We start from the raw sequence: 57,671 nt of genomic DNA on the forward strand, positions 1-57,671 counted from the left end.
GGGGGGGGGGGGGGGGGGAGTGTTTACCTCTTGAATAGGGTCTATGTGTGCTGTAAAGTAACCCACAATACGTTATACACGTGTTGCAGACTACTTGTTTTTGAGAAGTTTTCACCAATGATGGTGCGCCATCAGCTCGTCACCGGCGTAGCGAGCGAACCCCAACATGAAAGGCGGTTCCCATGTTCTTCGATATTTCTCTGATCCCGCTGGCGGTTTTGATCCTTGTGGGTCAACTGAAAAAAGCACCACCAAGGTTGCTAAACAACCCTAGCTATCAAAAGGAGAGGGAGCAGGTGCTAAAGCATCGGCGCATCCTGGATACGCTCGGCGTGGGTTTTGCTCTTGCCCTGATGATTATTCAGTGGGGTAACCCCGCGTTATCGCTTGCCTTTCAGGCGTTCGTTATTTGGTTGATTCCCAGCCAGCTGTATGATCTCTGGCAGAAGTTCAATGTGCCGCGTGGGGTACTCTTCGCGTGTGCTGTAGCCCTGATCGTTATTGAGTTTGGGTTGGCGCTCCTGCCCTAACCTGCACCCTATAACAGTTGTGGCGGTGACCGAACAATGGTCACCGCCACAACTATTTTTAAGATGAGACAGACTCAGATTAGACGGGGTTCGATTAGACAGGGTTGTCGGGGCTGGGCAGGGTTACCACCTCAGACCAGCGAGTATCCTTAGCGGCCGCACGGTTCGCGTCGCTCTTCTGCTTCACATCGGCTGGTGCCTGCTGCGCCCACGCCTCAAAAGCAACAATGTAGTTCTCGGGGTAGTTTGCTGCGAGCAGCTCCTGGCGGGTCGGGAAGTACTCCTTACCCTCTCGAATATCGACGTAGTTGCTTGCCTTGTAGGGGTCGGCGCTCTGGATGTCAGTGCGCGGGCCGGAGGCTACCTTTCCGCTTGTCACGTTATCGTCATCGATAGCGCGAACCCATGCTGCGGCGTAGGCGTGATCGGCCTTGTTCTTCTCGTACAGTGCCAGGCACTCGGCTCCTGCTGATTCAGCTTCGGCACGGGTGGGGAAGTTCGCCTGGTTGCGCACAACATGCCGTGCGGAGACGTAGGAGGGCAGTGCCGTACCGCGGTCGGCGCTAATGGCTTCCTGCTGCTTGAGGGTTTGAGCTTTCGTGGCTTCGTCAGGTTCAAGGCAGGGGGTGGAGCTCTTCTTCGCCGCGGAAGAGGAAGCGGACCCGGTGGCGCTTGAAGCTGACGGGGATGAATCCACGGTCGTGTTCGAGGGTGCGGGAGTGTTTGATGCCGTGCTGGTGGAGCTACCGCAGGAGGCAAGAAGCAGGGGGAGAATCGCCAGTGCGGCACTGCGTCGTAGACCGCTGGAATGTAACGAAAGAAAAACAGGGGTGTGGGTCATGAGACCACCTCACAAGTGGGATGGAACGATATATTGCATCTAAACGTACCCGAATATTTGATATGTGGTCAATGGAAAATATCATCTTATTTTTAAAACCAACACTCTAGACGCAAGATGTGCAACCCAGTAGTCTTAAAGTTCTGACCTGCTTAAATATGTGGTAGATGGGGTAAGAGTGCGGAGGCTTTGCGGGTCACTTACTGTTTTAGCTTTGGTTTTGGGGCTTAGTAGATAAGAAAAACAACATTGAGGCTATGTATTCGGTGTTCCGCTACTAGCGTTTTATGCTACTGAAAGGAAATGGCATCATGAATTCTACTTATAAGATGTTTGCCGTAAATGAGAAAATAATTTTATATATCTTGTTTCTCATTGTATTGCAATTTTTCTATATTTTCCCAACTAGCCTGTATATAGAGTTCAATGGATTTGTCTCGCCATGTGATAGGTGGCAAAGTGCATATTTCGACTATATACCCTTCTTCGTGGTGGGAGTTGTATTAGCTAGCTTGTGGCAGATCTTTAGTATATGGCTGGGTGTAAAGCTTCGCATAGGCATTTTTTGGATTGCGTCGCTATATTTAGTTTTTAAAATGTATGGGACTTATGAAATTTTAAAAGGCAATATCTTAAGTTCATGTAAAGTTCCTACAGAATATATGCATGGAATATTGTGGCCATATGATCTACAGGCATTCATTCTATTGGGTCCCGATATTGTCTCATGCGTTATTTTTATAGCAGTTTTTATTGCATGTTCTAAGCGTAGCTACTGGATACCAACCCTCGCAGCTGTAGCCGCATTTGTTGCGCAGTGCGTCCTCTCGGTGCTGCTCTGGGAATACGTTAGGGGACTTATCTATTTCCTCCTGCAGTAGCGTTGGGCCGTTGAGGTGCAGGCTTTTACGGAGTTCGAGGTTGCATAAAGGGCGCTCCAACCGTGCCCCTCTGGATATGTTGGCTTCTGCTGATTATCGGGCAAATAACAATATCTGATGCTGGTGTCTTTGTGCCGTATTTGCTTCAAGAGCCCGGTGGCTTCCGTGTTTGCGCAAGTCAAGACGCTGAATAAGCTTGTTTGTCGATTTTCTTTCGAGCTGTTGGCTTTTAAAAAATAAACATAATTTTCTCTTGACCACGTATCAAAACTGCCCGTATAGTGAGGGTCAATTCGGTATGTTCCAGCCCACAATGAGGTAACATCATGACCCTGAATTCTAGGACCCCCAACCCCCGCTATAGCGCACTGCGATACGGTGCCGCTCTCTTAACCCTGCCCCTGTTCCTTGCCGCCTGCGGTGGTGCAAACACCGCGGCAAGCAGCACCCCCTCACCCTCCACGGCGAGCGCCTCAGCAACGGCAAGCACCACGCCCACCGTCAGCTGCTCCTCATACTCCGCTGAAGATCTCGCATCAGCAGAAGCCGCCAAGCCCGTCCCGCGCACCGATGAACAATACCCCGCGTACATCCAGTACCGGCACATCCTCGCAGACGGCGCCCACATGATTGAGCCCAGCGAAATCGACAGCAAGTGCCACGCCGCACTCAAAGCAGGGCGGAGCACCTTCCCCGAATACGTTCAAAACATCGATGCCTACAACGCTCGCCCCAGCGTTGGACTCTCCGACCCCTTCGCCGGTAGCGAGTACCGAGACATCAAGGACCGCAACGAATTCATCCCTCACCGCGCCGACCTGGAAGAAGCCGCCTACCCCGAAATGATTATTCGTCTCTACGAAAAGTGGTACGAGGCAGCCCCCGCAGACATCAAGACGCTCAGCGACGCGAACCGTGCACGATTCCTCGCCACGAGCGCCTACCAGCAATGGAAGGCCCAGCCCCAAATCCCCAGCAGCTCCCGCGCATAAACCCACTCACGCATAAGCCCACGCAAAAACAGTTGTGGCGGTGACCGAACAACGGTCATCGCCACAACTCTTTAAACGGTCATTACCGGGCTTATTTTTTGGGGGAGGGGCTACTTGCCCTTCACCTCGCGTGCCAGAGCCAGTAGCTCCTCATGCACCGTCGTATCGCCCGTAACCTCCGGGTGGAAAGAAATACCAATCAGGTTGCCCGAACGCACACCCACAATCTTCCCCTCATGACGAGCCGTCACCTGCACACCCTCACCAGTGCCAGTTACAATCGGCGCACGAATAAACGCCGTATCAATAACCACCTCATCACCGGCAGGGGTCAGCCACGGCAGGCGCACCTCCGCAGAATCAACCTGCGAACCAAACGCGTTACGACCCACCGAAACATCCAAAACACCCAGCGACTGCTGACCCGGCGCCGGATCATCAATACGCTTCGACAACATAATCAGGCCAGCACACGTACCCAGAGTCGGCAGGCCCGAAGAAATCGCCTCAATCAGCGGCTCACGCACACCAAAAATACGGGTCAAACGGTCAATCGTCGACGACTCACCACCCGGCAAAACCAGCGCATCCAGGCCCTCAAGCTGCTCACCGGTACGCACCCAACGCACCTGCGCACCCAGAGACTCCAGCATCTCCGCATGCTCACTCACGCCGCCCTGCAACGCCAAAACACCAACCGTCAAACCCTCACCCGGCAAAACACCGGCAGGCTGAACCTTCTCAACCATCACCGCTCCCTTCAGAAAATCAACAAAAACAAGGAGGGTGGGACCCGCCTCAGCGAACCCCACCCCCTCATCAAACACTCACCCCAAACGTGGGGTGCGCGCACGAATTACCAGCCGCGCTCCGCCAGGCGGTGCGGTGCCGGAATGTCAGCAACGTTAATGCCGACCATAGCCTCACCCAGGCCGCGAGAAGCCTCAGCAACCTTCTCCGGGTCATTGTAGAAAGCGGTAGCCTTCACAATAGCCTTCGCACGAGCAACCGGGTCGCCCGACTTGAAGATACCGGAACCAACGAACACGCCGTCAGCACCCAGCTGCATCATCATCGCAGCGTCGGCGGGGGTAGCCACACCACCAGCGGTGAACATCACCACGGGCAGCTTACCGGTCTGAGCAACCTCACGAACCAGCTCGTACGGTGCAGCCAGTTCCTTAGCCTTCACGTACAGCTCATCAGGCATGGTGTTGTACAGGCCCTGCAGCTCAGCAATCTGACGCTTAATGGTGCGGATGTGCTTGGTTGCCTCAGAGACGTCACCGGTGCCAGCCTCGCCCTTCGAACGGATCATAGCGGCACCCTCGGTGATACGGCGCAGAGCCTCACCCAGGTTGGTAGCACCACACACGAAAGGCACCTTGAACTGGTGCTTATCAATGTGGTTCACGTAGTCAGCGGGGGAAAGAACCTCAGACTCGTCAATGTAGTCGACCTTCAGGGTCTCCAGAATCTGAGCCTCAACGAAGTGGCCGATGCGTGCCTTCGCCATGACCGGGATCGAAACAGCATCAATGATGCCCTCAATCATGTCCGGGTCAGACATACGAGCCACGCCACCCTGCGCACGAATATCCGCAGGAACGCGCTCGAGAGCCATGACGGCAACAGCGCCAGCATCTTCAGCGATCTTAGCCTGTTCGGGGGTGACGACGTCCATGATGACGCCGCCCTTGAGCATGTCGGCCAGGCCGCGCTTAACAAGCGGGCTGCCGGTTACGGTGTTGTTATCAGTCATGACCTTATCTTCTCACGTTCTGAGTGTTCGCGCGCACTCACAGGGGCGGATTTTCTGTTCTCTGACACAGTACGACCCCAAGTTCACGTCAGAATGACACAAAACGTCATGAAAAGCGGTCAGAGTAGGGCGGTTCGTGGGCTGAGCAGGCCCGGCTGAGCAGACCCGCCGGATGCACGCAGGTCGCCTCCCATAAACTCACATCCCGAGCGGCCATAAGGCAAGGTTTTGCTCAGGGTAAACATCCACCCACCCGCACTGAACAACGGTAAAATACAGAAGCTACGCCCGCACTCGTCCCCACGCGGAAGCCTCACGGCCCAGGGAACGAGCAAAACATTTTGGGCACCCTGGCACCCGCACACTCGCGGACATCAGCCGTCTATCAGACGCACACCATGAACCAGCCGCCACATCCAAAAGGAACACACCAAATTGCTTGAAGTCATCATTGCCCTATCGCTGGCAATTCTTCTGGGTAATATCCTCGCCCATAAAATACGGATAACCCCCGCCATTGTGCTGATATTCATTGGCCTGGCTATCGGCATTATGCCCGCCCACGAACTGCACGAAGTTCAGAGTATCGGCCTGCCGCCGCACGTCATCCTCGAAATCTTCCTGCCCATCATGCTCTTCTGGGAAGCCCGCAACACCTCATGGCGTGAAGCGCGCGCCCGTCTGCGCGGCATCCTGCTCTCGGGCACGGTGCTCGTAATTCTCACGGCGTTCGTTATCGCTTGGGTGATTCACACATTTATGGGCGTCTTCATCTGGCCTGTGGCGCTGATTATCGGTGTGGCGCTCGCCCCCACCGATGCTGTGGCCGTGGCAACGCTTAACGGCAAACTCCCCAAATCTTCCATCACCACCCTCAAAGCGGAAGCACTCATTAACGACGGCACCACCCTAGTTCTTTTCGCACTCGCCCTGCAGCTTGCGGGCGGTCATGAACTTACCCTGGGGACCGCATCCGGAATGTTCTTCTTCTCGTTCCTGATTGGAACTCTCGTTGGCCTGGCCGTCGGATGGGGTGCAGATAAGCTGCGTGCGCACATCGGCAACCCCATGAACTTCAGTGTGTTCATGTTTACCATACCGTTTATTGCTTTCTTCCTGTCTGAAGAAATCGAGCCTTTTGAAGGCATGAAAGGTTCCGGAGTGGTGGCTGTGGTGGTCGCCGCTTTCTACCTGACCTATCGCGGACCGGATACCATCAAACCCCAGAACCGTTTCTACGGACTGCCCATCTGGGCGTTCGTCACCTATGTCATGAACGGTGCGCTCTTCGTGCTCGTGGGTGTTCAGCTGCCCAGCGCCGTTGAGCATATGGATGGTGTTGTTCATGAATACAACTATGCGTGGGCTTTGGCGCTCGCCGTGATTGTGGTGGTGTGGCTCGTTTCCATTGCGGTGCGTTTTATCTTCCTGCACATCTCGATTGGTATTATTCGTGCCCTTGACCGTTCAGAAAAGCAGAGGCAGCTGCACACAACTTTCCGTGGTCGTGTAGTGAACACTTTTGCGGGACTGCGCGGCGGTGTTTCCCTCGCGGTGGCTCTCTCCGTGCCGACTGATGTTCCCGCGCGTGACTTTATTATCTTTGTTGTTGCGGGCGTGGTTCTGCTGTCGATGGTGGTTCAGGGGATGCTCCTGCCGCTCGTTATTAGGTGGGCGAAAATTCCGGTTGATACCACCGAAGAAGATGAGATTAATGAAGCAATCCGCACAATCATTGCCGAGTCCTTCGACTCTGTGGCTGAGATCGGCCAGGAAATTGGTGCACCACAGTGGATTATCGACCGCATTGCCGACGAACAGATGTACAACGCGAGTATACACCGCAACCTGCACGCCGTTCGTAAAGACGGTGCGAATGCGCCGGAAGAAGCCCGCCGCATTATTGAAGCGGGCGACCTTGAGAAAGAGCTGCGCCTGCGGCATTTGGAGAAGCAACGCAGCGTGCTCAAGCGCCTGCGTAATGAGCGCATAATCGACACGAATGTGCTCCACGCGATTCAGGAAATCCTGGATATTGAGGAGGTTCGCGTGCTTGGTCCGGTTGAGCTCGAATAGCTCACACTCCTACATGCGATACGTATGAGGCGAGGCGCCCCACCCCTAAACGGGGAGGGGCGCCTCGTTGCTTTTTATGTCTAAACCTCTAGACCCACCACTACGTGGAGACGGTACAATACACTAGCCCGTTTTTTCGCGCGGACCACGCTTCTTGCCGCGCACCGGACACAACACAGACTAGAACCACAGGAACCTATGACGTCCCACCAGACTGAAAATAACGCGCCCAAAAACGGCGCACCCAACAACACCGCACCCGCCGCAGGACACGGCCCGCACGGCGCAAGCGAAGACCCGCAGAACATCTACCTGCTCAAAGAAGCACCCATCCTCAAGGCGCTCCTCTCCCTCGGCGTGCCCATGGCACTCGGCCTCGCCATCACCAGCATCTACAACGTGGTGAACTCCTACTTCGTCGGCCACTACGGCGGCACCGAAGACCTCGCCGCCACCAGCTACGGCGTGCCCGTCTTCGGCGTCATCATGGCGATCGCAGGCCTGTTCGGCCTGGGCTCCTCAACCCTCGCCTCCCGCAAGCTCGGTGAAGGCCAGCCCGCCCACGAAATTCACCGCGTCACCTCCTTCGCCCTCTACTCGGCGCTCGGCGCCGGTGTTATCGCCGCCATTATCGGCTTCATCCTTGCCGACCCGATCACCGGCATTATGGGTGCCTCCGGCGGCTCCTACGAGCCGACCCGCATCTACGTGCACCTCATGTTCCTCGGCGCCCCCTTTGCCATTGGCATGTTCACCCTGGAACAGCTGGTCCGATCCGAAGGCTACGCCAAGCAGTCCATGTACGGCATCATCGTCGGTACCGTCGTCACCTGCATCTTTGATGTGCTGTTCATTGCCATCATGGGCATGGGTATCGCCGGCGCCGGCTGGGCGATGATCCTGGCGAACGTTGCGTCCATGCTGTACTACCTGCTGTTCCTGATGCGTCAGAGCGAGAACTTCTCCGCAAACATCCGCGACTTCTCCCTCGACCCCGCCATTATCAAGCCCGTGGTCGCGGTCGGTGCCGCCGAGCTCATTCAGAGCCTCAACCTGATCTTCGCCGCCCTGCTGCTGAACAACCTCGCCGCCTCCTACGGTGACGACACCGTCGCAGCGTTCGGCCTGGCAATGCGCCTGAACATGGTGCCCGAAATGCTGTGCATGGGCCTGTGCATGGGCGGTATCCCGCTGTACGCCTACGCGTACGGTGCCCGCAACGGCGCCCGCGTGAAGGAGGCGCTGCGCACCGCAACGATCCTGTCCGTGGCGACCTCCGCGATCATCACCATTCCGGTGCTGATTTTCCGCCGTGAACTGCTCGCCGTGGTTGGCGATGCAAGCCTCATCGACACCGGCGAAGAGGTCATGGTCGCGCTCATGCTCGCCGCCGTGTTCAACGCGGTCAGCATCGTGTTTGTGTCTTGGTTCCAGGCGTCCGGTAAGGGCGGCCCGGCAATGCTGATGACCATCGGTATTGCGTTGCTGTTCTTCCCCGCCGTGTACTTCGGCAACATGTGGTTCGGATTTAAGGGTCTGACCTGGGCGTTCCCCTTCACCCAGGTGCTCGCCTGCGCGCTGGGCCTGGTGCTGTTCCTCGCCACGGGTGGCGCGAAGGTACCGCCCGCTGAAGCTGAGGTTGAGACTGAAGGTTCTGAGGATTCGGACGTTCAGGCTGCCGCCGCATCGAAGGCATAAACGCCTCTGAACGCGAGCGCTCGCCAGCACCTACGCGGCGAGCACCTACGCAGTCAGCGTTTACACGAAAGCTCCGGACTCCCGCATAGGAGCCCGGAGCTTTTACGTTAGTTTTACGGCGGTAAAGCGCTAGTTCTTCCACCAGGAATCAAAAATCGTCACCGGAGTGGTGCGCTTATGGCGGCTACGCAGGTAAATCTGCTCCAGCTTCGCAGCGGCCGCCTCGTCGATTTCCTTACCCTCCAGGTAGTCATCAATCTGCGGGTACGTCAGACCCAGCTCATCCTCATCGGTACGGCCGGGCACGCCGTCCAGCAGGTCAGCCGTCGGCGGCTTAGCCCACAGACGCTCAGACGCACCCAAAACACGCAGCAGCAGCTGGTTCTGGCGCTTATTCAGGCCGTACAGCGGCAGCAGGTCCGCGCCGCCGTCACCGAACTTCGTGAAGAAACCCGTAATGGACTCCGCCGCATGGTCGGTACCCACCACCAGGTAGCCGGGGCCGCCAGCCACCGCATACTGGGCGATCATGCGGGCGCGCGCCTTCACATTACCCTTGTTGAAGTCGCTCATCTGCTCGCCGGTCGCGGCAGTGTAGGCGGTGTCGAAACCGTCGACAGCCTCCGCAATGTTGAAGGTCAGGGAACGGGTGGGCTGGATGAAACGCAGCGCCTCCTGCGCGTCCTCTTCGTCGTGCTGCACACGGTAGGGCAGGCGCACCGCCACGAACTCGGTGGTGCGGCCACGCTCGTTGAGGCGGTCGACAGCCAGCTGGCAGAGGCGACCCGCCAGAGTGGAGTCGATGCCGCCGCTGATGCCCAGTACCAGGCCGCGGCTTCCGGTGGCTTCCAGGTAGTCGCAGATGAACTGGATGCGACGCTCCACTTCTTCGCGTGCCTGCTCTTCGGTCATGTTGGGCTTGACGCCCATTTCACGGATGATCTGTGCCTGTAATTCACGCATGACTTAAGTGTACGCTCCACCTTATAGCCCGCGCGGTGAACCGCCGAGGGAGGCGAGGTAGTATTCCACACGGTGCGTTCAGCGCGGCGCACGCGGCGGGTTCAGTGGTGCCCCAGCCTCCCGCCAGGCCCGCAAATACACAGCATACTCACCGGTAAAAACCCTGTGCGACAAGCTACGCGGCTGTTAGCATGAACATACGGTTCAAATACCGTTCAAAACAGCCGGTGATGAGGGAAAACGCCCCCACACCCAATGCCACAGAACACGTCAACCAAGGACGGTGAAGACAGCACCATGGCAAAAACAAAAACTGAACTCTACGACGAGCTCGTAGACATCGAAACCAGCCTCGAAAACCACCCGCTCACCTCCGGGAAAATAGCGGAGGCGAACATCCTCGTCGAGCAGATGAAGGAGCAGGGCGCCACCCAGGAAGAAATCAATGAGGCACTCATCCGGCAGGGGCTGCCTTCCCTCGTGGAGATCGGCAAGAGTACCTTGACGCAGTCTTTCAGCCTCTGGAAGCTGAGTCACCGCAAGTCCAAGGTGGAAGCCGCCATTGAGAAGCTCAACCGTAAAGAAGCCCGCCAACGCTAACTAGGCCGCCTCGGGCAGAGTGAGGCAAGCAAATACCCCCGGCAGATGCGTACGGCATCCACCGGGGGTATTTCTTTCAAAGGAATATCAGTGGCTTAGATTTTCAAAGACGCTCTCATAACGGTCAACGAAGTCCGCCGCCGCGTTCAGAAGCTCCTCCTGGTCGAGGGCGTCCCGAGTAGCTGACAGCGTCTCATCCTCGCCGTTCTGAACCTGTAATTCACGCATAACCTAAGTCTACGCCGCAGACATAACAGCCCACAGAAAGAGCCGTGTCGGGGCAGAAAACTCTACCCCGACACGGCCCTCACATCCGCATCCGACTAGCGGTTATTCAGCACGCGCACGTTGTAGCGGTGCAAGAACGCCGCCATCGCGCCACGCTCAATCGGCTGAACCGGGCGGAACGAACCATCCGGCCAACCCGTCGTAATCCGCTGATCGGCCAACCACGCAATCTCGCGGTAGAACTGGCTGCCGGTCGACACGTCGCTAAACGGCGATACCGCAGGAGCCGAATATGCCGGCGAACCCGCGTAACGGTAGAAGAACGCCGCCATCGCGTCACGGTTCACCGCATCATTCGGGCGGAACGTACCGTCAGACCAGCCGGTCGTAATGCCGCGGGCGCGCATCCACTCAATCTCCTTGTAGAACGGGTGGTCGCGCGGCACATCCTTGAAGCTCGGGGTGCTCGGCGCGGTGAACTGCGGCGAACCCGCCATGCGGTAGAAGAACGCCGCCATCGCGCCGCGCTCCACCGAACCGTTCGGGCGGAACGTGCCGTCCGGGTAGCCGGTCGTAATACGACGCTGAGCCAGCCAGTTAATGTCATTCACGAACGGGTAATCTGCCGGAACATCCGTAAAGTGCGCGCTCGCGGCGGTAGCCTCAGAGTTCGACGAGACACGCAGAACCTGCGCACGCTCACCCGCAGCACCGTTCACGCCGGACAGGTCGCCGGTCGCATTGTGCATGTGCAGGAACAGTGCAGAAACGTTCTTCGCGTCGCCGTTACGGTGCGCCACCAGCTGAGTCTCCGGCGCATCCACGAACAGGTTCGGCACGCCCGCCGAATCGCCACTGAACCACAGCTTCGGTGCCGCATAGTTGAACACCACCGAATCAGTCGTATCAACCACAGTCGTAGCGGAGAACGCGCTCGAAGTGGTCACCGAGTACGAAATCTCGGTCGACTCAGCCTCGGGGTCCAGGCCCAGAACGCTCAGCGGAACAGTCATCACCAGAGTGTTCGAATCCATGATGTTGGTGTCCGTATCACCCCAGGTGCCGTTCAGCGGGTACAGGGCGTTCTCGATAGCCTGCCACTTGCCGTTGCTGCGCTTAGAAACCTTCACCAGCGGGTAGTCCAGACCCTTCTCACGCACCGTCTGCAGGCGGTAGTCGCTCGTGCCGTCCTTGTCGGTGTCAACGAACACGTAGTAGGTGCCGCGCGGGGTCACCTCCTGCCAGTTACCCCAGGTGGAAATACCGAAGGACAGGCGCGCCTCGGAGGTATCCGCACCGGCAGCCTTCAATGCCGCCACGTCCGAGGCGGCACCCACGTACTGCAGGTCCATGCGGGAATCCGAACCCACACCCAGCTTCGCGGTCGGGATGCGCGGGCTCGAAGCGCCCAGCTCAAAAGCACCCAGCAGGGAGCGGTAACCGCCCTGATCCACCGCGGTACCCTGCAGGGTCAGGGTCTGCTCGGTCGCGCCGGAACCCTCAGCATCGAAGGCGATATCGGAGCCAGCCACACGCATCGCGGAGACAGGCTTCGGTGCCACGTGCAGCGGCATGCGCAGGGTCTTCACCGCAGCCGAGGAATCAGTATCGGTCAGGATCAGGCGGCCCGAAGCGCTCGCAATGTATTGGCGGGCACCCGAAATGGTGACCGTACCGGTCGAGTAGTTTACCGAATCCTGGTTCGGGTACATGGACGGGTCGCGGGTCTTCTCCAGCTTCGACGGGTCAATGCGCACCGTCACGGTGAACGTTGCCTTCTGGCCGGCACCCACAGACACGGACTGCGGGTAGGAGAACTCCACACCCGGGATGCTCGTGCTGCCCTCATAGTTCAGGGTGTAGGTGTGCGCCACCGAGTCGGTGTTCTCAACGCTCACGCGGTGCTGCAGGGTCTGCACACCGGCGTTCGGGGTGTACTCGAGCACGCCGAAAGTGTCCGAAACCTGTTCGGGGCGTGCCGCGTTGAACAGCAGCACCTTGCCGGCTACAGCAGCCGGGGTGTTGATACGGCCGGTACCCACACGGTCCACCGCGTAGGGGTTGCCCCAGGCGTCCTGCATGTGGTGGTCGGCGGTGTTCATGATGACGGTCTTAAGCATGCGCGGACCGTACTCCGGGTGCGCCTGCATGATCAGCGCCGCAACACCGGCAACAAAGGGCGTGGACATGGACGTACCGGTCTTCACGCTCGAACCGGTGCCGCTACCAACCTCGATGGAGGAAATGTTCGTGCCCGGTGCCGCAACGTCCGGCTTGGTGATGCCGTGCGAACCGTGCAGGCCGCGCGCGGTGGAGGTGTTCGCCTGATCCAGCTTGCCGTTGGGCACGCGAATCGAGTCGCGCAGGTTCTCGCCGAGCTGCAGGGTCAGCTCACCCGAATCAATCTGCGCGGAAAGGCGCTCCACCTGGCTCTTTGCCAGGCGCACGCCCGGAATGGAGGAGTTACCGCCGATAGCGGTGTCACCAACCTCAGTGTTCGAGGTGAGCACCACGCCGGTTGCGCCAGCCGCCTGCAGGTTGTCGAAGCGTACCTTCGAACCGCAGGGTGCGGTGCCGTCAGCGTCCGCCCAGTCGATGAGAGCCCACTTGCCCTTCAGCGCTGCGGCTTCCTCTTCGGTGAATGCCTCGCAGGCGTAGCGGTTGCGGGAGGCGGCACGCACCACGGTGCCGCGCAGCTGCTCCTCGGTCGCCTTCGAATAGTCGAAGCTCACCGAGTAGTCGCCGTAGGTGTCCGCCTCGTTCGCGGGGGCGAGAATCTTCACGCGGTCCACCAGCTGGGTCGAGCCGATGGAGTTCGCCACGGTCAGGCCGTAGGCGCTGGTGCCGGGGCCGCCCGAGTTGGAGTAGGTGTCGCCCACGGCGTTGTAGTTGTTGGCGTTACCCGCCGCAACCACGGAGAGGATGCCCTCGCGGTAGAGGGAGCCGACCGCGTAGTTCACGGTCTCATCGAACACGCCGAACTCGTTGCCGAGCGACAGGTTCGCGATGTCGGCGCGGTCGGAGAAGTCGCCGTCGTCGTTGGGGTCGAGCACGCGGTCCAGGCCCTTGGGGACGAACGCGGTGGTGCCCTTACAACCGAAAATGCGCAGACCAATCAGCTGGGCGTCCGGTGCGGAGCCGGGGCCGATCTTCATGTTGTTGAGCTGCTCTTTGGTGAGCTTGGAGTAGTCGCCGTGGAAGGTGCTGCCGTCCGCGTTCACGCCGTAACCTGCCGCGGTGCCCGCCACGTGGCTACCGTGGCCGCCGCAGTCGAGCGGGTTGTTATCCGGGTGGGGAGTGGAGGTTTCCTTCTTACCGGAGTTGTAATCGTCACCGACCAGGTCGTAGCCGCCAAGGAACTTCTTCGGATCGTAGGTGCCCTCGGGAATCGTGTCGGATGCCTTTGCCTTCTCGAAGGCTTCCTGCGTGCCGGGGCCACCCAAATCGGCGTGCGTGTAGTCGATACCGGTATCGAGCACGACAATCTTCACGCCCTTGCCGGTGTAGCCGGTGGAGGCGGGGTTTGCCGGGCTCTTCGCCCACACGGAGAGCGTGTCCGTATCAATGAGGGTGCCGCTGTTCTGCGGTGCCATGTCCTCAATGATGCTGATGCGTTCCACATCGTCGCGGTTCGCGAGCGCACGAATCTGCTCGACGTTACCGTAGAGCGCCACGCCGCGCATCGTGTTATGGGTGGTGTACAGGACCTGCGCACCGGATTCCTTCGCCGCGGAGGCACCCTGCTGTTGCACGCTGGCGCGGATTGCCTGCACCTGTGCCTGCGCGTTGACGGGTGCCTGCGCGCGGGAGCGGACCGCGTCCGGCTGGGTCTGGGCGTACGCGCCCTGACCCTTGAATCGGACGAACACGGCGCGTTCGCCGGTGGCGCCGTCCAGGCTGGGGGAGAGAACTTCGTTGTTGTTCTCGCCGGTGCCGGTGTTCTGGTGGGGCGCGTCCCGGTCTGCGCCGCGTACTACGCCCGGTGCCGCGTAGGCGGCGGTACCGAACGGTAGAGCGGTCAGCCCGAGGGTGAGCCCCAGGGTGAGTGCGCCGCAGCTGCGTGCCAGTTGCTTGAGGCGGCCCGGCTGTGTGTGCCGGGCGGCTCGCGCGGGGGTAGCTTCAGGGAAGGTTGCCACTGAATGCTCCTTTTTAGTGATGGTGTGTTTCTTAGCGGTTTCTGCACCGAGGTGCTGAGCCGAGAGTTATACACCGAGAGTTCTACTCGGAGAGCTGTACGGCAAGGGTTCTGCACCGAGAGTGCTTCGGTGCGTCTGCACTGTGTTTCCAGTGCGCCTCCAGTGCGTCTGTGCGGCGTAAACGTCAAGGTTCATGCCGATGGTGAAGAAACCTTCACTTATTGTCTCAACGATTCTTTATATAACCTAGTCAGACTCGTATTACGGAACATTACTCGTATATAACAAAGTACCCAACCACAGAAAAAGGGAGCCGCACCGCCGCAGATAAACTGCAACGGTACGGCTCCCTCGGTAAAACCTGCTGAGGTAGCACCTACAGCGGTAGAACCTTACAAACCCTAGAATTCAGGTTTTAGATTTCAGGGCTTTCCTTCAGCACACCCGTGCTGTAGCGGTACACGAACGCCGCCATAGCGTCGCGGTGCACCGGCTCCACGGGGCGGAACGAACCATCGGGCCAGCCGGTGGTCACGCCCTGCTCAGCCAGCCACGAGATCTCGCGGTAGAACTGCTTGTCGGTCGGAACGTCCGTGAAACGAGCCTGCGCGGGGGCAGTGTACTCGGGCGAACCTGCGTAACGGTAGAAGAACGCAGCCATCGCGTCACGGTTCACCGAACCCTCCGGACGGTACGTACCATCGGGCCAGCCGGTCGTGATGCCCTGAGCCTTCATCCACTCAATCTCCTTGTAGTAGGGGTGGTTGAGCGGAACATCCGAGAAGCTCGGGGTGGACGGTGCGGTGTACTGCGGCGAACCGCTCATACGGTAGAAGTACGCAGCCATGGTCGCGCGGTCCATGTTGTTCAGCGGGCGGAAGGTGCCGTCCTGGTAGCCGCGATCAATCTGACGGGCAGCAATCCACGTGATTTCACGGTAGAACTGGTTATCCGCCGGAACGTCGGTGAAGCGTGCATCGTGGATGGTACGAGCCACCTTCACGACCTGTGCACGGTCGCCAGCGGCAACACCGTTAGCGGTCTTACGGCCGCTCAGGTCACCGGTCGCGTTGTGCATGTGCAGGAACAGAGCCTGACGCTCCTTGTTGTTGTTCTTGCGGTGAACGGTCAGCTGACCGCCGTCACGGTCCACGAACAGGCCGGGCACGCCCGACTCCTCACCGGTGAACCAAACACCGGGGTTGAAGGGGGAGTACTCGATAGCCGAGGTGGTGTCCACGTAGGAGTTACCCTCGTTGTGCCAGGTGTCGGTCTGCACCGTGTACTTGATGCTCTGAGCCTTCTCAGCGGTCAGGCCCAGGTCCTTCAGCGGTACACCCAGAATCATAGTGTTGGTGTCCATGATGTTGGTGTCGGTGTCGCCCCAGGCGCTGTTCAGCGGGTAGCGAGCCACCACGGTGGATGCGTTACCGGAGATGGACCAGACCTTCACCAGCGGGTAGTCCAGACCCTTCTCGCGGGTCACCTCCAGAACGTAATCTGCGGTGGAGTCGTTGTTCGTATCAATCTGCACCTGCACCTGACGTCCCCAGTGCATAGTGTCCCAAGTACCCCAGGTCGAAATACCGAAGAACAGAGAACCATCGTTCGGGTTCTTACCGGCAGCCTTCAACGCCGGAGCGTCCGAGGCGGCACCCACATACTGCAGGTCAACAGCCTGGTTCGACGGCAGCTTCAGCTGACCGGACGGAATACGGTCACTGACCGCACCCAGCTCAAACGCACCCAGCAGCGAACGGTAACCGCCCTGGTTCAGGGTCGTACCACGCAGAGTCACCGTGGACTCCTTATCGGCAATGCCCTTGTAATCAATACGGGAGGCATCAACACGCATCTTCGAGACGGGCTTCGGTGCCACGTGAATCGACTGGCGGATCGCCTCGCGACCATTCTCAGAGAAAATCAGGCGACCAGAAGCGCTCGCAATGTACTGACGCTTACCGGCGGCCAGAGTCTTACCGTTCGTCCAGTCCTGAGCAACCTGGTCGGCGCTCATCGCCGGGTCCATGGTCTTCTCCAGCTTGGACGGGTCAATACGCACGGTCACGGTCACGTTCTTACGCTCACCGGCACCCACGCTCACCTGCTGCGGGTAGGAGTACTCCACACCCGGGATGGTCGTGCTTGCCTCGTAGTTCAGAGTGTAGGTGTGAGCCTGCGAATCGGTGTTGTCCAGCACGATTTCACGCTGAACAGTCTGAATACCCGAATCGGGGGTGTACTCCAGCACACCAAACGCGGTCGAAACACGCTCGGGGGTCTTCGCATCGTACGCGATAACCTTCGCGTCCACGGCGGCGCGAGCATTCACCATGCCCGTACCCACACGATCCACCGCGTACTCCACACCCTGCTCATTCTTGATTGGGGTGGACGCGCCGTTCATCAGCGCAGCCTTAATCATCTGCGGGTTGTAATCCTGATGCGCCTGCATCACGAGGGCGGCAATACCGGTCACATGCGGGGTCGCCATGGAGGTACCGGTGAAGGAAACACCCTTATTACCCGTACCCACAGCGGCAGACACAATCTCAGTACCCGGTGCCGCAAGGTCAGGCTTAATGAAGCCATCAGAACCGTGCTGACCGCGAGCGCTCGAGGAATTCAAATCAAAAGCGTGCGAGTGAGGACCGCGGCCCGAAGCCTTGTAGTCCAGGTTCATCTCAACGGTCACCGGACCGGCAGCCAGAGCCTTCTCCAGGTCCTTCGTCGAAGAAGCAGTCAGACGCAGACCCGGAATGGTCGCATTACCACCAATGCCGATCGTGTAGCGCTCAGCCTTACCGGCCATCACCACGCCAACACCGCCGGCAGCCTGAACGTTATCGAAACGCACCTTCGAACCGCACGGGAACGTCAAATCGTCCTGATCCCACTCGAAGTAAACCCACTTACCCTTCAAAGCCTTCGCCTCTTCAGCGGTGAAAGCCTCGCAAGCGTAACGGTTACGCTTCGGTGCGGCAACAACCTCGCCGCGCAGCTGATCAGCGGATGCCTTCGAATAATCGAAGTTCACCGAATAATCACCCTGCAACCACTCCAAACCAGTCTTTGTGGTCGCGCGGACACGGTCAATCGGCTGAGTGGAGCCGTAGGCGTTCGCCACCGACAGCGCCGCAGCCGCATTCGCCGGGCTACCCGAATCGGAGTAGGTGTCACCCACACCGTTGTAGTTATTGGCGTTACCGGCAGCAGCCACAGTGAACACACCCTGGCGCGCCATCGTATTAATCATGTACGACTCAGGATCGTCAGCCGGGGCGAACTCGCCACCGAGCGACAGGTTCACAATATCGGCGCGGTCAGAGAAATCACCGTCACCATTCGGGTCCATCACGGTATCAAGCGCCTTCATCACAACACTCGAATTGCCGTAGCAGCCGAACACACGAATCGCCAAAATCTGAGCATCAGGAGCAGTACCGGGGCCAATGGACATGCCCTTCAGCTGCTCCTCCGTCAGGTTCTTGTAATCGCCACGGTAAGTCGTACCGTTCGCCGTCACACCATAACCGGCGGCAGTACCCGCCACGTGCGTGCCGTGACCGCCAGAACCGAAACCATCCGGGCGGCAATCCAGCGGGTTATTATCCGGCTGCGGAGTCGACTTCTCAGCCACCGACGCATTGTAGTCATCACCGACCAGGTCAATGCCGCCAATGAACTTATTACGATCAATCAGACCCGAATCAGCGGACGGAAGCTCCGTCATCGCCTTAGCCTTCAGGTACGAATCCACCGTACCGGGGCCACCAAAATCAGCGTGCGTATAGTCAACACCGGAGTCAACAACCGCAATCTTCACGCCCTTACCCGTGTACCCCGTATTCTCACGAGTCCACGTGGCAAGAGTCTTCGTATCAATCTCGCTACCGGAGTTCATACGCTCCTTCGCGATAATCGGCGAAATACGCTCCACATCCGGGCGCTCCGCCAACGCACGAATCTGCGCAGCATCACCAGTAATCGCCGCACCACGCATCGCATTATGCGTGGTGTACATCAGCTTCGCGCCAGAAGCAGCCGCCACAGACTGAGCCTGCGACTGCACCTGAGCTGCAATAGCCTGCACCTGCGCCTGACGGTTCGCCGGCGCCTCCTTACGTGCCAGAACAGCCGCGGACTGGGTCTGCTCATACGCGCCCTTGCCCTTGAACTGCACGTACACGGTGATCTGGCCTTCAGCCTTCTGCAGGCCCGGGCTGATACGCGAGGCAGCGTTACCGGATGCGCTCGCAGTGCTTCCTTCGACCTGCTGGGGGCTCTGAGCGTGAGCGGCAGAGAAAGTGGCGGGAACGCCGAGAGTAAGGGCAAGAGCCGCACTCAAACCGGTCGCACCGACAGCCTTCATTCTGCGGCGTGGCGCATGAGGCGTTGTCATGGAATCCTCCTTCGGATTATCTATTTTTCGACAGTGCTGTGTGCTCTGTGGTTGTGTATCGGTGATGTGCGGAGGCGGCCCCACCGGCAGACGACGAGTGAGTGCATCCGCCGGTGAAACCGCCACCAAAACTTGAGAGGTTCCGGGATTTCAGGCCCCGGACCCTGCCGGTTCCAGGTACCCCTCCCACCTCATGCAGGAGGTGGGAGGGGATCCGAACCGTTTGCTACCGGTTAGCTACCGTCTAGCGGCCGGCCTGGTTAGCAACCTTCTCGGTGTAGCGGTAGATGAACGCCGCCATTGCGTCGCGGGCAATGGGGGTCACCGGGCGGTAGGTGCCGTCCGGCCAGCCGGTGCTGATGCCCTTCGAAGCCAGCCACGTGATTTCACGGTAGAACTGGTTATCGGTGGAAACATCGCTGAAGTGGCTGGTCGCGGGCAGATCCACGTGCGGGGAACCCGCTGCACGGTAGAAGAACGCAGCCATGGCGTCACGGTTCACCGGTGCGGAGGGGCGGAACGTGCCGTCCGAGTAGCCGGTGGTGATGCCCTGAGCCTTCATCCACTCAATCTCCTTGTAGAAGGGGTGCGTGGTGGGCACATCCTTGAAGCTCGGAGTGGAGGGGGCAGTGAACTGCGGGGAACCCTGCATGCGGTAGAAGAACGCCGCCATTGCGCCACGCTCCACGGACTCCAGCGGGCGGTATGTGCCGTCCGGGTAGCCGGTGGTGATGCCGCGCTGAGCCAACCAAGAGATCTCGGTGTAGAACTGGTCGGTGTTCTTCACATCGGTGAAGCGGGACGGAGTGATGTACTCGGTCTGCTGCTCCTTGATGTTCAGCACCTCGGCGCGGTTGCCCTTGGCGCCGTTGGTGCCGGAGAGGTCGCCGGTGCCGTTGTGCAGGTGCAGCAGTAGCGCCTTGGCGGGGGTACCGGATTCGCCGAGCGCGGGGATTGCGTCAGCGGAGCGGTGCGCCGTCAGGGTGGTGGTGGAGGCATCCGGGTGGAGGCCAGCCACGGAGGAGGAGTCGCCGCTGAACCACAGCTTGGGGCTGAAGGGGCGGTACTTGATCCAGCCGGTTTCGCTGACGTTACCCCACTCGTACTGGGTGGTTGCGCTGACTCGGTACTGGATGTCCGGGTTGTTTGCGCTGGTCAGGCCCAGGTCCTTGAGGGGTGCACCCATGATGAGGGTGTTGGTGTCCATCATGTTGGTGTCCACATCACCCCAGGCGCCGTTGAGCGGGTAGTAGCCGAGCTCGACGAGGTTGCCGTTCTTGTATCCGTAGAGGCGAACCAGCGGGTAGTCCAGGCCCTTAGCGCGGTCGGTGACCAGCTTGTAGTCGGCGCGGTTGTTGCCGTCGGTGTCGATTTCTACGGTGAAGGTGTTCTCGTAGGAGACAACATCCCAGTTCGCCCAGGTGGAGATACCGAAGCGCAGGGTGCCGTCATCAGCGTTGCCGCCGGCTGCCTTCAGCGCGGGCGCATCCGAGGAAGCACCGACGTACTGCAGGTTCGCCTTAACGTTGCTGTTCAGCGACAGGGAGGTGGGAGCCACACGGTCCACGCTCGCACCGTACTCGAACGCGCCGAGCAGGGAGCGGTAGCCGCCCTGGTTGACCTCGGTGCCGCGCAGCGAGATCTGGGACTTGGTCCAGCCGGTGTCTGCCTTCTGAGCCTCGTCGCTGGAGGGCTTCTGGGTGAAGGTGACGGTGTCTTCGGCAGCGTGCATGGTGCTCACGGGCTTGGGTGCCACGTGAACGGGCAGGCGCAGTGCCTTGGTGCCGTCTTCGGTGAGGACGAGTCGGCCGGATGCGCTGGCAATGTACTGACGGTACTGTGCGGGAACGGTTTCGTTGCCGGTGTAGTAGTCAGTTGCGTTCTGGGTGGTGTCCATTGCTGCGTCGCGGGTCTTCTCCAGCTTGGACGGGTCGATGCGCACGGTGACTTCGAACTTCTTAGTTTCACCGGGTGCGAGGGTGACCGCGGAGGGGAAGGAGTATTCCACACCGGGAATATTAGTGCTTTCAGCGTAGGACAGGGCGTAGGTGTGCGCCACGGAGTCAGTGTTCTCGACCGTCACCTCGCGGGTTAGGGTCTGAACGCCAGCATCCGGTGCGTACTCGAGCACACCGAAGCTCAGGGACACGGTGCCGCTCTTGTCAGCGTTGTAGACGAGGGACTTCGACTGCACGGCAGCGAGGGTGTCGACTCGTCCGGCGCCCACACGGTCCACCGCGTATGCGGCACCGGATTCGGTGCGCACATCGTGGGTTGCGGTGTTCATGAGGGCGGACTTGACCTGTGCGGGGGTGTAGCTCGGGTGGCTCTGCATGACCAGGGCGGCGGAGCCGGTCACGTAGGGTGCCGCCATGGAGGTGCCGCTGAAGGTCACGGAGTTGTTACCGGTCGCTACCGCCGCGGAGGTGATGTACGAGCCGGGTGCCGCAATGTCGGGCTTGGTGTAGCCGTAGCTACCGTGGAAGCCGCGGGCACTCATGGGGTTCAGCTGATCCAGCTTGCCGGTGTCCACGCGCAGGGAGGACTTCAGCTCGTTGCCGAGGCGCACGGTCAGGGGCTTACCTGCCGCTTCTGCTGCGGTGATCTGTGCACGCAGGTCCTTAGCGGCGGATGCTGCCAGTCGGAAACCGGGCAGGGTATCGTTACCCGCGATGCCCAGGCCGGGCTCTTCGTCATTGCCTGCAAGCAGTACGCCCTTGGCGCCTGCCGCCTCCAGGTTGTCGAAGCGCACCTTGGAGCCGCAGGCGAGTTCACCGTCATCTTTAGCCCAGTCGATGAGCACCCACTTGCCCTTTACCGCTGCCGCTTCGTCGGCGCTGAGGGCGTTGCAGGCGTAGCGGTTGTTCTCGGAGATTGCGGTGAGTTCACCGGTGAATTCCTTGGTGCCCGCCTGGGCCCAGGGGTAGGAGACGCTGTAGTCGCCGCGTACCTTGCGGGTGGTGCCGGTGGCGGGGTCGGTCAGCTCTGCCGCATCGACGGCGCGGGTGGAGCCGTAGGCGTTAGCTACGGTGATTGCGCTGGCTGCGGTGGCGGGGTGACCGGAGTTGGAGTAGGTGTCGCCGCGCAGGCTGTAGTCGTTGGCGTTACCTGCGGAGATTACGGAGAGCACGCCGGCGCGGGTAAGCGCGTCAACGGCGTAGGCTTCGGGGTCGTCCTGCGGGGAGAATTCGCCACCGAGGGACATGTTGACCACGTTCGCGCGGTCGGAGAAGTCGCCGTCACCGTTGGGGTCAAGAGTGCGGTCGAGCGCCTCGATAACGACGTTGGTGCTACCGCTGCAGCCGAAGACGCGGAAGGCGTAGATTTCAGCGTCGGGGGCGACGCCGGGGCCAATCTTCATGGTCTTGAGCTGCTCTGCGGTGAGCTTGCTGTAGTCGCCGGTGAAGGTGGTGCCGTCGGCGTTCACGCCGTAGCCTGCCGCGGTGCCCGCCACGTGGGTGCCGTGGCCGCCGGTGGTGCAGTCGAGCGGGTTGCCGTCGGGGGTTGCGGTGTTGCTACCGTCGTAGGCGTCACCGACGAGGTCGTAGCCGCCAGCAACCTTGGTGCGGTTGATGAGTCCGGAGTCTGCGGAGGGCAGCTCGGTGAGCTTGGATGCCTTCTCATAGTCTTCGAGCTTGCCGCTACCGCCGAAGTCGGTGTGGGTGTAGTCGATGCCGGAGTCGATGACGGCGATCTTGACGCCCTTGCCGGTGTATCCGCCCGCGCCGGCGGGGTTGGTGGTGCCGGTCCAGGTGGCGAGGGAGCCTGCGTCGATGGCGGCGCCCGCGTTCTGGCGGTACTTGGGCAGGATGGGCGAGATCTTCTCTACGTCGGGGCGGCTGGCGAGTGCCCTAATGGACTCTGCGTCACCGCGCACTGCCACGCCGCGTACTGCGTTGTGGGTGGTGTAGAGGACCTGCGCGCCGGACTGGCTGCTGACCTGCTGTGCCTGGCTCTGCACCTGGGAGGCGATGGCCTGCACCTGCGAGCTGGTGTTGACGGGTGCCTGCGTACCGGCGCGTACGCCTGCGGGCTGGGTCTGTTCAAAGGCGCCCTTACCCTTGAAGCGGACGAAGGCGGTCACGGTGCCGCTGGCGTTCTTCATGCTGTCACTGATGACCTGCTGCTTGATTGCGTCGGGGTCTTCGGCGGCCTGGGCGGTGGTGCCCAGGGCTGCGAGGGGGCTCAGCGCCATGCTGAGGGTGAGTAGCCCGCTGCCGATTCGGCGTCGATGCGACCGGCCGCGGGGGTTTGGGGAGGCGGTGTGTTGCACGGTGCTCCTTTGCTTGGCTCCCGGGGTGTTTCTGGGAGGCTGGTGTGTTTTTCTGGTGGGTTCCAGCTGAGCTTGAACACACTAGATGTGAACTAGGATACACCTCAAAATGGCTTGTGAAGCGTTTATTACTCCTAAATGCATCAAAATGTGGACATGTTCGACTCTTTTCTTTTTCACGTTTTTCATTTGCATTTGGGTTCAGGTTCTTTTCAGGTTCGGTTGTTACTGTAAAACCATCTATTGAACATCTATCAAAAATGATGGGATAGGGAGGGCTGAACCATGGTCAAGCGACGCGTTTCTGGTGACGATTCTGTTCTGCTGATGTCCCCCCAGGTTATGTACGGCCGCCCCGGTCCACGGTTGGAACGCATCCATAGAGGAGAGGTGCAGGGCATCCTCACCGAGCACAGCTCATCCGCCTGGCAGATTGGCGAGGTGGTAGGCTACGCCCCCATGGAGAAGCCACCCGAAACCCTGGATATGAAGAGCCTCTTCACCGACTGGAGCGGCTTCACCTGGTATGTCCTGGGGCCGTTGCTTCGGATGGTGTTCTGGTCATCTTTCTTTATCGTGCTGATGAGCCCGATACTTTTCAGCCTGGGTTTCAGGGGAGTGGGCGAGGAAATGGCGATGATACTTGTCATTTTTTTGATTCCGCTCTTTTATTTCCCTCCGCTGATTTTGCTTGTGGGCTTTGTCGGCCTCGTCGCAGAAATCTGGTTGCTGCTCCTCTGCGTAGGAAAGTTTCTGAATGCTGTTGGGGATGCCGTCGAATCGACGCGCCTGCTCGTTAGGCAGCACAAGATTCAGCAGGATTTTCAATTCCGGCTGGTGTACGAGTGCACCCCGCTTGACGGTGGTTCAGCTGAGGCATTGCTGCACCGCATCCTTGAATCGCACCAGGAGGAGGAATCATGACCGACGATAACAACCAGCCCATCGACGACCAACCCGTTTCCCCTCATCAGCGTGTTTTAAAGGTGGCACCGCAGGTGCATTACGGTCGCCCCAACCCGCAGCTGATGCGCATCCACGCCGATGATGTTCAGGGAACTCTCCCTCAGGGAGAATCGCCGGAGGAGCACGGCGGCGAGCTGGTCGGATACAGCCCCGTTCCGGTTCATAAACGCAAGCCGCACACTGGTAGACGCGTGGTGGAGGTGCTGGTGTACCTAGCGTTGGCTATCGCGGCGAATCCTTTCGTATATTTCTTGTTGCCTTCTTATACCCTGAGCGAAGAAACTCTAGGTTCTCTATATCTGGCGGGCATAGGGTTTTCGGTGCTGAGCATCGGTATTCTTCCGCTAACGCTGTTCTTTTTCTCTCTGTGGGCTCTCATCAATTTCTTAGGTGTGATGGTGCGGCTCATCTGGAGGCGTAAGGCCGGGGAGAAACTTACGTTCCGGCTGGTGTATGACTGCGCCCCGCCCTCTAAAACAAACCAGGAGCGCTACGCTTCGCGGCATCGTAGTGGCATTACTCAGCCGGTGACGAGTTTTGGCGGTTCGTCTGATTCATCTCAGAAGGGGGAGGCGAAGCTTCTGTTCTTTGCCGTTTCCGTACTGAATCCTTATATTGCGGCGGGGATTCTCTCCATTACGGGCCTGTTCGGGGCGGGGCCACTCGTCGCAGCTCTCTTTATGATGGTGAATCAGGTGAGCGCAGGGCTCATGGGGATTCCCGGCATCATCTGGTTTGTGGCGTGGATTCTGAGCATTGTGCGGCTTATCGAAGCGGCCGAGGCTTAAGCAGGCTAGCCACTGGCTCAAAGAACAGCTGCGGGATTGAGCCCCCGCGCACCGAACACACAGTGTAGACAACACAACAGACACATAACAGCAGACAAGCATTGGAGGAGGTTGCCGTGGCGGAGCATAGCGAAGCACCGAAAAACCCGCAGAACCCGACCGAGAAGAGCGATGGTAAGTATCAGCCCCTGTGGGATACGGATCAGCCCGCCCCCGATTACTCGGCTTTGCTACTTCACGGAACGCCCGTTCCCGCACCAACCGGGGAGATCCCCGAGCCGGTGAAGGAGGTCATGGAGATACAGAAGGCTCGTTCTGCATCCGCGCCTGCCGATACGGTTACACCCGCCCTGACAGCGCCCAGTCCCGCTGTGCCCGATTCTGCAGCGCCCGCTCTGTCGGTTTCTGCTCCCGCACCCTCTGCGCAGGCTGCAAACTTTTTCCCGTCGGCGACAGGGCACCCGGTGCTGAACCGGCCGCTGTATGGCCGCCCGGGCCCTACGATGCGCCGCATGTCCCCCATGGGCACGGATGCTGGCGCATCTGCACACCGGCAGGTGCCGACCGCTTTTCCTGCCTGGATGGATGAGAAAGTAGTCGGTACTCCGCGACCTATCGGGTATATCTCAGCAACCCCACTTGCGGGCAAGGTGCGCGGATCAGACCTGTGGAAGAAGGCCTGGCCTGAGCTCATTGCCCTCTTCTTCGTGGGTGTGGTGTTCAACCCCCTGACCTATATCTCCTTGGCTTCTGTCGCCGGGGGGTCTGAAGCTGGTGGGTATGTCTTCTACGTCTTCATGATGATTACCGTAGTGACTTTTGGTCTCCCCCTGGGATTATGGGTTAGTGCGCTGATTTATACACTGTACCGGCTCGATCGGAAGCGCCAGGACTTGAAGCAGGAGGCCATGCCGCTTGGGCCGTTCTGGTTCTATCTGGTGTACGACCGTCTGCCCAAGAACGCTGAGGAGATGCAGGGGATCCTGGGCGCAACGTCTTCGATGTCCTCTGCGGCGGTTGCTCCTACCCCTGCGCCGCCGAACTCACATATGGGCGGCGCATCATGACCGGCGGAGCGCAGGCGCAGACCCCGCAATGGCGTATGGATTCCTTCACCGTTGATGCCGCCCTGCCTGTGGCGACGGAACCTGTCTACGGTATTCCCGACCCAAGTCTGCAGCCCATGCAACTACTGAGTGCGCTGTCGAAGGATGCCGGACCCACGCAGGTGGCTTCCGTGCGCTGGCAGAATCAGCCCGGCACCGCGACGGCTCTGTCTGAACCGGCTCTGTCAGCACCGGGGGAAGACACCGGCGAAGCTCGGGTTGTTGGCTACATCCCCGCAAGTACACCGGAGGCCACCGTTGATTGGGCTAAGGCTCGTCTCGGGTACATGTGGTGGCTGGTTTTGTGTGTGGTGTTGCAGGTGATTAACCCGTTCCTTGTGCTACCCCTGCTGTACATGGTGAATGAGCGGGTTGCCGGGGAGGTTCTTGGCGCCTATTTCTTTGTCTGGCTGTATTCGTTTTTTACGGTGCCCTTTATCTGGCTTGGCTTGATGATTTATTCGCTGGTGAAGCTCTCGCAGAAGCGGCGGGAGGCGGTAGCGAGGGCAACGACGTACGGTGCGTTCTGGTACCACCCGGTGTACGACCGCACCCTGCAGGAGGGTGCCCACCCGGACGAAGCGGGGGAGCCCGAGGGAGTGTCAGTGCCGGCGGAGTAGCTTCCCGCAAATGCCCCCAGTAGACCCCTGGTAACGTTGAACCCCCGGCAGTGTTAACACGTGCGTGTTGGCGCTTGTCGGGGGCTTTTTCTCAGCTTTTATCAGGCAGGTTTCAAGGGACTGCCCAGCGCCCGCTGGTACGGTGGTGCCACCAGGAGTATGTCTGGTGAGCGAAGGAGACAACCATGGCAGACCGACCCACTGAAAAGAAGGAAACTGCAAAGAAGGACGAGGCGTACCAGCCCCTCTGGGACACCGACCAGTCCGTCCCGGAATACATGACGCTACTCATGGGCGAGCAGACGCAGAAAAATGAAGACGCTGAGCTATATGAAGAATCCGACGACGAAGAGCTAGAACACCCCGACCCCGATTATGAATACGTCTACCCGGGTGCCCCCAAGCGCTACGACTCCGCGCGGAAAGACTCAGAAGACGAACCCGAAGACTCTCATGACACCGACAAAATCGACGAGCCGGAAGACACCTCAGAAGATACCTCAGAAGACACCCCGGAAGATACTCACGAATCTCGCAAGGACGACGAGGCGAACCACCCGGTAGCGCTCGCCTCCACTGAACAGGCTCAGCAAGAGCAGGCTCAGGCAACGCACGCCTACGGCGAGTACGTTCGGCTGGAACACCTCGGTCTGCAACCGGGCGCTATTCTGCCGGTCATCCCCGACCCGCTCTTCGGCACCCCCGACTCAAAACTCATCGAAATGCGCCTACTGGACCGCTCCCACGACGAGTCCGCACCCATGCAGGCGTGCGCTGCCCACCTGAACCCGGTCAAGGTTGAGGAGAACCCCATATCGCGGGCAGCAATGATCCAGCCGGTAGGCTACGTTCCCATCAATAATCCGTTGGCTGGCTCCAACATTGAAGAGATCGAGGGTCAGCGCACCTTCTGGAAAGCCGTGCTTATTGTCCTACTGATACTGAACCCGTTTGTGCTGGTTCCTTTGGTGAGCATGTTCGATAATAATGCCGGCATGTCGATGCTGTTCTTCTTCATCATTATCGGTCTGGGATCATTTTTTGTGGTGCCGATCCTGTGGATTGTGGGTATTGTTCAGGCTGTGAAGCATAAGAACCGGCTGAGGGAACTCATCCAGAAAACAAAGACGGTACATGCCGAGTTCTGGTACTACCTGGTGTACAACCGCCTGCCGGACGACTACACGGGCATCAACGGATACACGAAGAAACATGGTTTTTTCGATGAGTATGAGGCGCTGAAAAGGCGGGAACGTGTAAAGCTACGCGAGTCTGCGGCACCGCGCGAGGCCGCCGCACAGCGCGAGGCTGCCGCACTACAGAAGCCCGCCGCGCATCCTGCGCTCGCTGATGAAGAGAAACAGGACTAACCTCGGTCAGCCCACACCGTATAACGACCTGCCCCTCCACGTACGTAACACCGCGTGGAGGGGCAGGGGCGTCTTTTTTGTGTCATATTCGGGTTTCTTCGTCTGTTGTCCGGCGAGGGTTAATATTCCATTTACTTTGCCTTGATAGGGTGAAACCATCACGAGCGTTGCGACCAAGTAGAGCGAGGCGGGCACCCTCCGAGAACGGCGAGTTAGCCTGCCGCCGCACCTCAACGATTAGCTGTATCCACTCATCGATAGATTAAGGAAAAGAACGATGTCTCAGAACCCGAACCCTGAACAGTACAACCAGTACTCCCAGCAGGCACCCTCCTACTCGCAGGCGCCGGGTCAGCAGCCCAACGGTTACGTAGTCTCCTCCAAGGACGACCAGAACATGGCGATGCTCGCGCACCTGGCTTCTGCAATTCTGTCTCTGCTGTCCTTCGCATCCGCAAGTATTCTCGCGCCGCTGGTCATGTGGTTCATCTACAAGGACAAGCCCGGTTACTCCTTCACTAAGGAAGCATCCCGCCGCGCGTTCAACTTCAACTTCTCCCTGTGGGTCATCAGCATGGCTTCCTGGCTGCTGATTATTCTGACCTTCGGCATCCTGGGCATCATCCTGTGGGTCGTCCCGATGGTTGTGGCTATCCTGATGGTTATCTTCCACAGCCTGGCTGCTCTGGCCGCAAACCGCGGTGAGCAGTACACCTACCCGATGACCTTCATCGAGATCATCAAGTAGTCTTCATAAGCTCATACCGGTAGCGCCCCCGTCCAAATATCGGATGGGGGCGTTGCCGTGCCCGGTGAGGCTCACCGGCACCGGATCTGGCACGCCTACCGCCCCGTAACACGGGACTTAAAGGGACGGGCACGGTATCATTAGAAGAGCTGTGCCTACCCGAAACATGAGGCGGTAGGTCGCCGCCGCGCCGTGAAATCCGGTGCGTATCTTCAAGGCTTTCAAGGAGCACAAAATGTCAGCTGTCGTGATTGTGGGCGCCCAGTGGGGCGATGAGGGTAAGGGTAAGGCAACCGACCTGCTCGGCCCCCGCGTAGACTACGTGGTCAAGCCCAACGGCGGTAACAACGCCGGTCACACCGTGGTGGTGAACGGCCAGAAGTTTGAGCTGAAGCTGCTGCCCGCGGGTATTCTGAGCGATAACGCCGTCCCCGTGATTGGTAACGGCGTGGTTGTTAACCCCGAGGCTCTTTTCGCTGAGATTGACGGCCTTGAGGCCCGCGGCGCTGACACCTCCCGCCTGAAGATTTCCGCTAACGCACACCTGGTCGCACCCTACCACCAGACCATGGACAAGGTGACCGAGCGTTTCCTCGGCAAGCGCGCTATCGGCACTACCGGCCGCGGTATCGGCCCCGCCTACATGGATAAGGTTGGCCGCCTCGGCGTGCGTGTTCAGGACATCCTGGACGAGTCGATCCTGCGTCAGAAGGTTGAAGGCGCACTGCGCCAGAAGAACGAACTGCTGGTGAAGGTCTACAACCGCCGCCACGTTGAGGTTGACGAGATCGTCGAGTACTTCATGTCTTACGCTGAGCGCCTGAAGCCGATGATTGTGGACACCACCCAGCTGCTGAACAAGGCGCTGGACGAGGGTAAGACCCTGCTGATGGAGGGCGGCCAGGCAACCTTCCTGGACGTTGACCACGGCACCTACCCGTTCGTGACCTCTTCCAACCCGACCTCCGGCGGTGCGTGCGTCGGTTCGGGTGTGGGCCCGACCCGCATCTCCCGCGTAATCGGTATTCAGAAGGCGTACACCACCCGCGTGGGTGCTGGCCCCTTCCCGACCGAGCTGTTCGATGAGATGGGCGAGTTCCTGCGCACCACCGGCGGCGAGTTCGGCGTGAACACCGGCCGCCCGCGTCGTTGCGGCTGGTACGACGCCGTGCTGGCGCGTCAGGCTGTGCGCATCAACGGTTTCACCGACCTGTTCATCACCAAGCTGGACGTGCTGACCGGCCTGGATAAGATCCCGGTCTGCGTGGCTTACGATGTTGACGGTGTGCGCCACGACGAGATGCCGATGACTCAGACCGAGTTCCACCACGCTAAGCCGATTTTCGAGTACTACGACGGCTGGACCGAGAACATTTCGGATGCGAAGAGCCTGGATGAGCTGCCCGAGAATGCCCGCAAGTACGTGCTGAAGCTGGAAGAGATTTCTGGCTGCCGTATCTCTGCGATTGGTGTGGGCCCGGACCGTGACCAGACCATCGTGGTCCGCGACCTCATCAACGAAGACTAAGCGCAAAAGCTCAAGACGCGAAAGCCCCCGGAAGGTACCTGCACGGTACCTGCTGGGGGCTTTGTGCAGTCTGTGGTGATGTTTACGACGAGTATCGCAGAGAAAATCCAGAGAATTACCCATGGAAAGTTCACTTTGGCCCGTGGCGCGCAGGATACATGGATATCACCATTAATGAATTTGTCATGCGGTACGGAATGCATGACATCGAAGAAGAAGTGAAAAAGACCCCAAAGAAGTACACCGATATGCCAAAGTATAAACAGGATGAATATCTGGGTACAAAAGTTGAATTTTAATATATAAAAGATAGGCTCTGAAATTATTAATATTCAGAGCCTATCTTTATCGCCTTATAATTTATAAAATTCCGCGCTGGTCAAGATCTCGCAATACAGATAGAAATGTCATGAACTCAACATCACTGTCATATCCGCATCGAGGTGTCCAACCCAGCCAGCTATATGCTTTATGCATATCTCCGCCCTCTTTCACACAACGCTTGAAATCCTCGGGGACGGGGGTAAGACCCACCTGAGGTTTGCCGTACATCCGGTAAAGGAAGAGAGCCTCAGTCGCCTCATAAGCTACCTCGTTGTAGTGGAACTTTCCATCCCCCCACCCGGCAGTGATACCTTCACGAGTAGCCCAGATAGCAATAGGGTAGTGCGGGTCATTGACCGAAATATCGCTATATGGCGAAGTAGCAGGAAGATCCTTAACCACGGGCCTACCCTTCACATGGTACAGAAACTCAAGAAGCTGCCCACGAGTCATCGCAGGCTGGGGAGCATTCTTATTCTTCTGAAGATAAAGACGGCGGCCGTGAGTAATAAGCCCAGTGCACTCCGCCCAAGCAATCACCTTATCCTGGTAATCACCCGGGGTATTGTATTCAGACTCATTAATGCAGGTAACTTCCAGTTCATCACCCGGAAAAGGAGAAAAAGTCTTAGGGTGCAATTGCGCTGCAGAAGCAGGTACCACCGCAGACAACAACAGAGAGGCGGCAGCAAAAGTACATGCCGCACCCTTCACAAATGGTTTCAACAGCATCGTTGGTTCCTTAAAAGAAAATAGTGGTTGGTTCTAAGACAATCTCAGTCTTATTAACTAGAAGTTTAGACTTTCTTAGCTTTCAAGGGAAGGTTGAAACTCTATAACCCCCAGATATCTTAAAAAGAAAATCCAAGACTCACCTCAACACCCCAGCCCTCAACGCCTCTGAACCTGCATAAGTGACCGGGCGGGGCGTGTGCCGTATGCTGGAAAGAGCGCCCACACACGTGGCGCCAAAGCGTTCAGAGGAGGAGAACGATGACCTACATTACCGGAGCCATCTACCCCAGCGGCGACCGCATCCGCATAGGCGCACCCGAAGAAGAAACCCTCAACGCCTACCAGCAGCCCAACACCGCCGTAGCCCTCGGATACGCCAACCCCGACATCCACGAACTACACGCCCTGCAAAAAACCTTCAACCTGCACGAACTCGCCATCGAAGACGCCGGACGAGGCCACCAGCGCGCCAAACTAGAACGATACGGCGACTCCCTCTTCACCGTCATCCGCCCCGCCATCTACCTCGACAAAGAAGAAGAAGTGCGCCTCAGCGAACTGCACCTCTTCACCGGCCCCCGCTACACCCTCGCACTCGTTCGCGACGAACAGCGCATCAACGACCAGTTCAACCTGCTCTACGCCACCCCCGATGCATCCCCCGCCCGACTGCTGCACCGCATCCTCGACAGCACCGTCGACGGGTACGCACCCGTGCTCGATGGCCTCGAAAACGACAGCGACGAAATCGAAGACATCCTCTTCTCCCACAGCGAGCGGCGCGACGCCAACTCCCTCGCACGGCGCATCTACGAACTGCTCAACCAGGTCATCGACTTCCAGCGTGCCTGCCGACCCCTCGAATCCATGATCGGCCGCATCATCGAAGGGATGCGCACCGGCGCGCTCGACCCCTCACCCTACCCGGGCGTATCCGACGAAGAAAAGAACGAAGAAGCGGTCGAGCTCGCCCGGCAGTTCCGCAACGTGCTCGACCACGTAACCCAAACAAAAGAACGCCTCGAAGACCTTCGCAGCTCCCTCGAAAACGCACTGCGCGTGCACGACACCCTGCTCGGTCAGCAGCAGAACGACGACACCAAGAGAATCTCCGCCTACGCGGCGCTACTCATGGTGCCCACCATCGTTGGCTCCGTGTACGGCATGAACTTTGAGGTCATGCCTGAACTCAAATGGGAGTTCGGCTACCCCGCCGCGCTGCTACTCATGGTGGGTTCCTGCCTGCTTCTCTACTGGTTCTTCAAGAAGAACAAATGGCTCTGATATGCGCGTATGCCGCGTAGGGCATACACACATGCCTTATGCGGCGCGGTCGTACTGGGCACGCATTGCTCGGCGGCAATCACGACGCTCACGCTTGAACTTCTTACACACAGCCTCCGAATCGGCAAACATGTAGAAGTCCTCCGGCTCAGCCGACAGACCCAAAGTCGACAAGTGAACCAGCGACAGCATCGCGTAGAACATCTCGCGGCGCAGCTCAAAATTGCAGGCACCCGGAGCGGACTCCACCGCGAACACGCAGCCGGTGCACTCCAGCGCGCGCATCGCCCAGTGCTGAGTCCACAGGTCACCATTGACCGGGCTCACGCCCAGGCGAGTCAACGCCAGGCCGGTACCCTGCACACGCTCAAAGCGCAGGCACATCTCCAGGTCCTTTTCCAGGGGGAACACGAACAGCAGAGCGTTCTGTGCCGCCGCACGCAGCTCAGCCAGGTTCGCCTCGTAACCGGAAGCACCCTGAGTCAGGTGACGCATCACGCGGCCCATCGTCGAAGAGGCCGGCGCGGTGCGGAAGCACGAACCGTCAGCCACCAGCTGCTCCAGAACGCCGCGGAGCTCCTCCACGTTGAAACGCTCCATACGGACGATGGTGCCCGCCTGCATCAGCAGGTTGAACTCTGCATCACGGCACAGCTGCTCATCGGCGGTGCAGGAAATCTCTGCGTTTGCGTACTGGCTCTCGTGAGTGGTGTTGTCCATGACCGTTCCTTCCGTAGATGCTGAATCAACCTAGCGGCAACACCGCAGGAGACGGTGTGCCCGGTCGGAAGGATCGTCCCTTCCAACACCTACACTCTATGAGCGACCCCTGACACGATAAGCAGTTTTTAATCTACCCCGGGGTAAAACTGGGAAAATTCTGAAAAATTCTGAAACCACCCGTGAAACCTAGCGAAACCCCGTGAAACAGAGAAAACCGGGTGCCCCCAGTTGGGAACACCCGGTCACTCATACGGAATAAGACGGCGCAACTAGCGCTGACGGTGCAGCAACCACAGCATGTACACGCCACCCAACGCGCCCGTCACCAGACCCACCGGAATCTGGAACGGCGCCAACGCACGAGCCGACACAAAATCAGCCAGCACCAAAATCACCGAACCCAGCAGCGCCGAATGCCACATCGCCATACCCGGAGTGTTCCACAGGCGGCGCGCAATCTGCGGGGCAACCAGCGCCAAGAAACCAATTGGGCCCGCAACAGAAATCGCCACAGCCACCAGGAGCACGGCAGCCGCCACCAGCAGGTTCACGGTCCTCTTCACCGGCAGGCCCAAACCCGCCGCCAAATCGTCGCCGAGCTCCAAGACGCGCAGGCGATGCGTCAGCATCAGCACCAGCGGAATCGCCACCAGCAGCAGCACCGCCTGCACCGACACCTGATTCCACGACAGCGCATTTAGCGAACCGTGTTGCCAGGTCTTCGCCGCCTCCGCCTTCTCCAAATCACCGCGTGTGATTAGGTAATCGTTCACGGAACTGAGCATCGCACTCACCGCAATACCAATCAGCACCATCTTCTGACCCATCGTCGCGCCACCGCGCACACCCGCCAGAAGCATCACCACGGCCGCCGTCGCAAAACCGCCAATAATAGCGCCCATGCCCATACCCACGCCGGTAGAACTCAACGACCCAATCAGCACCACAGACAGGGCACCGGTCGCCGAACCCACCGTGAAGCCGATAATATCCGGCGAACCCAGAGCATTACGCGAAACTGACTGAAAAATAGCGCCCGACAAGCCCAAAGCCGCACCAACCACCACGGCTGCAAGCATACGCGGCAGACGCTGATTCAACACCAGCTGACGCTCAATCTCCGTGCCCTCACCCTGAAAAATCAGGCGAAACACCTGATCAGGGCTCATCTGATAACTACCAAACACCAGGGAGGCGACCGCCGCCACCACAAGCACCGCCACCACCAGCAGGGTACGTGGAATAGGGGTGCGGTAACGCCCCGGAATACGCACGGACCCGGCTACAGAACGAGACACAACGCTCACAATAAAACCTCTCAGAAACCGGGACCTACGAACCAGATACGCCAGATGAACCAGCCGAACCAGCCGAGCCGCGCACAACAGGGCGGTGAGCATGATGCGGACCGTGCTCCGACACGTGAGCCGGACCCGCCTCGTCGTGCGCCTGCGCCTTCGTGCCCATGCGGCTCTTCTTCGCACCGCGCGCACCGGTACTCAAATGCAGCACCAGAACCATCAGCACCGGGGCGCCAATAAAGGCGGTCACAATACCCACCTCAAGCTCACTCGGCATCACCAGAACGCGACCCAAAATATCGGAGGCAAGTACCAACACCGGGCCGTACACCAGCGACAGCGGCAGCACACGCGCAATATCGGAACCCACCAGCAGACGCACCACATGCGGCACGACCAGGCCCACAAAACCAATCGGGCCCGCAACCGCAGTCGCCGCACCACACAGTGCCATGATCGCAATAATCGTCGCGCCACGCACCATTGTCACCGGCACACCCAGGCCGGCTGCCGCATCCTCACCGAGTGCCAGGGCACGCAGAGGACCAATCAGCATGAACGACAGCACCAAACCCAACGCCACAAAGGGCAGCGCAGACAGCACCTGCTCAAAGGTGCGGTTCTCCAGCGAACCCACCACCCAGAAACGGTGCGAATCAAAAGCCTTCGAATTAAACATCGTGATAATGCCGGTAATCGTGCCCAGGCAGGCATTCACCGCCACACCCGTCAGCACCAGACGCGCCGTCGAATCCAGGTTCGGTTTAGAATCCACCAGGCCCATGACGAACACCAGCGCCGCCGCCAGACCCGAACCGGCCAGCGCCAGCCAGAGCTGAACGAACGGGGACGACACCCCAAAAACGCCCACACCGACCACCACGGAGGCGGCAGCACCCGAGTTCACACCCAGCAGGCCCGGCTCAGCCAGCGGGTTACGGCTCAACGCCTGCATGAGCACACCCGACACCGCCAACGCGGCACCGACCAGTAGCGCCGCGGCGGTACGCGGGGCACGCTTCGCCCAAATCAGCTTCGACTCGATAGTGTTCGCCTCCGGGTGGAGGAAGCCGTCAATGGAGCGATCCAGGGGGAACATGCGCGAACCCACCGCAAACGACAGGGCGCAAAGCAGCACCAGCAGAACGCCGCCAATAATGAGCGCAACCGCCAGACGCGAGATAGACTTGCCGCCCTGACCGCCCGAGGAGGCGCCAGATACGGCGTCCGAAGAAGCGGAGAGGGCACGAATTTTCGCCAGGGAGGCAGCGCTGACGGTGGGTCCGGAAGAGGGGGAGGTCTGTGGTGTCATAGGCTTTGGAGGTGGTGGGGGAGCGGTGTGCTCCCGTGCGGACGGAGGATGCTTAACGTATCAATAGATAAGTATTAAGTATCGCATATGCATATATGAGGTTATCCTAATAATATGGCAAATATGACGAACAAGATCACCCGCCGCTCCTTCGGCGCACTCGCACTCGGTTCCTTCGGCGCCCTCGCCCTGGCGGCTTGCGGCTCCTCCAACACTTCCGGATCTTCCTCCTCCGCGTCTGCTTCTGCGACCGGTAAGAAGGTGGCACCCTCCGCCCTGCCCTCCGGCATGGGCACCACCACCGTTGACGGCGAATTCCCCCGCACCGTCAAGCACTTCCGCGGTGAAACCACCATCAAATCCGCACCCTCCAAGGTCGTGATTCTCTCCACCGGTCAGCTCGACGGTGTGCTCTCCCTGGGCGTCGTGCCGGTCGGCGCGGCAACCGCAGGCGACGCCGACCTGGTCCCCACCTACCTGAAGACCAAGTTCTCCAATAAGTCCGCAGAGCTCGACAAGATTGCCAAGGTCGGCAAGCGCACCGACCCGGACGTTGAGGCCATCGCAAACCTCAAGCCCGACCTGATCCTCATCAACAACACCAACAAGAAGGACGAGCTGTACGAGTCCCTCGCCAAGATCGCGCCGACCGTGGTCACCGAGGGCACCGGCATCAACTGGAAGCAGGACTTCCTGCTGATTGCCGCCGCGCTGGGCACCACCGAGAAGGCTGAGAAGCTCATGGAGGAGTACAACACCAAGGCGAAGTCGGTCGGTCAGAAGGCTGGCAGCGAGAAGACCTTCTCCTTCCTGTACACTTCCGCTGACCGCACCCGCATCTTCGCGAAGTCCTCGTTCGTGGGCTCCATCTGCGCGGATGCGTCCCTGGCACGTCCCGCAGCTGCGCAGGTTGCGAAGACCTCCATCGACTTGAGCTCCGAGCAGCTCGACCAGGCTGACGGCGACTACCTGTTCTACGGCGTGCAGGGTGGCGACGAGTCCAAGCTGACCAAGGAAGCCCTGTGGAGCACCCTCAAGGCTGTCACCGAGAAGCACGCACACAGCGTGGATCCCGACATGTTCTTCCTGAACGCTGGCCCGGCTGCTGCGCTCGGTGTTCTGGAGACCATCGAGAAGGCGCTCTAAGCCTTTCTCGTCTCGTGTAGAGATTCGTTTTCGCTGGAAGCCCCGCATCTGTATCTTTCACGTCCTGCGCGTGAGGGTGAGGAGGCGGGGCTTTCTGCACGCTCTGCACCAGCGTTTCTGCCTGCCGGATGCACTCGTGACCGAAACCGGTGCGCGCCTGCCCGAAATAGGGTCTAATGGGGGTAGAAGGCGCCGCGGTACCGTTGCCTCGCGCCTTCACACCGAACCTTTCACACCGATTAATTCACCGACGAAACGAGCACATCATGCCGATGAATAACCCCTCCGAAGAGACCCTGGCGCAGGCACGCCGCGTCATCGACGCGCTCAACGAGCGTGGCGCGCGTAAGCAGGCGATTCGCCTGAAGGTAACCCTCCCCGACGCCCCGCTGCCGCAGACCGCATCCAAGTTTGGCGGCCGCCCGTACCTGCCCGCGGGCGAGTCTGCACCGACTAATGAGAAGGGTGAGCCGCTGGGCATGATTGCGCAGATTAACTGCGCCGACCTGCCCGAAAACGACATCTACCCGGCGACCGGCATGCTGCAGTTCTGGATCGACCCGAACGACGAAGAGTGCATGTGGGGTTACGACTACGAGAACCCGCTCTCGCAGAAGAACCACCGCGTTATCTACTACGAGACGCTGGGCGAGCCGAACCCGGATGCGCCGTACCCGACCGTGAACTGGGATGACTACGGTTGGCCCTTCGGACGTGACGGTAAGGGCACCGCCGAGGAGGTTGTCGAGTACGCGCTCGCCTTCGAGACCTGGGAGCAGGGCTTCCTGGATGGCGGCTACGAAATCTACGACCAGTTCGCTGACGCCTGGGACGAGATGTACCCGGATCAGAAGCTGCCCGAGGAACCGAACGCACGTGATGATGCCTCCTACAACCTGACGGAGCCCTTCGAATCGGAGGAGAGGGATTACTCGCATATCGGCGGCTACCCCTCGTTCGTGCAGAATGACCCACGCGACGAGTTCGAGGAGTTGAGCGGCCACACGGTGAACCTGCTGACCATCGAGTCGGAGTGGGGTGAGGACGCTGAGGAGGGCGTCTACGTGATGTGGGGTGACGCTGGTGCGGCGAACTGGCTCATTACCCCGGAGGCGCTTGCTGCCCGCGACTTCTCGCAGGTCGTCTTTGAATGGGCTTGCGGCTAAGAAGGTCTTAGCTGAATAGCCGCAGGGGAGGGAAATAGAGAATAACCGCTCTATTTCCCTCCCCTTTTTGTGTACCTTTTATCGGGCACTTCTAAGCAGCGCGATACTTACGGTTCTTACTACGCGGCGGAGCCGTAGGAACAATCAGCTTCGCCTCCACAAGACGGCGCAGATCATTCGTGATGGAGGTACGTGAAGCGCCCCGGCCCCAATGCTCTTGGATATACGCCGTGGAAACAGCCTCGCCCTGTGCACGCAGGCCGCGCACAATACCAGCCTGGCGTTCGCTGAGGCCGTCAAGCGACGCATCGGTGCCCGCCGGTTCGACGGCGTCGGCTGAATCTTTGCCCGTGGAATGGGTTGCTTGCTGAGTCTTATCCTCAGGTGTGGTCTTCTGTTCCGTAGAAGACACATCCTGTGGGGGTTGCATCAGAGTGACCTGCACATAGAGTAGACGGTCAGCAAACTGGGGAGCGGGCAGACCCGCCTCCTTCAGCGCGCGCAGAACCGTGGGAATACCGGAAGCCCTATTCTCTGCAATCAAACGCCCCGTACCCGGGTCGGGCAGATCAGTCAGAATGCTTGCCAAGTAGCTGTTGCGGGTTGAAGAAACACCGGGCTGACCGAAATCTCGGATAGTCACAGCACCGTAGATACCACCCGGGCTGCGCACCACCAGGCGGTTGGTGTAGAGCTCAACCTGCACCTGTGAGCCGCGCGCACCCGGCGAATAGTCGCGGTGCATGAGGGCGTTAACCAAGAGCTCGCGGATAGCCTCCAGCGGATACTCGTAGCGCTCAACCCGCCCGATACCGCTACTGTTGAGGCCCTCCATCGTGGACGTTTTGCGCATATTGCGAACCAAAACGCCCATAGCTTCATCCAACATGGAGGGGATAGGCCCGGTACAGCTGTGATTGTCCAGAAAACGTCGACCGTCCTCAGTGACCTCACCAAGCTCTTCACCGGGAAGAACAACAACGCTCATCATCAGCTGCGGGAAGAACGCCTGCGGGTAGGATCCCATGGCGAGAAGCGCCCCAAGAGTGGGCACTTCTCGGACCTCAGAATCGATGCGTAGAATGCGTGCCTGCAGAAGAACCTCACGGTCAGAAAGCGCCGCAAAAACGCGAGGTTGCTCCTCGCGCAGGCGAGCGACATAGGCACTCACAAGGGTGGGGGAGAGGTCCTTGAACCTTGCCTCGCTGACCAGCTCCTCGTCGTAGCGGGGCTGACTGCGGTTCTCTAGGAAGCGGTCAATCTCGTACTTGGTGAGGCGAATATCGGCCTCGCCGACGCGCTGGTAGGAGCCGTTATACATGCCGTGTGCTTCGATGTAGTAGGGCTTCTGCGTCGGGTCGCCGGGGAGCACATCGATGCGCACGATACGGTGCTGCTCGTCTGTCGCCTCAATCTGAATATCTACCGGGGGTCGAGGCGTGATCTTGGAACGGATTGCCTCAACGGATGCGTCGTGGACTGCCTGTGCGTTGAAACCTTCAACTGGCTGTAGACCTTCTGCCGGGTCGGTGAGGCCAAGAAGAATGGTGCCACCGTCTCCATTGGCGAAGGCACTAACGGTTTCAAGAACGGACTTGGGGAACCCGCCAGCTGCAGCTTTGACTTCTACTCGCCCGTTTTCAGCCTGGCTACGGCGTAGGTTTTCGATGAGTTCGGTGGTGTTTGTTTCCATGTATGCTCCCGATGGCTACTTCTTGGTGAACGTCATAACAGCATCATAACAATTTCTGCGATGATGTTGTTATGATCCTGCGATGATGTTGTTATGATGCGGTATTCTCACCATTCTTAGGATCTTAAAAACCCCGGAATTGCAGGCTAAAACCGGGTATTTTTATCAGTCTCATTAATCGCGCATCATATCAGCCGTCATAACAGAAGTTGTTATGACGGCTGATATGATACCCCGTCATAATCCGCAATAAACGACATATAGGTACCCGCACTTGGTGCACCCCGCTGCCGGTGGCACAGTATAAAGTCGAGCCACTATCGACTCCCCGCACACAGGCGGGCAGATACACCAGGAGCAAACCAATGGCTGAACACACTTTCGGCTTCCGCACCCGCGCACTACACGCGGGCGGCACCCCCGACGCTGAACACGGTGCCCGCGCGGTCCCCATCTACCAGACTTCCTCCTTCGTCTTCAAAGACGCTGACGACGCCGCGAACCTCTTCTCCCTGCAGAAGTACGGCAACATCTACTCGCGCCTATCCAACCCCACTGTTGCCGCGCTGGAGGAGCGCATCGCCTCCCTCGAAGGCGGTATCGGTGCGGTAGCGACCGCCTCCGGCATGGCTGCCGAGTTCATCACCTTCGCGGCTCTGTGCCAGCAGGGCGACCACATTGTTGCTTCTTCGCAGCTGTACGGCGGCACCGTCACCCAGCTGGACGTGTCCCTGCGCCGCTTCGGCATTGAGACCACCTTCGTGCCCGGCACCGACCCCGCCGACTACAAGGCGGCACTGACCGAGAACACCAAGGCAATCTACACCGAGATCGTGGCGAACCCCTCCGGTGAGGTTGCCGACCTGGAAGGCCTCGCAGAGGTCGCCCACGAGGCGGGCATCCCCCTGGTCGTGGACGCAACCCTGTCCACCCCCTACCTGATCCGCCCCATCGAGCACGGCGCGGACATCGTCATTCACTCGGTCACCAAGTTCCTGGGCGGTCACGGCACCACCCTCGGCGGTATCGTCGTCGAGTCCGGTCGTTTCAACTGGGGTAACGGCAACTTCCCGTCCATGACCGAGCCGGTTCCCTCCTACAACGGCGTGTCCTGGTGGGGTAACTTCGGTGAGTTCGGTTTCCTGACTAAGCTGCGTTCTGAGCAGCTGCGTGACTTCGGCCCGTCGCTGAGCCCGCAGTCCGCGTTCAACCTGCTGCAGGGTGTTGAGACCCTGCCGCAGCGCATGGATGCGCACCTGGCGAACGCTAAGCAGGTTGTCTCCTGGCTGGTTGAGGATCAGCGTATCGCCTACGTGAACTACGCCGGCCTGGAAGACCACCCGCACCACGAGCGCGCGAAGAAGCTTCTGCCGCTGGGTGTCGGTTCCGTGTTCTCCTTCGGTGTCAAGGGCACCGAGAAGGCGTCCGGCCGTCTGGTCGGTGGCGAGTTCATCGGCGCGCTGCAGCTGGCAAGCCACCTGGCAAACATTGGTGACTCTCGTACCCTGGTGCTGCATCCGGGTTCGACCACGCACCAGCAGCTGACCGCTGAGCAGCTGGCCGCTGGCGGTGTTGGCGAGGACCTGATCCGCATTTCGGTGGGTCTGGAAGACGTTGAAGACATCATTTGGGACCTGGACCAGGCGCTGACCTACGCAACCGGTCTGAACCACGCCGGTGAGCGTGTGGGCGAGTCCAGCGCAGACAAGATTGTGGAGGCTGAGGAGGCGGTTGCCGCCGCTAAGGCCGCCGAGGACGCCGCCGCCGCTGAGGCTGCTGCTGGCGCATCCTGCTCCCTGCCTACTACCACTCAGGAGGAGAAGTAATGACTGAGAAGCGTACCTGGGTGGGTCCTTCCGCCCCTGAGCGTCTGAACATTCTGCGTAATACCCGCACGATCGCGATTGTGGGTATGAGCGATAAGATTTCGCGTGCCTCGTACTTTGTGGCAACGTACCTGCAGTCGGCGTCGCCGTACAAGCTGTATTTTGTGAACCCGATTCTGGCGGCAAAGGGCAAGCTTGTGCTGGGTCAGCCGGTGTACCCGTCGCTGCAGGACCTGCCGGAGGTCCCGGATCTGGTGGAGATTTTCCGCCGTAATGAGGACCTGCCGGGCGTGGTTCAGGAGGCTGTTGACCTGGGCGCGAAGACCGTGTGGATGCAGCTGGGCTCCTGGAGCGAGGAGGCTGCCGCGATTGGTGAGGCTGCCGGCCTGAACGTGGTGATGGATAAGTGCGTGAAGATTGAGCATGCGCGTTTCCACGGTGGCCTGCACCTGGCTGGTTTCAATACGGGCGTGATTTCTTCGAAGCGTCAGGTGCTGTCGAAGTAAGCAGCCTGTGCTGTATAAGCCGCTGCGGCTTGTAATTACAAAAAATCAGGCGCTCGTTAGCGTTTGAACGGAAGGGGCGTACCCGGGGTGATTCCCGGGTGCGCCCCTCCTTCTATGCCCGGTGTAATACGCGTGTAATACCCGGCAGGGCATCCGGCGCGTTTAGGCGAGATTGAGGGCGCAACATCGCCCCTAGTGGAGGGCAGTTCAGCTTTAAGGTAAACCTACCCTTATGTTCTGGGGTGCTGAGCCGGTATCCTAGTGTGGAGCCCGGCGGCCGGTACTCAGCACACACGCGTACCGACCGCCGGGTCTTTTCACGCGCGAAATATGACGAAATATATGTCTAAAATGTCGAAATATAACGCCGTTTTTTAGTCATAAAAAGTCACTCGGTCACAGAAAAGAAAAAACTAGTCAGCTCCCAAAAAGAGTTCTAAGCTAGCAATATATTTATCCCCCGCATTTTATGCATAACCTTAGCCGAGGACAGCATGACCGGATTTACGACGAAGGCAATTCACACTACGGACCGCGACAACCCGTACGGCTCCATCCTGCCTCCGATCTACACGACCACCACCTACGCCCAGCCCTGTGACGGCACCGAAGGCCCCTACGACTACCAGCGCGGCGGCAACCCCACCCGCGCGGCCCTCGAAACCACGCTCGCAACCCTCGAAGGCGCCAAGCACGCCTTCGCCTACCCCTCCGGAATGGGTGCCACCGCTGCCGCCCTCGGTATCCTCAAGGAAGGCGAGACCCTGCTGCTGGGCATGCCCTCCTACGGCGGCACCTACCGCTTCGCGACCATCGAGCTGCCCGCCCGCGGCGTCAAGACCCGCTTCATCGGCGACTTCACGGCCCTCACCGACGAGGACTTCGCCGACAACGTGACCATGGTGTTCCTGGAGAGCCCCTCCAACCCGCTATTGCGCGTGAGTGACATCGCCGCCATCGCCGAGATAGCGCACCGCAACGGCGCAATCGTGGTCGTCGACAACACCTTCATGACCCCGCTACTGCAGAAGCCCCTCGACCTGGGTGCAGACATCAGCGTGCAGTCCGCCACCAAGTACCTGGGCGGCCACGCCGACCTACTCGGAGGCGTCGCCGCAACCAACGATGACGCGCTCGCCGAGCGCCTCTGGCACCTGCAGATGATTACCGGCGCAATGCTTTCGCCCACCGACTCCTACCGCCTGCTGCAGGAGGTCAAGACCCTCAAGTTGCGCCTGACCCAGCAGCAGAAGAACACCATCGAGGTCATCAACTACCTGGAGGCACACCCCGCCGTGAAGCGTGTGCTCTACGCGGGTTCGCACAGCGAGTATGAGGCGCAGGTGCACGCCCGCCAGGCGAACGGCCTGGGCGCGCTCATCTCCATGGAGCTGGTGGACGGCGCAGACCTGCCCGCCTTCCTCGAAGCCCTGAAGATTTTCACCCACGCGGTGAGCCTGGGTGGTATCGAGTCGTTGGTGGTTCGTCCCGCGCTCATGGTGCAGGCCGCCTACACGCAGGCGCACCGCGATGAATACGGCGTGAGCGACAACCTCATCCGCCTGGCCATTGGCATCGAGGAGATTGAGGACATTATCGAGGATTTGGAGCGCGGCCTGACCGCGGCCCTGGCGCATCAGGCATAGTCCCTGAACATGAGGCACCGCACGACCGTATCGCGTGATTCGAGGTGCCCCAAATACGCGGTGTAATGTCACCCATAATAATTACTCAAAATACCCGGATTAACGTATTTCTTTCAACGTAAAAGAATGTTTTTAATGCGGGTATTTTGTGTACCCTCACCGCATTTTTATATGACGTTGCGTGAACATATTAACCCCCGTGAAGTTTAGCTAGAACGGCATAAAAAATGCGGGTAGGGTAAATCTCAGATACACGGCGACACACACAGCTACACCCGCGTTCGGGGTAGCCCGAACGAAAGAGAACCACCATGAGCCAGCAGAACCAGCTCGAACCGACCGGTTTCACGACCCGCACCATCCACGCCGTGCACGATGCCCGCTACGATGCGTCCGTGCCGCCGGTCTACCTGGCTAGCACCTTCGGTACCGCAGGTGAGGACACCACCTACATGTACCAGCGCGGCGCGAACCCCACCCGCGATAACCTGCAGGCGACCCTCGCCGCGCTCGAAGGGGCCGAGCACGCTTACGCGTACCCCTCCGGCATGGCGGCCACCGCGGCGGCCCTCGGCGTTCTGGAGGCGGGCGACACCCTGCTGCTGGGCATGCCGGCCTACGGCGGCACCTACCGCTTCGCGACCACTGAGCTGACTAAACGCGCCGTGAAGACCCGCTTCATCAGCGACTTCACGACCCTGAGCGATGAGGACTTCACCCCGGACGTGAAGGTCGTCTTCCTTGAGACCCCCACGAACCCTACCTTGCAGGTCACCGACATTGCCGCGGTTGCGGAGCTGGCGCACCGCCACGGCGCCCTGCTAATCGTGGACAATACCTTCATGACGCCTTACCTGCAACGTCCCCTGGAACTCGGTGCTGACATCACCGTGCAATCTGCCACCAAGTTCCTGGCCGGCCACGCCGACCTGCTCGCCGGTGTCGCGGCCACGAACGACCCTGACCTGGCCGTTCTGCTGCACCGCGGTCAGCTCGTCAGCGGCGCGCTGCTGCCCCCGATTGACTCCTACCGTCTGCTGCAGGACGTGAAGACCCTGGCCCTGCGCCTGGAACGCCAGCAGCAGAACGCCCGCGAGCTCATCGAGTTCCTCTCTGAGCGTCCCGAGGTCGAGAAGATTTTCTACGCCGGCAGCTCCTCCGAGGAACAGGCGGAGGTGCAGTCCCGCCAGGCCCGCGGCATCGGCTCCGTCTTTTCGCTGCTGCTCAAGGACGGCGGCGACGCGCAGGCCTTCGCCCGCTCCCTGCCCATCTTCGTGAACGCCGTGAGCCTGGGTGGCATCGAATCGCTCGTGAGCCTGCCCGCGCACACCACGCACGGCGCATACGCCCAGGAGCACCGCGACGAGTTCGGCGTGGATGACCGCCTCGTGCGCCTGGCAATCGGCATTGAGGATGTTCAGGACCTCATCGCGGCCCTGGAGATTGGTCTGAAGGCCGCCTTCGCCGGCTAGGTTCGTGCCGCCGGTTCATACCGCTGGCGAACGTCGCCGATCCATACCGCAGATTTCAACTTTCACACCACACATCAACGTAGATTAAGGAACCAAGAATGACCGTTCTCAACACCTCCGCCGTGCTGAACCGACGCTCCCTGCTACTGGGCGCGGCCCTCGCCGGAACCACCGGCCTGCTCGCCGCCTGCTCCGGCGGTAACGGCTCCAGCGCAGGCTCCGCACAGAGCTCCTCCAACCTGCTGGAGTCCATCAAGTCCGCGGGCAAAATCCGCATCGGCGTGGAGGGTACCTACCGCCCCTACACCTACCACGACGCCTCCGGTAAGCTCGCCGGCTTTGAGTACGACATCGCCGAGACCCTCGCCAAGGACCTGGGCGTGACCGCCGAGTACATCGAAACCCCCTGGGACTCGCTTATCGCCGGCGTGGACGCGGGCCGCTACGACATCGTACTCAATAACGTGGCACCCACCGAGGAACGTAAGAAGAAGTACGATTTCTCCGTGCCCTACGCGCACTCCCGTGCCCGCGTGGGCGTGAAGAAGGACTCGAGCCTGAAGAACGCTTCCGAGATTTCCGGCCACAGCGCCGCCCAGAGCGCGACCAGCAATTACCGCAAGCTCGTGGAGGAACGCGGCGCCACCATCATCGAAGTCACCGGCTTCGACGAGGCCATCGAGCAGGTGCTCACCGGCCGCGCCGAGCTGACCGCCAACGACTCCGTGTCCTTCGCCGAGTACTTCAAGGAGCACCCGGACGCCAACCTGCGCCTGCTGGAGGGTGAGGTCGGCCCCGGCACCAACGTCGCCGTTCTGCTGCCCAAGAACCAGACCGCGCTGAAGGATGCGATTGACGCCTCCATCAAGAAGCACCTGGGCAACGGTGACTTCAAAGCAATTTTCGAGAAGCATGTGAGCGAGGACTTGAGCCCCGCCTCCTAAGCTTTCGTGAAAGGCTCGGAAGGGGCCCGGAAAGGGCTCACCCGCCAGGACTTCTGAAATTGTGTCGTGGTTGATGTCTCAGCCGCTTTTCCCGTATTGATGAGAGAATATGACGGAATGTTACGTTGAATTCTTTCCCATCGGGAATAGCTGTACGATAGCCAGCGTTGTACCCGCAGAGTAAGGGGCACACCGCATGATGCCCCGGGTTATCGCAAGGTGACAACCCGCACCTACAAGAGCATCGACTACGACGCAAAGGAAGAAACATGTCCGCAATGATTAACCGCCGCACAGTCCTCGCAGGCACCGCCTTCACCGGCCTGGCTGCACTGCTCGCAGCGTGCGGTTCGTCCAGCAGCAGCACCGCATCCAGCACCAACAAGCTGGAGGCTATCAAGTCTGCCGGCAAGATCCGTGTGGGCTTGGAGGGCACCTACCGCCCCTTCTCCTTCCACGACTCGAACGGCGCCCTGGTCGGTTTCGAGAAGGAAATCATCGACCTGGTCGCTAAGGACCTGGGCGTGACTGCAGAGTTCACCGAAACCCCCTGGGATTCGCTGATCGCCGGCGTGGACGCTGACCGCTACGACATCGTCATCAACAACGTTTCTGCAACCGACGAGCGTAAGCAGAAGTACGACTTCTCCGTACCCTACCTGTACTCCGAGCCGAAGGTCGCCGTGAAGAAGGATTCTTCCCTGCAGAACGTGAGCGAGATTTCCGGTCACTCCTCGGCGCAGTCTGAGACCTCGAACTTCCGCAAGATGGTGGAGGCGAAGGGCGCCTCGATCGTGGTTGTTTCCGGTTTCGACGAGGCTATCGAGCAGGTCCTCTCGGGCCGTGCAGAGATGACCGCGAACGACTCCGTGTCCTTCGCCGAGTACTTGAAGGAGCACCCGGACGCTAACCTGCGCCTGCTCTCCGGTGACCTGGGTACCGGCAGCAACTCTTCCATCCTGATGGCTAAGGGCCAGGATGCTCTGCGTAACGCTATCGACGAGTCGCTGAAGAAGCACCTGCAGAACGGTGACATCAAGGCGATTTACGAGAAGTACGTGGGCGAAGACCTCTCCCCGAAGAACTAATACTTTCTATAAGGAGCTGAGTTCCGTTCATGGAACGCTACCTGAATCTTTGGGCTGAGTCCCTGCCTCAGCTGCTGGGCTCGACCCTGGCAGTGACTATTCCGCTGTCGCTGATTTCTTTCGCGCTGGCGCTGCTGGTGGGCATCATCTCCGCTGGCGCGCGCACGAGCCGCTTCGCCCCGGTGAACTGGCTGGCCTGGCTGTATATCTGGGTCTTCCGTGGCACCCCGCTGCTGGTGCAGCTGTTCATCGTCTTCTACGGCTTGCCGAAGGTCGGTATTGCCCTGGACGTGTGGAGTGCCGCGATCATCACGATGAGCCTGCACACCGGCGCGTACGTGGCGGAGACCTTCCGTTCCGCGGTGGCGGCTATTCCGCGCGGCCAGTTTGAGGCGGCGGCAACCCTGAACTTCACCCGCATGCAGACCCTGCGCCACGTGGTCATTCCGCAGGCGGTGCGCATCGCGCTGCCGAACCTGGGTAACAACTTCATCGACCTGATTAAGGGCACCTCGCTGGTGTCGGTCATTTCGATGGTTGACCTGTTCCAGACCGGTAAGCAGATCGCGTCGCGTACTTTCGAGCCGCTGGCAATGTACTCCGAGGTCGCCATCATTTACCTGGTGATTTTCACTCTGCTGACCGCCGCGCAGTCGGCCCTGGAGAAGTACAGTAACCGTTACGTAAGGAGCAACAATGCTTAGCGTTGATTCCCTGTCGAAGAGCTTTGGCGACACGCAGGTGCTCAAGAACATCAGCCTGGACATCCCCGACGGTGAGACCACGGTGATTCTGGGCCCGTCTGGTAGCGGCAAGTCCACTCTGCTGCGCTGCCTGAACCTGCTGGAAACCCCGCAGTCCGGCACGCTCACCATTGACGACGCGCAGGTGGACTACAGTCAGAAGCTCACCGACGCGCAGGTGCGTGATATTCGTTCCCGTTCGGCGATGGTGTTCCAGCAGTTTAACCTGTTCCCGAACTACACGGCGTTGAAGAACGTGGCGCTCGCCCCGACCCTCAACGGCACCCTGAATGCTCAGCAGGCGCAGGAGCGTGCCCGTGAGCTGCTGGCTAAGGTGGGTCTTGCCGACAAGGTTGATTCCTACCCGGACGCTCTCTCTGGTGGCCAGCAGCAGCGTGTGGCGATTGCCCGCGCCTTGGCGTTGGAACCCTCCTACCTGCTCTTTGATGAGCCGACGAGTGCGCTGGATCCCGAGCTGGAGGCGGAGGTCATCCGCGTGCTCATGCAGCTGGCGAAGGAGGGCCGCTCCCTGGTCATCGTGACGCACAATATGGCGTTTGCGAAGAAGGTTGCGGACCGTATCGTGTTCCTGGAGAACGGTACCCTGCGCTATAACGGTGAGCCGAACGGCTTCTTCGCCTCGGATGATGAGCGCATCCGCAAGTTCCTGACCGTGTACGACAGCACCGAGTACACGATTTAGCCGTACTGCATATAGTAAATATGGGCTGTTTTCTGCCGTCAGATAAGCATCTGACCAGCGGAAACCAGCCCATATTCTATATTCAGCATATATTGGCTTTTATTCCGAAAGCCCCTTAGAGCGGCGGTACTCCTCCAGCTGCTCAGCGTTAATAACCTCAAGCTGCTCAGTGAGCGGCTCACCGGGCGACCAGCCCTCATTAGCGACGGTGCGGTCCTCCTGCTTACCAAAAGCGAAGAGACGCGGGCGAGGCACACGCAGCTCCGCCGGGGTGGTCGGCAGCTGCCAATTCTTCATATGGGAGAGCACACCCAGCACCAAACACAGCAGAATGGACAGGCCCATCGCCAGGTTCGGACGATGGAATAGGCCCGTCACAAGGGCGGTCTCAGCGGCACCCACAAACGCCACAGTAGCGTACAGAGAGTTACCACCAAAGATCGCCGGAATACGGTTGACCATAATGTCACGGATAACGCCGCCACCGACCGCGGTGGTCACACCCAGTGCGATAGCGGGCAGCCAGTGCAGACCCAGGTTCAGGGACTTAATGGTGCCGGTTGCCGCCCACGCGCCCATACCGATGAAGTCAATGATGAGCATGGTTCGGGTCGCCCAGAGGGCACTCAAATCGATACTGTACGCCAGAATCGAGGAGCCGATAGCACCCACCCAGTAGCCGCCGTCGGTGAGCGCCACGGGCAGACCAGAGTTCAGCAGGATGTCACGGATCATACCACCGCCCATGCCGCAGGCGACCGCGAGCAGCAGGAAGCCCACGATGTCGAATCGGAAGGCGCGCGCCACAGCACCGCCGAGCAGGCCGTTAGCAACAACGGCGGCAATGTCGACGATGCGGAATACCTGATCTGGGTCAAAGAGCTCGTGCATGGGCGTTCTCCTGCGTACGTGATGCGTGTGCTACGGGTGCCGGTAGGGGGAGGCGCGCGCAACGGGGGGGCGGGTGACGACGTTATCACCGCATCCGGCTCTGTTTGCCTGTGCGCGTACCTGAATTGGCACCGATTTATTGTAGACCCGCCGCCGCTCCTACTCCTAGTTGAAAAGTGCTCATGACGAGCTCTGAGATGGAATCAAGAAGCTTGTGGGCGCGCTAAAAGGTGGGCGTAGAATGAGTGAATCTCCACCCCCCAAGGCCGTCATGATTGTTTTTGCGCTGGGTTCTTTCCAGTATGGTAGCGGCATCATTTCTTCGCTACTGTTGGCGTTGAGCCCCCTGAACGCGGTGGAGTCCATGACGGTGATGATGCTTGCCGGCACGGCGCTGTCGGCGCTCATGGTGTGGTTGCCTTCGCGTAGCCGGAACGCTCGCTAAGCTGGGACTAGACGAAATCTGCGTAAGGTGAAAGGAGCCGCTGTGGCGGTATCTCGCGACGAAGTTTTCGGGGTCCTGCAGGGAATCGTACCCCGTCTGGAGGAGGCGCTTCCCGGCTGGTCGGTGCGCCCCAACATTACGGGTACCGGCGCGGTGGGGCTCTATCTGGACGGTCCCAATCTGCCCCTGGCCGGCGTGAACGTCGATGGTGAGTCGGTCGCGCGGCACCTGTGCGGTACGATTCAGACCGCTGACCGCGGCCTGCCGCAGGAGCTGGGGCAGGTGCGTTACCAGTACATCCTGGGTGTGAGCGTGGCGGAGCACGAGAGCGAGTACCCCGAGCCGGCCGACCTGGTGAGAGTGGGGGAACCGAGTTGGATTTCTGCGCTGAGGGCCCTGGAGGCGCTGGTGGAGTTCGAGGGCCGCGAGACGCTGTTCATCAGCCGCGGCGGGTACGTGCCCGGTCGCCGCGCCCTGGGTAAGCGCCGCGTGGCGCTGCGGCGCGAGTTCTTCCCCGGTAAGCCCTGGCTGGGTTTGGGCACGATTGACTGGTGTGCGGGCGTGCGCTCGACCCCGGTGTACGCCGAGGATCTGGTGGCTCTGGTTGCTGCGGCGACGCGCCTGGCGAGCGGCTGGGATGCCGCCCTGCGCGCTGTCTCTGCGGACAGTCAAAAGTAGTTAAAACAGAGCAGCGCATCCGACCCGGAAAAGGGAAGGATGCGCCGCTTCTGTGTAAGCTCTACGGCTTAGTGGTTTAGCCCAGTGCCTCAGCTAGTTTGAACGAGTCAAGCCGCATGCGATATTGCCTTATCGATAGCATGCAAGGGTGATGCATCCTGCCGCCTCTACGGGGGCGTAACCGTAGCGTTTGTAGAGCGCAATGGCGTGCTCACTAGCAGCGTCGGTGGTAATGAGTCGCTGTCGGATGTCTTCTCGGTCAAAGTCATCAATGACACGCTTTAGAAGCGCAGAACCAATGCCCTGACGCTGGGCGTGCGGATGTACCAGAAGGTCCTGAATGTAGGCGATAGATTGACCGTCTCCGACGGCGCGTACTAGCCCGATGAGCCGTCCCGTTCCTTCAGGCGTTGTCTCTCGTGCGGTGTAGAGATAGCGTGAGCCTTCCAGCATCGGGATGAGGCGTTCGGGCGTTTTGGTATAGGCGCTCCAGCCGACAGAATCGTAAAGCTCAGTGAGTTCTTCCACGCTGGGAAGGGGGCTGGTGGAGCCCAAAATACAGTACCGCATACAGGCATTGTATAGCGCCAAATCGGAGGAGTTAGGAAACTGCCGCCCAACACGTTGCGGGGCTTGACGCGCACATAAAAGCGGCGCATCCGACCCGTGAAGGGAAGGATGCGCCGCTTCTGTGTGTGCTCTAACGCTTAGCGGGTTTAGCCCAGTGCCTCAGCCAGCTGAATGCCCTGTGCCACGCCACCGAGGGTTGCAGCAATACGGATCAGGTCGTTGACCTGCTCCTTGGTTGCGCCCTCTTCACGCACGGTGTGCTCGTGAGCCTCAACGCAGTGGGAGCAGCCGTTGACTGCGGACACTGCCAGTGCGAACATCTCGAAGTCCATCTTCTCAATGCCGCCGTTCTTACCGATAATCTGCATGCGCAGGTTTGCACGCTGGTCATCGTATGCACCGTGCAGGAAGCCACGGGTGCGGTAGAAGATGTTGTTCATGCCCATGATGGTCGCAGCACCCAGAGCAGCCTCGTAAGCGGTGTCGCTCAGGTGCTCCTTAGCCTCTGCAGCAATCTCAACAACAACAGAGTCAACCTTGGTTGCTGCTGCGGTTGCGAGGATTGCGCCCCAGAGCTGCTGCTCGGACAGGGAGGTGATGCGGGGCAGGGAGGACAGGTTGAGGTTCATGTCCTTCGCGTAGGAAGGCAGAGCCGAACGCAGGTTATCGATGCTCATGGATTACTTCATCTCCTTGAATGCGTCGATGGTCTCTGCACCCTTCTTCCAGTTGCATGCGCACAGCTCGTCGGACTGCAGTGCGTCCAGCTGGCGGAGTACCTCGTCGGTGTTACGGCCGACGGAGTCAGCGGTAATGGAGACCGACTGGATGGTGTTGTGGGGGTCGATGATGAAGGTTGCGCGGTCTGCAACGCCGTCCTTGTTCAGGATGCCCAGTGCGCTAACCAGCTCACGCTTGAGGTCGGATGCCATGACGATGGGCAGGTCCAGGAGCTCTTCGTGGGAGCGGCGCCATGCGTAGTGGGTGTACTCGTTGTCAACGGAAACACCGATCACCTGGGTGTCGCGTGCCTCGAACTCGTCAGCGAGCTTGCCGAATGCTGCAATCTCGGTGGGGCAAACGAAGGTGAAGTCCTTCGGCCAGAAGAAGACGACGCGCCAGGTGCCTTCGTCCAGACCCTCGGAGGAGACGGTGGTGAAGTAGTCTTCGGGCTTGGTTGCTTCGATGTCAGCCAGCTTACCGGGGACAACGCCGGTGAGCTCGTATGCGGGGAACTGGTCGCCGATGGTCAGAACTGCCATGGTGTTCTTCTTTCTATTTCGTGCCGCGCTGATTCGTTGCGCGGCGCTTGTTCTAAGTGGTGCCCAATGGGCGGGCTCGATGACTATTTTATTATGAATAATTCATAATAATCAAGTGATGACGGGTGAAAATGCGAGTATTAAGTCGTGATTTGCGTCACTGAATATTCTGGGATGTTCACAAAAGCTTTTCCGACGCACAAACCCGAGGGTTTAAGCTCGAACCATGACCCCCGAACACAGCGACTTTTCTGAGCACAGCGAACACGTAGAGCCCAACCAGCCCGAACTCATTACCGAGCGCCTCACCCTCCGCCACCTGTGCGAGGCGGACATCCCCGACATCGTGGAATCCTGCCGCGACGAAGAAACCCTCCGCTACACCCGCCTCCCGTTGAACTACACGCGCGCCGACGCCGAAGACTACCTGCTCACCACCGCCCGCCAGATTGCCGCCGGGCAGATTCAACGCTGGGCGATTGACGCCTCCGGCGTGTTTGCCGGGACCATTGAACTGCGCCTGCCCGAGGGCACCCCCGAAAGCCCCGGAACCCGCGCCGAACTGGGCTATTATGCCGCCCCGAAAGTGCGCGGCAAGGGCTACATGACCGAGGCGCTGCGTGCCGTCCTCGGCTACGCTTTCGACCCGCTTGGCTTGGGTCTTGAGAGTGTGCGCTGGACCGCCCTGGCGGGTAACGAGCCCTCGGAACGGGTGGCGGTTAAGGCGGGTTTCACCGGCATCTACGACGATATTGACCCGAGCTCCGGCCGCCCCGACGAGAACGGCCACCCGGTGCAGCATCGGGTGCGCCGCGCCGATATGACCCGCGCCCAGTTCGCGGCGCTCTGGTCTGACTAGCTCTGGGCTAGCTAAACCGCGCTACTTTAGTCCGCGCTACCTGATGCCGAAGCCGCGAAACGAGCCGCTCGGCTCCTCCCACTCGACGAGCACCTCATCCACGCGGCCCGCGGTGTCGCCGCCGCGCAGAATATCTACCAGGCGAGCGCAGGAGACGGCGGTACCTTCCGCAACGACTTTCACGCGCCCGTCGTCGAGGTTTTCGGCGTAGCCGGTCAGCCCCATAGGCTTGGCGGTTCCGGCGCACCACCAGCGGAAGCCCACGCCCTGCACTTTGCCGCTGACGAAAGCGACGAGGCGGATTTCGGCGGGTTCTGCCGGGGTGCGGTCGGTGAAGAAATCAAAGAAACCCATGGGTCCTCCCGTGGTCGTCTCGTTGAGGGTGGTTTGATGGGGGTGAGCGCCGGTGGTGGCGCTCTGATAGCTTCTATAGCTTTAGTCTAGAGGGTTCGGCGTTCCTGTCGCCTGGTTGCCGCGCGCACACGCCGTGAAGAGCTGAATAAGGGTAGAGCAACCGAAGCCGCGGCCTGAAAAGGAGTAACATTAGGGGCATTCACTTAGCGGCAATACTGAACACACAGACATCTACCCGCATACAACCCATCCCCTGGAGGATCATTGAGTTCACGCCCTAAAAAAGCGCCTCTCGTCGGTAACCCGGCGAAGGCACCGTACAAGCCCTGGCCTGCTCTCTGGTCCCTGGTTGTTGGCTTCTTCATGATTCTGGTGGACGGCAATATTGTCACCATCGCCCTGCCGCACATGCTGCAGGATTTGGATGCGTCGCTGTCGGCGGGCATGTGGGTGACGAGCGCCTACCTGCTGGCGTATGCGGTGCCGCTGCTCATTACCGGCCGTATGGGTGACCGCTTCGGTCAGAAGAACCTGTACATGATCGGTATGGCTATTTTTACGCTCGCCTCCCTGTGGTGTGGTCTGTCGCCGAATGTTGAGTCGCTGATTACCGCCCGCGTGGTGCAGGGTTTGGGCGCGTCGCTGATGACCCCGCAGACCATGTCTCTGATTACGCTGATGTTCCCGCCGAATGCGCGCGGTGTTGCCATGAGCATTTGGGGTGCGACTGCGGGTGTCGCCTCGCTGGTCGGCCCGATTCTGGGCGGCGTGCTGGTGGATACTCTCGGCTGGGGCTGGATTTTCTTCATCAACATTCCGGTTGGCCTGGTCGGCCTGTTCTTGGCGTGGCGTAATGTGCCGGTGTTCGAGCAGAAGAAGCACAGCTTCGACTGGTTGGGTGTGGTGCTTTCGGCGGTCGGTCTGTTCCTGCTGGTTTTCGGTATTCAGGAAGGTGCCACCTACGACTGGGGCATCATGACCGATTCGTTCCTGGGTACCGGTATTGCGGTGAGCGTGTGGGGCCTGATTATTGCCGGCATTCTGGTGCTGGGCCTGTTTATTGGTTGGCAGGCGGTGAACCGCAAGGAGCCGCTGGTGCCGTTGAGCCTGTTCAGCGACCGTAACTTCTCGGTGTCGAATGTGGCCATCGCGGCAATGGGTGTGGTCGCTATCAGCATGGCATTCCCGCTGACCCTGTACCTGCAGCAGGTGGAGGGCCTGGACCCGACCCAGGCTGCGCTGATGACCGCCCCGATGGCGTTGTTCTCGGGCGCGTTGGCGCCGGTGGTGGGTGCGCGTCTGAACCGTAACGACCCGAAGTGGATTGCCGTGATTGGCTTTACGTTGCTGGTTATTGGTTTTGCTCTGCTCCGCCCGACGATGGTTGCGGACGGCAACCTGTGGCTGATGGTTGGTCCGATGATTATTCTGGGTGCGGCGAACGCCTGCATTTGGGGTCCGCTGTCGGTGTCTGCGACCCGTAACCTGCCGCCGCAGCGTGCCGGTGCGGGTTCGGGCGTGTACAACGAGACCCGCCAGATGGCGTCGGTGCTGGGTTCGGCTGCGATTACGACGATTATGGCTTCTGCGATTACCTCGCACCTGTCCGCGTTGGGTCCGGCTGCCGCAGCGGGCGGTAGCTCTCACGGCAGCGCTGCTGGAGGCGTGCTTCCGCAGGTCCTGCGTGAACCCTACGCGGCGGCAATGGCTGATTCCATGATGCTGCCCCTGGTTGCCGCGGCGGTGGGCGCGGTCGTGTGCCTGTTCTACGCCTCCAAGAAGACCTCCGAGGCAAAAGCCGCCGCACAGAACGCTGAGGCAGAGCCTGAGTCAGAAAACACTAAATAGAAGGCTTATCAGAGCGCTTTTACGGCATAAGCGGTGCATAACCTGAGATGCGGTGCAAATACCGGGACAAACTAGATGCACTCTGTGTATGATGAAGCGGGTTATTGTTGCCCTGAGGTGTTGAAACCTCGTGAGAGCGCAATAACCCGCTGTAGAAGGACATCTTCGTGGAGATGGATTACATGCCCGGCCTGCTCGCCAGCGAAGAAGAGCTGGACCGCATCACCGAATCCTTCGCCCAGCTTCCCCTCCGCAACCCCAACGGCACCACCGGCATCAACATCCACCTGGAGAAAGAGAGATGGCTAAAATCCCCACCTTGAGTTTGGTATTTTTGCCATTGTCTTCCTTGATTTGTTCAAGATCTTGAGCCAAAATCCTCACTTCCTCTTTCTAAAATCTAGTTTTTAAAAAAAATAGGCTATCTACCAGAAGTAGATAGCCTATTTTTTATGAGATGCTTGGGTGCTTACGCTTCCAATTTGTCAAACTTTGCTTTGACATTCGCCTTGAATTCTTCACGCTTAGCCTTGCGTTCGGCTTTACGTTCAGCCTTCATCTGTGCACGCGCCTGGTTGTAGAGGTCTTCTTGGACTTGCAGAGCTGCTTCGATTTCGGCTACGACGGTTGCTACATCCCAACGCATGATTTGGGTGTCGTACTTGGTGAAGTAAGCATCGATGACTGCTTCGTTGTCTTCTTGCACCAAGGCAACAACGGCTGTTTCACCGTTAGTCAATTTCTGAGAAACAACGTCAATCAGGCCAGCTTCTGCCGTATCAACGGTAGCACCAGCAGCCAAACCATAGAGGCTACCCATACCATAACCAAACAAGACGCCGATAGGACCACCCAAAAGCCCGATAACTGCACCGAGCAAGCCACCTTTTAGGGTTGCATCCGTCGTTGAATCTTCAAAATCATAGCGTTCTTTTTCAACGATATGACCGTTTTCATTTTTGACCAGGGCGATTTGAGCAACCTTGGTCGTCTGAGTTTGGCGGAAAGCCTTCAAATCCGCAAAGGACTGATAAGCTTCGCTTTCGGTGTTAAAGACTGAAATTACTAGGTTTTCCATAGTTGGTACCTCGTTCCTAAAGACTATATATACATTGTAATACAGTTCTCTTTTTTGGGAACTACTTTTTGCGACAATTTACCTCGGCGGCAGCCGGTAGGCTGAGTCCTAAAGCAGAGGGGCCCGGCATCCAGTATGGATGCCGGGCCCCTCTCTGCTTGCTGTGGCGTTAGCGGCTGATGGTTGCCGAAGCGCGCAAACCAGCCAGGTCCTGGAAGGTGTACTCGCCGCCCTCGGTCAGCTGCATTGCGACGCTACCGCTGGTGATCTGAGCGGTGGTGGTCAGGGTGTAGCTGGAGGTCACCTCGGTGAAGTACACCGGAACCAGCGAAGCCAGAACCTGCGCGTAGCTCACGCCGTCCTTCGCGGTGGCTTCCAGGTAGTCGGAGGTGCGGATGTCCAGTACGCCGGTCCAGACGTTGTCCTCGATGACCGGCTCGTAGAACTTCGCAGTGTATGCGATGCCGTTGAACGCCGCCACGGCGGGGTTGTTGGTCTTTGCGCCGCCCGCACTCTTGGCGAGTGCCGGGATCTCAACGTCGTTATCGACATCCCACAGCAGCGGG

48 protein-coding genes and 1 pseudogene (1 of these 49 running past the window's edge) are annotated in these 57,671 nt (G+C 59.5%); 29 read left to right on the plus strand and 20 right to left on the minus strand.

Going from position 1 to position 57,671, the window contains the following annotated elements; translation table 11 throughout:
- The first annotated feature begins 182 nt into the window (after nucleotides 1-182).
- Nucleotides 183-530 (plus strand): hypothetical protein, encoded by a 348-nt coding sequence (locus HMPREF2894_RS03170; RefSeq protein ID WP_070642222.1) that lies wholly within the window; start codon nucleotides 183-185, stop codon nucleotides 528-530.
- 94 nt (nucleotides 531-624) lie between these two features.
- On the opposite strand, the gene HMPREF2894_RS03175 is transcribed toward HMPREF2894_RS03170, so the two are convergent.
- Nucleotides 625-1,371: a hypothetical protein gene (locus tag HMPREF2894_RS03175; RefSeq protein ID WP_070677771.1), complete on the minus strand. Its 747-nt coding sequence runs from the start codon at nucleotides 1,369-1,371 to the stop codon at nucleotides 625-627.
- A gap of 1,207 nt (nucleotides 1,372-2,578) precedes the next feature.
- On the opposite strand from HMPREF2894_RS03175, the gene HMPREF2894_RS03185 reads away from it, so the two are divergent.
- Entirely contained in the window at nucleotides 2,579-3,244 is a 666-nt protein-coding gene (locus HMPREF2894_RS03185) for a hypothetical protein (RefSeq protein WP_070593105.1), read from the plus strand.
- Nucleotides 3,245-3,354: 110 nt separating this feature from the next.
- Here the strand turns inward: HMPREF2894_RS03185 and pdxT are convergent, their stop codons facing one another.
- Both pdxT and pdxS read right to left on the minus strand, forming a co-directional pair.
- Nucleotides 3,355-3,993 carry a pyridoxal 5'-phosphate synthase glutaminase subunit PdxT gene (gene pdxT, locus HMPREF2894_RS03190; RefSeq protein ID WP_070599239.1) on the minus strand — a complete coding sequence of 213 codons (639 nt, stop codon included), beginning with the start codon at nucleotides 3,991-3,993 and terminating at the stop codon, nucleotides 3,355-3,357.
- Nucleotides 3,994-4,100: 107 nt separating this feature from the next.
- On the minus strand, nucleotides 4,101-5,006 hold the full coding sequence (gene pdxS, locus HMPREF2894_RS03195) for a pyridoxal 5'-phosphate synthase lyase subunit PdxS (protein WP_005507298.1): 906 nt from the start codon (nucleotides 5,004-5,006) through the stop codon (nucleotides 4,101-4,103).
- 435 nt (nucleotides 5,007-5,441) lie between these two features.
- Here pdxS and HMPREF2894_RS03200 point away from each other — a divergent pair, with 435 nt between their 5' ends.
- A complete protein-coding gene (locus HMPREF2894_RS03200; protein ID WP_070677772.1) occupies nucleotides 5,442-7,082 on the plus strand; it encodes a Na+/H+ antiporter in 1,641 nt (546 codons plus the stop codon).
- Nucleotides 7,083-7,280: 198 nt separating this feature from the next.
- Nucleotides 7,281-8,780 (plus strand): MATE family efflux transporter, encoded by a 1,500-nt coding sequence (locus tag HMPREF2894_RS03205; RefSeq protein WP_070677775.1) that lies wholly within the window; start codon nucleotides 7,281-7,283, stop codon nucleotides 8,778-8,780.
- Nucleotides 8,781-8,909: 129 nt separating this feature from the next.
- On the opposite strand, the gene nadE is transcribed toward HMPREF2894_RS03205, so the two are convergent.
- Complete coding sequence (nadE, locus tag HMPREF2894_RS03210) at nucleotides 8,910-9,743, minus strand: ammonia-dependent NAD(+) synthetase (protein WP_070599234.1); 834 nt, start codon at nucleotides 9,741-9,743, stop codon at nucleotides 8,910-8,912.
- Nucleotides 9,744-10,040: 297 nt separating this feature from the next.
- On the opposite strand from nadE, the gene HMPREF2894_RS03215 reads away from it, so the two are divergent.
- A complete protein-coding gene (locus HMPREF2894_RS03215; protein ID WP_049350518.1) occupies nucleotides 10,041-10,343 on the plus strand; it encodes a hypothetical protein in 303 nt (100 codons plus the stop codon).
- A gap of 87 nt (nucleotides 10,344-10,430) precedes the next feature.
- On the opposite strand, the gene HMPREF2894_RS09100 is transcribed toward HMPREF2894_RS03215, so the two are convergent.
- The 4 genes from HMPREF2894_RS09100 to HMPREF2894_RS03230 all read right to left on the minus strand — a co-directional run bounded on the left by HMPREF2894_RS09100 (nucleotide 10,431) and on the right by HMPREF2894_RS03230 (nucleotide 23,304).
- Nucleotides 10,431-10,571 carry a hypothetical protein gene (locus HMPREF2894_RS09100; protein ID WP_161799349.1) on the minus strand — a complete coding sequence of 47 codons (141 nt, stop codon included), beginning with the start codon at nucleotides 10,569-10,571 and terminating at the stop codon, nucleotides 10,431-10,433.
- Nucleotides 10,572-10,666: 95 nt separating this feature from the next.
- Nucleotides 10,667-14,707 (minus strand): S8 family serine peptidase, encoded by a 4,041-nt coding sequence (locus HMPREF2894_RS03220; RefSeq protein WP_049350442.1) that lies wholly within the window; start codon nucleotides 14,705-14,707, stop codon nucleotides 10,667-10,669.
- A 415-nt stretch (nucleotides 14,708-15,122) separates the two neighbouring features.
- A complete protein-coding gene (locus tag HMPREF2894_RS03225) occupies nucleotides 15,123-19,109 on the minus strand; it encodes a S8 family serine peptidase (protein ID WP_070677777.1) in 3,987 nt (1,328 codons plus the stop codon).
- Between the two features lie 244 nt (nucleotides 19,110-19,353).
- Nucleotides 19,354-23,304 (minus strand): S8 family serine peptidase, encoded by a 3,951-nt coding sequence (locus tag HMPREF2894_RS03230; protein WP_141754525.1) that lies wholly within the window; start codon nucleotides 23,302-23,304, stop codon nucleotides 19,354-19,356.
- Between the two features lie 363 nt (nucleotides 23,305-23,667).
- On the opposite strand from HMPREF2894_RS03230, the gene HMPREF2894_RS03235 reads away from it, so the two are divergent.
- The 8 genes from HMPREF2894_RS03235 to HMPREF2894_RS09105 all read left to right on the plus strand — a co-directional run bounded on the left by HMPREF2894_RS03235 (nucleotide 23,668) and on the right by HMPREF2894_RS09105 (nucleotide 30,807).
- Nucleotides 23,668-24,306: a hypothetical protein gene (locus HMPREF2894_RS03235; RefSeq protein WP_070505761.1), complete on the plus strand. Its 639-nt coding sequence runs from the start codon at nucleotides 23,668-23,670 to the stop codon at nucleotides 24,304-24,306.
- A complete protein-coding gene (locus HMPREF2894_RS03240) occupies nucleotides 24,303-25,136 on the plus strand; it encodes a type VI secretion protein (protein WP_070677780.1) in 834 nt (277 codons plus the stop codon). The genes HMPREF2894_RS03235 and HMPREF2894_RS03240 overlap by 4 nt, the downstream gene beginning before the upstream one ends.
- 116 nt (nucleotides 25,137-25,252) lie before the next feature.
- On the plus strand, nucleotides 25,253-26,203 hold the full coding sequence (locus tag HMPREF2894_RS03245; RefSeq protein WP_070677782.1) for a hypothetical protein: 951 nt from the start codon (nucleotides 25,253-25,255) through the stop codon (nucleotides 26,201-26,203).
- A complete protein-coding gene (locus HMPREF2894_RS03250; protein ID WP_070505767.1) occupies nucleotides 26,200-26,862 on the plus strand; it encodes a hypothetical protein in 663 nt (220 codons plus the stop codon). The genes HMPREF2894_RS03245 and HMPREF2894_RS03250 overlap by 4 nt, the downstream gene beginning before the upstream one ends.
- 185 nt (nucleotides 26,863-27,047) lie before the next feature.
- Entirely contained in the window at nucleotides 27,048-28,232 is a 1,185-nt protein-coding gene (locus tag HMPREF2894_RS03255; protein WP_070677784.1) for a pyruvate ferredoxin oxidoreductase, read from the plus strand.
- Between the two features lie 277 nt (nucleotides 28,233-28,509).
- Nucleotides 28,510-28,980 (plus strand): DUF4870 domain-containing protein, encoded by a 471-nt coding sequence (locus HMPREF2894_RS03260; protein ID WP_012904287.1) that lies wholly within the window; start codon nucleotides 28,510-28,512, stop codon nucleotides 28,978-28,980.
- Nucleotides 28,981-29,215: 235 nt separating this feature from the next.
- On the plus strand, nucleotides 29,216-30,508 hold the full coding sequence (locus HMPREF2894_RS03265; RefSeq protein ID WP_049338292.1) for an adenylosuccinate synthase: 1,293 nt from the start codon (nucleotides 29,216-29,218) through the stop codon (nucleotides 30,506-30,508).
- A 158-nt stretch (nucleotides 30,509-30,666) separates the two neighbouring features.
- Nucleotides 30,667-30,807, plus strand: a complete 141-nt coding sequence (locus HMPREF2894_RS09105) for a hypothetical protein (RefSeq protein WP_168165471.1) — start codon at nucleotides 30,667-30,669, stop codon at nucleotides 30,805-30,807.
- A 61-nt stretch (nucleotides 30,808-30,868) separates the two neighbouring features.
- Here HMPREF2894_RS09105 and HMPREF2894_RS03270 read toward each other — a convergent pair whose 3' ends face one another.
- Nucleotides 30,869-31,564, minus strand: coding sequence for an S-layer homology domain-containing protein (locus tag HMPREF2894_RS03270; RefSeq protein ID WP_070677786.1), 696 nt, complete (start codon nucleotides 31,562-31,564; stop codon nucleotides 30,869-30,871).
- A 261-nt stretch (nucleotides 31,565-31,825) separates the two neighbouring features.
- Here HMPREF2894_RS03270 and HMPREF2894_RS03275 point away from each other — a divergent pair, with 261 nt between their 5' ends.
- A complete protein-coding gene (locus HMPREF2894_RS03275; RefSeq protein ID WP_070677788.1) occupies nucleotides 31,826-32,851 on the plus strand; it encodes a magnesium and cobalt transport protein CorA in 1,026 nt (341 codons plus the stop codon).
- 36 nt (nucleotides 32,852-32,887) lie between these two features.
- On the opposite strand, the gene HMPREF2894_RS03280 is transcribed toward HMPREF2894_RS03275, so the two are convergent.
- From HMPREF2894_RS03280 to HMPREF2894_RS03290, 3 genes are all read right to left on the minus strand, one after another.
- Nucleotides 32,888-33,571: an integrase gene (locus HMPREF2894_RS03280; RefSeq protein ID WP_070677790.1), complete on the minus strand. Its 684-nt coding sequence runs from the start codon at nucleotides 33,569-33,571 to the stop codon at nucleotides 32,888-32,890.
- Between the two features lie 272 nt (nucleotides 33,572-33,843).
- A complete protein-coding gene (locus tag HMPREF2894_RS03285; protein ID WP_083301074.1) occupies nucleotides 33,844-34,881 on the minus strand; it encodes a FecCD family ABC transporter permease in 1,038 nt (345 codons plus the stop codon).
- 25 nt (nucleotides 34,882-34,906) lie between these two features.
- Nucleotides 34,907-36,187, minus strand: coding sequence for a FecCD family ABC transporter permease (locus HMPREF2894_RS03290; RefSeq protein WP_070677792.1), 1,281 nt, complete (start codon nucleotides 36,185-36,187; stop codon nucleotides 34,907-34,909).
- Nucleotides 36,188-36,310: 123 nt separating this feature from the next.
- Between HMPREF2894_RS03290 and HMPREF2894_RS03295 the strand changes: the two genes are divergently transcribed.
- On the plus strand, nucleotides 36,311-37,333 hold the full coding sequence (locus HMPREF2894_RS03295; RefSeq protein WP_070599263.1) for an ABC transporter substrate-binding protein: 1,023 nt from the start codon (nucleotides 36,311-36,313) through the stop codon (nucleotides 37,331-37,333).
- A gap of 266 nt (nucleotides 37,334-37,599) precedes the next feature.
- Nucleotides 37,600-38,499, plus strand: a complete 900-nt coding sequence (locus HMPREF2894_RS03300; protein WP_049340184.1) for a YwqG family protein — start codon at nucleotides 37,600-37,602, stop codon at nucleotides 38,497-38,499.
- 91 nt (nucleotides 38,500-38,590) lie between these two features.
- Here HMPREF2894_RS03300 and HMPREF2894_RS03305 read toward each other — a convergent pair whose 3' ends face one another.
- Entirely contained in the window at nucleotides 38,591-40,192 is a 1,602-nt protein-coding gene (locus HMPREF2894_RS03305; protein WP_070677795.1) for an ATP-binding protein, read from the minus strand.
- A 365-nt stretch (nucleotides 40,193-40,557) separates the two neighbouring features.
- Here HMPREF2894_RS03305 and HMPREF2894_RS03310 point away from each other — a divergent pair, with 365 nt between their 5' ends.
- From HMPREF2894_RS03310 to HMPREF2894_RS03345, 8 genes are all read left to right on the plus strand, one after another.
- Nucleotides 40,558-42,018, plus strand: a complete 1,461-nt coding sequence (locus HMPREF2894_RS03310) for an O-acetylhomoserine aminocarboxypropyltransferase/cysteine synthase family protein (RefSeq protein WP_070677797.1) — start codon at nucleotides 40,558-40,560, stop codon at nucleotides 42,016-42,018.
- Nucleotides 42,018-42,524 carry a CoA-binding protein gene (locus HMPREF2894_RS03315; RefSeq protein ID WP_005509183.1) on the plus strand — a complete coding sequence of 169 codons (507 nt, stop codon included), beginning with the start codon at nucleotides 42,018-42,020 and terminating at the stop codon, nucleotides 42,522-42,524. The genes HMPREF2894_RS03310 and HMPREF2894_RS03315 overlap by 1 nt, the downstream gene beginning before the upstream one ends.
- A gap of 494 nt (nucleotides 42,525-43,018) precedes the next feature.
- On the plus strand, nucleotides 43,019-44,170 hold the full coding sequence (locus tag HMPREF2894_RS03320; RefSeq protein ID WP_049346545.1) for a trans-sulfuration enzyme family protein: 1,152 nt from the start codon (nucleotides 43,019-43,021) through the stop codon (nucleotides 44,168-44,170).
- 311 nt (nucleotides 44,171-44,481) lie between these two features.
- The gene (locus HMPREF2894_RS03325) at nucleotides 44,482-45,642 is read left to right on the plus strand and encodes a trans-sulfuration enzyme family protein (protein WP_049346546.1); all 1,161 of its coding nucleotides are present in this window, start codon (nucleotides 44,482-44,484) and stop codon (nucleotides 45,640-45,642) included.
- Nucleotides 45,643-45,740: 98 nt separating this feature from the next.
- Nucleotides 45,741-46,586, plus strand: coding sequence for a transporter substrate-binding domain-containing protein (locus tag HMPREF2894_RS03330; protein ID WP_049346548.1), 846 nt, complete (start codon nucleotides 45,741-45,743; stop codon nucleotides 46,584-46,586).
- Nucleotides 46,587-46,855: 269 nt separating this feature from the next.
- Nucleotides 46,856-47,674 carry a transporter substrate-binding domain-containing protein gene (locus HMPREF2894_RS03335; RefSeq protein WP_070677799.1) on the plus strand — a complete coding sequence of 273 codons (819 nt, stop codon included), beginning with the start codon at nucleotides 46,856-46,858 and terminating at the stop codon, nucleotides 47,672-47,674.
- Between the two features lie 29 nt (nucleotides 47,675-47,703).
- Complete coding sequence (locus HMPREF2894_RS03340; protein WP_070541738.1) at nucleotides 47,704-48,378, plus strand: amino acid ABC transporter permease; 675 nt, start codon at nucleotides 47,704-47,706, stop codon at nucleotides 48,376-48,378.
- Entirely contained in the window at nucleotides 48,371-49,120 is a 750-nt protein-coding gene (locus HMPREF2894_RS03345) for an amino acid ABC transporter ATP-binding protein (RefSeq protein ID WP_049353454.1), read from the plus strand. The genes HMPREF2894_RS03340 and HMPREF2894_RS03345 overlap by 8 nt, the downstream gene beginning before the upstream one ends.
- A 99-nt stretch (nucleotides 49,121-49,219) precedes the next feature.
- On the opposite strand, the gene HMPREF2894_RS03350 is transcribed toward HMPREF2894_RS03345, so the two are convergent.
- A complete protein-coding gene (locus HMPREF2894_RS03350) occupies nucleotides 49,220-50,011 on the minus strand; it encodes a trimeric intracellular cation channel family protein (protein ID WP_070677801.1) in 792 nt (263 codons plus the stop codon).
- A 241-nt stretch (nucleotides 50,012-50,252) separates the two neighbouring features.
- Here HMPREF2894_RS03350 and HMPREF2894_RS03355 point away from each other — a divergent pair, with 241 nt between their 5' ends.
- Both HMPREF2894_RS03355 and HMPREF2894_RS03360 read left to right on the plus strand, forming a co-directional pair.
- Nucleotides 50,253-50,456, plus strand: coding sequence for a hypothetical protein (locus tag HMPREF2894_RS03355; protein ID WP_049350458.1), 204 nt, complete (start codon nucleotides 50,253-50,255; stop codon nucleotides 50,454-50,456).
- Between the two features lie 42 nt (nucleotides 50,457-50,498).
- Nucleotides 50,499-51,134, plus strand: coding sequence for a hypothetical protein (locus HMPREF2894_RS03360; RefSeq protein ID WP_049350459.1), 636 nt, complete (start codon nucleotides 50,499-50,501; stop codon nucleotides 51,132-51,134).
- Nucleotides 51,135-51,263: 129 nt separating this feature from the next.
- On the opposite strand, the gene HMPREF2894_RS03365 is transcribed toward HMPREF2894_RS03360, so the two are convergent.
- The 3 genes from HMPREF2894_RS03365 to HMPREF2894_RS03375 form a co-directional block, all read right to left on the minus strand.
- Entirely contained in the window at nucleotides 51,264-51,689 is a 426-nt protein-coding gene (locus HMPREF2894_RS03365) for a GNAT family N-acetyltransferase (protein ID WP_246827007.1), read from the minus strand.
- A 161-nt stretch (nucleotides 51,690-51,850) separates the two neighbouring features.
- Nucleotides 51,851-52,381 carry an alkylhydroperoxidase, AhpD family gene (locus HMPREF2894_RS03370; RefSeq protein ID WP_070677803.1) on the minus strand — a complete coding sequence of 177 codons (531 nt, stop codon included), beginning with the start codon at nucleotides 52,379-52,381 and terminating at the stop codon, nucleotides 51,851-51,853.
- Between the two features lie 3 nt (nucleotides 52,382-52,384).
- Entirely contained in the window at nucleotides 52,385-52,966 is a 582-nt protein-coding gene (locus tag HMPREF2894_RS03375; protein WP_070677805.1) for a peroxiredoxin, read from the minus strand.
- 226 nt (nucleotides 52,967-53,192) lie between these two features.
- Between HMPREF2894_RS03375 and HMPREF2894_RS03380 the strand changes: the two genes are divergently transcribed.
- Nucleotides 53,193-53,825: a GNAT family N-acetyltransferase gene (locus HMPREF2894_RS03380; protein ID WP_005507261.1), complete on the plus strand. Its 633-nt coding sequence runs from the start codon at nucleotides 53,193-53,195 to the stop codon at nucleotides 53,823-53,825.
- 36 nt (nucleotides 53,826-53,861) lie between these two features.
- Here the strand turns inward: HMPREF2894_RS03380 and HMPREF2894_RS03385 are convergent, their stop codons facing one another.
- A complete protein-coding gene (locus tag HMPREF2894_RS03385) occupies nucleotides 53,862-54,179 on the minus strand; it encodes an acylphosphatase (protein WP_049334014.1) in 318 nt (105 codons plus the stop codon).
- A 264-nt stretch (nucleotides 54,180-54,443) separates the two neighbouring features.
- Between HMPREF2894_RS03385 and HMPREF2894_RS03390 the strand changes: the two genes are divergently transcribed.
- Entirely contained in the window at nucleotides 54,444-56,027 is a 1,584-nt protein-coding gene (locus HMPREF2894_RS03390) for a DHA2 family efflux MFS transporter permease subunit (RefSeq protein ID WP_070677807.1), read from the plus strand.
- Between the two features lie 155 nt (nucleotides 56,028-56,182).
- Nucleotides 56,183-56,320: pseudogene (locus HMPREF2894_RS03395) on the plus strand (C4-dicarboxylate ABC transporter substrate-binding protein); the annotation flags it as partial.
- 176 nt (nucleotides 56,321-56,496) lie between these two features.
- Here HMPREF2894_RS03395 and HMPREF2894_RS03400 read toward each other — a convergent pair.
- Both HMPREF2894_RS03400 and HMPREF2894_RS03405 read right to left on the minus strand, forming a co-directional pair.
- Complete coding sequence (locus tag HMPREF2894_RS03400; protein ID WP_049350464.1) at nucleotides 56,497-57,105, minus strand: DUF1269 domain-containing protein; 609 nt, start codon at nucleotides 57,103-57,105, stop codon at nucleotides 56,497-56,499.
- Between the two features lie 169 nt (nucleotides 57,106-57,274).
- Nucleotides 57,275-57,671: the end of a hypothetical protein gene (locus HMPREF2894_RS03405; RefSeq protein WP_049357857.1), read on the minus strand. The gene runs 455 nt beyond the window's last position; only the last 397 of its 852 coding nucleotides appear in the window; the start codon falls outside the window, past its right edge — the gene reads right to left on this strand; the stop codon is at nucleotides 57,275-57,277.

Source organism: Rothia sp. HMSC066G02 (genome assembly GCF_001813145.1).
Lineage (GTDB): Bacteria > Actinomycetota > Actinomycetes > Actinomycetales > Micrococcaceae > Rothia.

Excerpts from the sequence above, each read along its gene's own strand:
- HMPREF2894_RS03170 (WP_070642222.1), top strand. The coding sequence starts at position 183 with ATGTTCTTCGATATTTCTCTGATCCCGCTGGCGGTTTTGATCCTTGTG.
- HMPREF2894_RS03175 (WP_070677771.1), bottom strand. The coding sequence starts at position 1,371 with ATGACCCACACCCCTGTTTTTCTTTCGTTACATTCCAGCGGTCTACGA.
- HMPREF2894_RS03185 (WP_070593105.1), top strand. The coding sequence starts at position 2,579 with ATGACCCTGAATTCTAGGACCCCCAACCCCCGCTATAGCGCACTGCGA.
- pdxT (WP_070599239.1), bottom strand. The coding sequence starts at position 3,993 with ATGGTTGAGAAGGTTCAGCCTGCCGGTGTTTTGCCGGGTGAGGGTTTG.
- pdxS (WP_005507298.1), bottom strand. The coding sequence starts at position 5,006 with ATGACTGATAACAACACCGTAACCGGCAGCCCGCTTGTTAAGCGCGGC.
- HMPREF2894_RS03205 (WP_070677775.1), top strand. The coding sequence starts at position 7,281 with ATGACGTCCCACCAGACTGAAAATAACGCGCCCAAAAACGGCGCACCC.
- nadE (WP_070599234.1), bottom strand. The coding sequence starts at position 9,743 with ATGCGTGAATTACAGGCACAGATCATCCGTGAAATGGGCGTCAAGCCC.
- HMPREF2894_RS03215 (WP_049350518.1), top strand. The coding sequence starts at position 10,041 with ATGGCAAAAACAAAAACTGAACTCTACGACGAGCTCGTAGACATCGAA.
- HMPREF2894_RS09100 (WP_161799349.1), bottom strand. The coding sequence starts at position 10,571 with ATGCGTGAATTACAGGTTCAGAACGGCGAGGATGAGACGCTGTCAGCT.
- HMPREF2894_RS03225 (WP_070677777.1), bottom strand. The coding sequence starts at position 19,109 with ATGACAACGCCTCATGCGCCACGCCGCAGAATGAAGGCTGTCGGTGCG.
- HMPREF2894_RS03230 (WP_141754525.1), bottom strand. The coding sequence starts at position 23,304 with ATGGCGCTGAGCCCCCTCGCAGCCCTGGGCACCACCGCCCAGGCCGCC.
- HMPREF2894_RS03235 (WP_070505761.1), top strand. The coding sequence starts at position 23,668 with ATGGTCAAGCGACGCGTTTCTGGTGACGATTCTGTTCTGCTGATGTCC.
- HMPREF2894_RS03240 (WP_070677780.1), top strand. The coding sequence starts at position 24,303 with ATGACCGACGATAACAACCAGCCCATCGACGACCAACCCGTTTCCCCT.
- HMPREF2894_RS03250 (WP_070505767.1), top strand. The coding sequence starts at position 26,200 with ATGACCGGCGGAGCGCAGGCGCAGACCCCGCAATGGCGTATGGATTCC.
- HMPREF2894_RS03255 (WP_070677784.1), top strand. The coding sequence starts at position 27,048 with ATGGCAGACCGACCCACTGAAAAGAAGGAAACTGCAAAGAAGGACGAG.
- HMPREF2894_RS03260 (WP_012904287.1), top strand. The coding sequence starts at position 28,510 with ATGTCTCAGAACCCGAACCCTGAACAGTACAACCAGTACTCCCAGCAG.
- HMPREF2894_RS03265 (WP_049338292.1), top strand. The coding sequence starts at position 29,216 with ATGTCAGCTGTCGTGATTGTGGGCGCCCAGTGGGGCGATGAGGGTAAG.
- HMPREF2894_RS09105 (WP_168165471.1), top strand. The coding sequence starts at position 30,667 with ATGGATATCACCATTAATGAATTTGTCATGCGGTACGGAATGCATGAC.
- HMPREF2894_RS03270 (WP_070677786.1), bottom strand. The coding sequence starts at position 31,564 with ATGCTGTTGAAACCATTTGTGAAGGGTGCGGCATGTACTTTTGCTGCC.
- HMPREF2894_RS03275 (WP_070677788.1), top strand. The coding sequence starts at position 31,826 with ATGACCTACATTACCGGAGCCATCTACCCCAGCGGCGACCGCATCCGC.
- HMPREF2894_RS03280 (WP_070677790.1), bottom strand. The coding sequence starts at position 33,571 with ATGGACAACACCACTCACGAGAGCCAGTACGCAAACGCAGAGATTTCC.
- HMPREF2894_RS03290 (WP_070677792.1), bottom strand. The coding sequence starts at position 36,187 with ATGACACCACAGACCTCCCCCTCTTCCGGACCCACCGTCAGCGCTGCC.
- HMPREF2894_RS03295 (WP_070599263.1), top strand. The coding sequence starts at position 36,311 with ATGACGAACAAGATCACCCGCCGCTCCTTCGGCGCACTCGCACTCGGT.
- HMPREF2894_RS03300 (WP_049340184.1), top strand. The coding sequence starts at position 37,600 with ATGCCGATGAATAACCCCTCCGAAGAGACCCTGGCGCAGGCACGCCGC.
- HMPREF2894_RS03305 (WP_070677795.1), bottom strand. The coding sequence starts at position 40,192 with ATGGAAACAAACACCACCGAACTCATCGAAAACCTACGCCGTAGCCAG.
- HMPREF2894_RS03310 (WP_070677797.1), top strand. The coding sequence starts at position 40,558 with ATGGCTGAACACACTTTCGGCTTCCGCACCCGCGCACTACACGCGGGC.
- HMPREF2894_RS03315 (WP_005509183.1), top strand. The coding sequence starts at position 42,018 with ATGACTGAGAAGCGTACCTGGGTGGGTCCTTCCGCCCCTGAGCGTCTG.
- HMPREF2894_RS03320 (WP_049346545.1), top strand. The coding sequence starts at position 43,019 with ATGACCGGATTTACGACGAAGGCAATTCACACTACGGACCGCGACAAC.
- HMPREF2894_RS03325 (WP_049346546.1), top strand. The coding sequence starts at position 44,482 with ATGAGCCAGCAGAACCAGCTCGAACCGACCGGTTTCACGACCCGCACC.
- HMPREF2894_RS03330 (WP_049346548.1), top strand. The coding sequence starts at position 45,741 with ATGACCGTTCTCAACACCTCCGCCGTGCTGAACCGACGCTCCCTGCTA.
- HMPREF2894_RS03335 (WP_070677799.1), top strand. The coding sequence starts at position 46,856 with ATGTCCGCAATGATTAACCGCCGCACAGTCCTCGCAGGCACCGCCTTC.
- HMPREF2894_RS03340 (WP_070541738.1), top strand. The coding sequence starts at position 47,704 with ATGGAACGCTACCTGAATCTTTGGGCTGAGTCCCTGCCTCAGCTGCTG.
- HMPREF2894_RS03345 (WP_049353454.1), top strand. The coding sequence starts at position 48,371 with ATGCTTAGCGTTGATTCCCTGTCGAAGAGCTTTGGCGACACGCAGGTG.
- HMPREF2894_RS03350 (WP_070677801.1), bottom strand. The coding sequence starts at position 50,011 with ATGCACGAGCTCTTTGACCCAGATCAGGTATTCCGCATCGTCGACATT.
- HMPREF2894_RS03355 (WP_049350458.1), top strand. The coding sequence starts at position 50,253 with ATGAGTGAATCTCCACCCCCCAAGGCCGTCATGATTGTTTTTGCGCTG.
- HMPREF2894_RS03370 (WP_070677803.1), bottom strand. The coding sequence starts at position 52,381 with ATGAGCATCGATAACCTGCGTTCGGCTCTGCCTTCCTACGCGAAGGAC.
- HMPREF2894_RS03375 (WP_070677805.1), bottom strand. The coding sequence starts at position 52,966 with ATGGCAGTTCTGACCATCGGCGACCAGTTCCCCGCATACGAGCTCACC.
- HMPREF2894_RS03380 (WP_005507261.1), top strand. The coding sequence starts at position 53,193 with ATGACCCCCGAACACAGCGACTTTTCTGAGCACAGCGAACACGTAGAG.
- HMPREF2894_RS03385 (WP_049334014.1), bottom strand. The coding sequence starts at position 54,179 with ATGGGTTTCTTTGATTTCTTCACCGACCGCACCCCGGCAGAACCCGCC.
- HMPREF2894_RS03400 (WP_049350464.1), bottom strand. The coding sequence starts at position 57,105 with ATGGAAAACCTAGTAATTTCAGTCTTTAACACCGAAAGCGAAGCTTAT.